The organism is Streptomyces albicerus (assembly GCF_008905045.1).
Taxonomy (GTDB): domain Bacteria; phylum Actinomycetota; class Actinomycetes; order Streptomycetales; family Streptomycetaceae; genus Streptomyces; species Streptomyces albicerus.
In genome coordinates this window covers 1-56015 of record NZ_VWMY01000063.1, presented here as the reverse complement: position 1 = coordinate 56015, position 56015 = coordinate 1, and the positions used below count along the sequence as shown (strand labels likewise).

Genomic DNA, 56015 nt, shown 5'->3' with positions numbered 1-56015 from the left:
GCCACCTTGTCGGCGACGAACACCTGCTGGACGATCTCGCTCCGCCGGGCGGGCTTGAGGATGTCGGCCGAGACCAGCACCACCGAGTAGTTCGCGGCGGCCGACTCCACGCCCTGCTGGTCATGCGCGAACCCCGACGGGATCCCGCCCGCCTTCGCCTCCACCGGCCGCTGCCCCGACGCAGCCGTAGGCGCGGTCTCCGCCTTGTCCCCGCTCCCGTCGCCCGACCCGGAATCATCGCCACCACGGTTCGCAAAGGCGATGGCCGCAATCAGGAGCACTACCACACCCACCACTGTGACGAGGCTGCGGGACGACGAGCGGCCGCTGCGTCGTGCGCCGCCGTAGACGTCACTGGCACCGTCCGGGAGCCGCGTGCGGGTCTGGCCGGTACCTCCGTAGCCGCCGTCGTCGCCGCGTGCTCCGTGCTCGTCGCCGAGACTCATGCCGCGTACGCCCCCTCAACCTCGTGCTGAACCGCGTAGTACGACGGTAGCCGCGCTGGTTCCCGCGCGGGCGCGGTGTGGTGACTCGACATCAGGGAAACGCAACCTCAGCCGGTGGGCACGACGGACGGGTGGGTTGGAGGGGGACCGGGCGTGCCCGGCCGGGTCTGAGGGCGCCGAGCCGGCGGCCGCCGCCTAGACGGCCATGCCGTACACGATGGTGAAGAGCGTGCCGAGTGAGCCGATGATGAAGACTCCGGTGAGGCCCGCGATGATGAGACCCTTGCCTTGTTCGGCACTGAAGGTGTCGCGGAGGGCTGTCGCGCCGATACGTTGCTTCGCCGCGCCCCAGATCGCGATGCCGAGGCAGAGGAGGATGGCGACCGCCATCACGACCTCGATCATCACCCGCGCCTCGTTGCCCAGGCTGCCGAAGGGGCCCCAGTCCGGGGCGATTCCGCCGATGATCGTGTTGATGTCGCCCTTTTCGGCTGCGAAAAGCATGTAAGTCACCGCCCCTAGTGGGTTGTTCTGCACCCCCTGCCACTCTGCGCAGAGGTCAGGGTCATTCTCGCTGACAATGACGCTGTCGTATGTCGACTTGGCGTCATTGATTGGCGGGTTTCGGTCGGATCCCTTGTCACCGGCCCTCGCGGGGCCCTTTCGGGGGCGGGGGACGGTATACAAGGAGGCGTATGGTCACTCTGTGTATCACGGCAGGTCACGCCGGGCAATGAAGTAGAACCGGAGTCGAACCGGAACCTGGCTTGTGGTTCCGTCGTTAACCCCTGTTACGCGACTTCCGCGGGCGGCCACCGACTCCGCCCACCCATCGAGCCCGACACCGTCCCATGTGCGCCGGTCCGTCGTGCCGATGTTCTCCGGGTCGTACGTCTCCTGGTGAGTAGACACCGCCCGTTTTGCCCTCGGGGAAGGCTATCTCGGGTGGGGGCGGGGGGATGTGGCGGGGTGTCAGATGCTCTTCGGCCGACCGGTGGACGGCTCGGTGCCGAGTTCCCGGCGTGCCGTTGACGCCAGGGAGGTGGGCTCCCGGTCGAGGAGGTAGCGGAGCACGTTCGGGTTTGCCGGGTAGCCGGCGTCGTACTTGGCGAACATGGCCACCATCTCCGCCGCTGTTCTCCGGGAGACGGACGGGGGGAGCGGGGGCCGGCTCGAAGGGAGTTCTTCGAGTCGCAGCTCGCGGGCCGTCGCCTCGGCGATTCGGTTCAGCATCTCCTCGGTGGTCAGGCGCTCGGGGCCGCCCAGTTCGTAGGAGGCGTAGGCGTGCAGGGCGGGGGCGGTGATCACCCGGCCCACTGCCTCCGCCACGTCCGCGAGGTCGACCAGGTTGAAGTGGGCGGCGGGGTTCCAGGGGATGCCGACGACGCCGTCCGAGGCGGAATCGACCAGGGCGAGCAGGGTCTGCTGGTACATCGTCGGCTGGATCGTGGTCCAGCTCAGCGGGGCCTCGCGCACCTGTGCCTCGACGTTCCGTTTGCGCAGGTGGTGCGGTACGCCGGGGAGGTGGGCGTGGAGGACCGAGTAGTAGACGAAGTGGCTGATGTGCTGCGCTGACGCCGCCTTCAGGGCGTGGGCCGCGTGGGACTCCTCGGACGCGTCGAAGGGCGGCGCGATGAACATGAGCGTCGTCAGGTCTCGGAGCGCCGGAGTCAAGGACGCCGGGTCGTCGAGGTCGATCCGTGCCGTATCGCTCGCGCCCGCCTTCAGCGCCGCCTCGTCCGAACCGGCGCTGTGCACGAGACCTCGGGTCCGGAGGCCGCGCCGGGCCAGTTCGCGGACGACGTAACGCCCGGTCTGGCCGCCGGCTGCGGTCACTCCGACGTACAAGGGCGAGGGGGTCATCGGCTCCGACTACCCCACGCTCGAGCCCTCAAGCCGCTTCTTCAGCTTCCGATAGCTGATGGGCGCGCCCTTCCGCGCCCGGCGGCGGACGAGCGGGAGGAGGGGTACGCCGATTCCCTGGGGCGCGAAGTCGAGGGCGAAGGTGACGCGGGAGCGGGTGCCCTCGGCGAGCGGTTCGACGGTGATGTCCATGGCCGGGCGGAGAGGGCCGTCGAGGCCGCGGACGGCCCAGTGGGCCGGTGAGTCGAACTCCGTGACCTCCTGCGTCATCGTCCGCTCGGTGCGGCCGATTCGGCGGGTCGTCGTGAACCTGGCGCCCACGTCGTGCGGGCCGTCCTTCTCCGTACGTACGCGCACGACGTCGCCCTGCCACTCGGTGAACCGGGTGGGATCGGTGATGTAGGAGAAGACCTCACCCGGTGGGCGGGTGATCTCGATGGTGGATATGAGGGGTGACATGGTTCGCCCTCTCTCCGTTGTCGGGTCGGTCGGGTCGGGTGGGTCGGTTTGTGTGTGTTGTCGGGGTGCCGTGACGGGTGTCGGTCTGTTGTCGGTCCGCTGCCGTCGTGACGGATCCCGTTTCTCCTCTCTCCTGTGACGGATCGCGTGGCCGTGATGTGACGGGTTTGGCGGGTTGGCGGGTTGGCGGGTCGGCGGGTTGGCGGGTCTGCCCGGACCGGCCGCCGTCCGGGCGGGCATGGCGACGGGCGTGGAAGTCAGTCATGGCTTTATTTGCTTGTGCTTATATAAGTGGGTGGTGATACATTGCCTCTGTGCACGCATTCGATGTACTAGGTGACCCCGTGCGCCGTCGGATCCTGGAGTTGCTCGCCGACGGTGAGATGAGCTCCGGGGCCGTGTGCGAGGTCATCCGGGAAGAGTTCGGGATATCGCAGCCGGGCGTCTCGCAGCATCTGAAGGTGCTGCGGGAGAACGGTTTCGCCACGGTCCGGCCGGAAGGGACCAGGCGGCTCTACGCGGTGAACTCCGACCCGCTGCGCGACATCGACGCGTGGCTGGACCGCTTCCGGCGCTTCTGGACCCCCCACCTCGACGCCCTGGCCACCGAACTGGCCCGTGGCAAACGCGAGCGCCGGCTCCGTGAGTCCGGCGACGGCAGCGACGACCCCTCACAGCGGAGGAACACCCCATGATCGACGTCACCCATCAGATCAACGCCGTGCGGCGCCACGTCGGCAGCCGCGTCTTCAAGGCGGGCGAGGCACACGTGGTGAGCCTGAGCCAGACGTACGACTCGACGGTCGAGGACGTGTGGGACGCCTGCACCAACCCCGAGCGCATCCCGCGCTGGTTTCTGCCCGTCTCCGGAGACCTCCGCCTCGGCGGCAAGTACCAGCTGGAGGGCAACGCCGGCGGCACCGTCGAGCGCTGTGACCCGCCGAAGGGCTTCACCGCCACCTGGGAGTTCGACGGGAACGTCAGCTGGATCGAGCTCCGGCTGACCCCCGCGGCAGAGGGCGGTACGCGCTTCGAGCTGGATCACATCGCCCCCGACGACGACGAGAAGTGGGCGCAGTTCGGGCCCGGTGCCGTCGGGATCGGATGGGACATGGCCCTCATCGGTCTCACCCTGCACCTGTCCTCCGGCGCGCCCGTGGATCCGCAGGAGGCCATGGCCTGGTTCGGGAGCGAGGAAGGGCGCCGGTTCGTGACCCTGAGCAGTGAGGGGTGGTACGCCGCGAGTGTCGCCGACGGCGAGGACGAAGGCGTGGCGCGGGCTCGGGCCGACCGCACGACCGCCGCGTACACCGACACCGGTGAGGGCGAGTCGTGACGCCGGCCTAGGGTGTGCCGTTCTCCATGCCCTCCACACCCTCGATTACTGATCGTCTGTGATCGTCCGCTGACCGGCCCCTGACGGGTTCACACGGGATTCTCAGCCGCGCTCAGGAATTCCTCTCACCTCGTGTGGCAAGGCTTTTCCCGATGAAACGCCCCACCCGTCTCCCCGGTGTCCGACGGCACCTCCTCCTCGCCGTCGTCGTCCTGCTGGCCGCCGGCTCGATCCCCGCGGCGGCCGCGCACACCCCCGTACCGCTCGGCGTCACCGAGACGGCTCCCGCGACCCCCCGTAATGACCGGGTCGGAGTGCTCAGCAGGGACGGGGTGCATTTCTGCACCGCCTCCGTGGTGCGCAGCGAGCGGCGGGATCTCATCGTCACGGCCGCTCACTGTCTGGGCGGTGGCGGGGACCTCGTCTTCGCGCCCGGGTATCGGGACGGGCGGGCGCCGTACGGGGAGTGGGCCGTGACGCGGACGTACGTCTCCGCGGGGTGGGAGGGGCGGAAGGACGAGGACAGCGATGTCGCGTTCGCTCGTGTCGCTCCCCGGAGCGACAAGGAGGACAAGGAGATCGAGGATGTCGTGGGGGCGAACACCCTCGGCAGGGGTCATCGAGGGACCGGTCGGGCTGTCACCCTCGTCGGGTATCCCAAATCCCGTGAGACGCCCGTCAGTTGTACGAACCTGACCGCGGCGTACGGAGACAGCCAGCAGCGCGTCGCCTGTCCGGGGTTCAGCGGCGGGACCAGCGGCAGCCCTTGGCTGGACGGTCGCGGGCACGTCGTCGGGGTGCTGGGCGGGCATCTTGAAGGCGGGGACACGGATGACGTGTCGTACAGCGTGGTCCTGGGGGACGAGGCCGCCGAGCTGTACCGGACGGCCGGTGGATGATCATTCCGTGGCGGGGCGGGCGCCTCTACACTGACGCTCGGCGGACTACCGTGCGGCGAGGGGCGGTTGACGGTGCGTAAGGCGTGGATCGTGGCGACCGTCGCGGTGGGGGCGGGGCTCAGCTTCGTCATGCTGCTGGTCGTCGGGGTCTACATGACCGCCGGGAACCTCGCCAACGGCGTGGGGCAGGGGGCCCGTGGCCTGGCCAAAGGGGCCGTACCCGCGGCGTATCAGCCGCTCGTGCAGAAGTGGGGCAATCTGTGCAGCGCCATTAATCCGGCACTTCTCGCCGCGCAGCTGTATCAGGAGAGCGGGTTCAATCCCAACGCCAAGAGTCCGGCCGCCGCGCAGGGGATAGCGCAATTCATCCCGGGAACGTGGGCCACGCACGGAATCGACGGCGACGGGGACGGCGACCGCGACGTATGGGACCCGAATGACGCGATTCCATCGGCCGCGAAGTACGACTGCACGCTCGCGAAGTACGTGAAGGACGCGCCCGGAGACCCGACGAAGAACATGCTCGCCGCGTACAACGCGGGGGCGTACGCCGTCATCAAATACGGGGGCGTGCCGCCGTACAAGGAAACCCAGAACTACGTGAAGACGATCACGACGCTGGAGGACAGCTTCGCCGCTCCGGTCGGTCGTGTGCAGCCCTCGCAGCAGGCCGCCGGCGCGATCTACTACGCGCAGAAGAAGCTCGGGACGCTCTATCTCTGGGGCGGGAACGGTACCGCTGACCAGGGAGGACGCTTCGACTGCTCGGGGCTGACCAAGGCCGCGTACGAGAGCGTCGGGATCAAGCTGCCGCGCGTGGCCAACGACCAGTACAACGCCGGGCCGCACCCCAAGCGCGACGAGCTGCTGCCGGGGGATCTGGTGTTCTTCTCGGACGACCTCACCAACTCCCGGGCCATCCGGCACGTGGGCATCTACGTGGGCGGCGGGTACATGATCGACGCGCCTCGGCCGGGGGCCGTGATCCGGTTCGACCCGATCGACACACCCGACTACTTCGGGGCGACCCGGGTCACCGAAGATGGCGCGAAAGCATTGCCTACCTCTGTGTGAAACCCTCCCCTGAGCTGCGGCGATGTATCTCTCTTCGATAACGTCTGAGTGATCATTCGGTGGAGGGTGGAACGTACTGAAGGGGAGTGTGCGTTCCTGATGACGTAGCCGACGACGGGGGTTGATGGCGCGGCGCACCGGAGGTGCGCCGGGAAGATGACGACGAAGGGGCCGAAGGCACCATGGCTGGTCTCGCCGAATCCGGATCGAACCCTGACGTCGACCTGCTGTACGACATCAATGGTCTCGCCAAAGACGCGCCGCGCTGGTTCGACCGCGTCATGGAGTTCGTGGGTGAGTGGGGGCTCCTGCTCGCCATGGTGCTGCTAGTGCTCTGGTGCTGGCTCGCTGTGCGGCGGAAGGGCGGGGAGAGTGCCGCCTCCTCCGTGGCCGCGTTGGTGTGGGCGCCGCTTGCCGCCGGGATCGCCGTACTCGTGAATGTGCCGATACGGGGCTTTGTGGAGCGGCCTCGGCCTTTTGTCGACCATGACGGGCTCGATGTTCTTGTCGGCGGCAAGACCGATTACTCGTTTGTCAGCGATCACGCGACTCTCACCATGGCCATGGGGGTCGGGCTTTTTGTCGCGCATCGGAAGTTCGGGCTTGTGGGGATAGGGATCGGGCTGCTTGAAGGGTTCTGCCGGGTTTATATGGGCGTGCACTATCCGACCGACGTGATCGGTGGGTTTGCCCTGGGGACCGCGGTTGTGCTGCTGCTTTCGCCGCTTGCCACGGCTTTGCTGACGCCTGTTGTGGCGGCGGTGGAGAGGTCGCCTCGGGTTGGGTGGTTGATCCGGGCGGGAGGCTCCGCCGGGGAGCAGGGAAAAGTGATTCCCGGGGCCCTGAGTGAGGCCGAGGTGGAGGAGCGGGACCTGGCGGCGTAGGCAAGGGGCTTCTGGCGTTCGTTGCCGGGTGCGGGTTGGTGGGGGCTGATCGCGCAGTTCCCCGCGCCCCTAAAGGGGCTCCCCAGGCCGCTGAGCCCGAAGGTGTCATGCGGAGTCGTGGCTAGAGCGCCTGTGGGAACTTGAAGAAGCCGCTCGGGTCGTACTTCGTCTTCAGGGTCTTCAGGCGGGGTGCCGCTGAGCCGTAGTAGGCCTCTCGCCAGTTTGTGAGAGTGGGGTCTGTGTAGTTCTGGTAGGCCGCGCCCGAGGCGTGCGGCCTCATCGCTGTGTGGGTCTGCGTCAGCCAGGACTCGGACGTCGCGCCCGAGGTGCCCGGGCGCCAGGCCGCGATGTACTGGGCCAGCATGCGGGACCGGCGGTGGACGAAGGCCGTTGCCGTGGGGTCGACTCGGTTGATCGCGCCGCCGAGGGCTGTCAGGGCGATGCTGCCTGTGCCGCCACGGACCGCGGTGATCTGGGACAGCAGGGTCTGGATGCCCGCCGCCCCGATCGAGCGGTCGAAGAAGTCCGAGCGGGCCGCGTATGTCTCGCGGCCGAGTGCGCCCTCGGGGGAGCGGCCCGGTGTCGGGCCGGGGAGGTGGCACTGGGCGTCGGTCGGGAAGGTCGAGCAGCCCGCGTACACCTCCATCGACTCCTCGTAGGAGCGGCGCTTGAGGGAGACGCTGCGGGCGGAGGCGCCGATGCGGGTGGCGAGGCGGTCGACGGCGTTCTGGAGTTCGCCGTACGTGCCGAGGGAGAACGCGGAGACGGAGATGGTGGGCGTGCCGCCGGCCGCGTTCGCGAAATGGCAGGAGGACCAGATCTCGTCGGGCTGGTCGGGGCCCCACTCCTGCCAGGCGCTGATGACGGCGGCGGCCCTGGACCACGGCCAGGACATGAACGCCGAGACGCCCTGCGGCGCGGGATGCGTCTTGAAGCGGAGTTCGGTGACGACGCCGAAGTTGCCGTTGCCCGCGCCGCGCAGGGCCCAGAACAGGTCCTTGTTCTCGGTCGGGCTCGCGGTGAGCTGCTTGCCGTCGGCCGTGATCAGCGTCGCCTGCGTGAGGCTGTCGCAGGTCAGGCCGTAGGCACGGGACACCACGCCGTGGCCGCCGCCCAGCGTCAGGCCCGAGACGCCCACCGTCGGGCAGGAGCCCGCCGGAATCGTGACGCCCTTCGCGGCGAGCGCACGGTAGACGTCGATCAGCTTCGCGCCCGCGCCGACCACGGCCTCGTTGCCGGACGCCCGGACCTTGGAGAGCTTCGACACGTCGACGATCAGGCGGCCGTTGCCCGAGGACCAGCCGGCGTACGAGTGGCCGCCGTTGCGGATCGCTACGCGGATGTCGTGGGAGCGGGCGTACGAGAGTGCCGTACGGATGTCGTCGGCGTGGGAGACATACGCGACTGCCGTCGGCCTGAGTGCGTCGAAGCGGGTGTTGTAGAGCTGGCGGGCCGCCGCCCAGCTCGCGTCGCCCGGGCGGCTCAGAGGGCCGTCGAGGTCCTTGGCCAGGGCCTTCCAGTCCGCCGCGGCGGAGGCGCCGGTCGGCTTGAGCGGCGTACCGGACGTACGGGGCCCGCCGCCGCCGGATCCCGGGCCGGAGCCGCCCGTGCACGCGGCCGTCGCCGTCGTCGCCGCCAGTGCGGCGGCGCCGCCTATGAACGTACGCCGTTGCATGTGCGCCTCCCCTTGTTCCAGGGAACGAGACGGGCTTCGGTTCCGGCGGGTTCCAGTGCGGGCTCTGTTTAAGGCAGGAGTTCCGGCCGTTGTCGGGTGGGTGCGGGTTCGTCGGGGCTGGTCGCGCAGTTCCCCGCGCCCCTATGGGGCGCCTGGGCTACCGTCGGATTTCGGCCAAGGGTGGGTCGGCCCGAGCCGGGGCGAGTAGGTCGGAAGCGGAATCGGCGAAAGGTGGGGAAAGGTGGGTGGAGGATTCGAAGGACGCGCTTCCGCTCTTCGGGACCCTCGCGTGTTCTCCCCGTGAGCATTCCGTGACCTCACCGCACTGACGGCAGGGGTTCACCTTCCGTTCACTCACGGCCATTGGCCGCTTCACCTGATCTGCCTAATTTCGGCCTTACCCGGTGCGTGGTGCGAGCGGAAGCGCGCCCACGTGCCACTCGATGAAGACAGTACGACGGCAGTCTCGTGCGGACGAGAGGCTGCACCACGACCTCGCACGCCGCCAGCAGACGGCGGCTCCTGGAAGGAACTCCCGAAAGTGAAGCTTCAGCGCAAGAACCGGCTTCGCGCCCTTTCGCTCGGTGCTGTCGCCGTCACCGGCGCCCTGGCGCTGACGGCGTGCGGCTCCGACGACACCGGCGACACCGGCAACGGCGAGAGCACTGCCGCCAACAGCGCCATCAAGTGTGACGACGCCAAGGGCGAACTGCTGGCCGCCGGCTCCTCCGCGCAGAAGAACGCGGTGGACGCCTGGGTGAAGGCGTACACGGCCTCCTGCAAGGACGTTCGGATCAACTACAACCCGAACGGCTCCGGCGCCGGCATCACCAACTTCCTCCAGGGCCAGACCGCGTTCGCCGGCTCCGACTCCCCGCTGGACGCCGAGGAGATCGCCAAGTCCAAGGAAGTCTGCAAGGACAGCCAGGCGATCGACCTGCCCGCGGTCGGCGGCCCGATCGCGGTCTCCTACAACCTGCCGGGTGTGGACGGCCTGGTGCTGGACGCCAAGACCCTGGCCATGATCTTCAACGACGAGATCAAGACCTGGAACGACGAGGCGATCGCGAAGCTGAACCCGGAGGCGAAGCTTCCCAGCACCAAGATCCAGACGTTCCACCGCTCGGACGACTCCGGCACCACGGACAACTTCACCAAGTACCTGAAGGCCGCGGCCCCCGAGAACTGGAAGTACGAGGGCGGCAAGGCGTGGGAGGCCAAGGGCGGCCAGTCCGCCAACGGCTCCTCCGGTCTCGCCCAGCAGGTGAGCCAGACCGCCGGCGCGATCTCCTACATGGAGCTCTCGTACGCCAAGGACGCCCAGACGGTCAAGATCAAGACCGCGGCCGCCGAGCCGGCCGAGGCCACCGTCGACAACGCCACCAAGGCGATCGGCGAGGCCAAGGTCGTCGGCGAGGGCAACGACCTCGCCCTCGAGCTGAACTACGAGCCGAAGACGGACGGGGCCTACCCGATCACCCTCGTCACGTACGAGATCGTGTGCGAGAAGGGCAACAAGGCGGAGACCCTCGCCGCCACCAAGTCCTTCCTCAACTACGTCACGAGCGAGGAGGGCCAGGCGATCCTGAAGGACGCCAGCTACGCCCCCATGCCCGAAGAGATCATCACCAAGGTCCGCACGACCGTCGCCGGCCTGAGCTGACCTGAGTGTGCGGCCCGCCCCCGGTGAAACCGGAAGCGGGCCGCACCGTCCGGTGCACCGCCGCCTGGAGCCCTCCACCCCAAGGGGCTCCGCAGACCGGAGAACTCCATGGACATATCTACTCAAGACGCACCAGTACCGCCCCCCACCACCACGCCGACCGCCGAGCAGAAGCGCGCCGCACGAGGCGCCACCCGCCCCGGAGACCGGATCTTCCTCGGTCTCTCCCGCGGCTCGGGCATCCTCCTCCTGGTGATCATGGCCGCGATCGCGGCCTTCCTCACCTACCGTGCGATCGACGCCATCTCCGCGGACGAGGCCAACTTCTTCACCGCCTTCGAGTGGGAGGCCAACTCCACCCCGCCGAGGTTCGGCATCGCGGTCCTCGCCTACGGCACGATCGTCTCCTCGATCATCGCCATGGTGATCGCGGTCCCGATCTCCGTGGGCATCGCGCTGTTCATCACGCACTACGCCCCGCGCAGGCTCGGCGGCCTCATCAGCTACGTGATCGACCTGCTGGCCGCCGTCCCGTCCATCGTGTACGGCCTCTGGGGCGCCCTCGTTCTCGTACCGAACCTGAAGGGCCTGTACGGCTGGCTCGACGCGTACCTCGGCTGGACCGGCATCTTCAGTTGGCAGGGCCTCGAGCCGCGCTCCCTGTTCGCCGTCGGCATCCTGCTCGCGATCATGATCCTGCCGATCGTGACGAACGTGAGCCGCGAGGTCTTCCGCCAGGCGCCGCAGATGCACCAGGAAGCCGCGCTCGCCCTCGGCGCCACGCGCTGGGAGGTCATCCGCATGTCAGTGCTGCCCTTCGGCCGCTCCGGCGTGATCTCCGCCTCGATGCTGGGCCTCGGCCGCGCGCTCGGCGAGACGATGGCCGTCGCCACGGTGCTCTCGCCGAACTTCCTGATCGAGGCCAGCCTGCTCGACGGGGGCGGCGGCACCTTCGCCCAGAACATCGCCAGCAAGTTCGGTGAGGCCACCGAGACGGGCCGGGACGCTCTGATCGCCTCCGGTCTGGTCCTGTTCGTCATCACCCTGCTGGTCAACGGCGCGGCACGCATGATCATCGCCCGCCGCAAGGAGTACTCGGGGGCCAACGCATGAGCAACGTCGTCATGGACAAGCGCCCCAGCACCCTGCAGGGCGCGAGGCTGCCCCGCTGGACCCCGTGGGCGGTCGCCCTGGGTTCCGTGGGCGCGGGCCTCGGCATCAGCGCCGCCGCGGGCCTGGACAGCAAGATCCAGTGGGCCCTGATCGCCGCACTGCTCTTCGTGCTGGTCAACTACGCGCTCGGCGTCAAGGTCGAGGGCAGTCGGCAGGCCAAGGACCGGGTCGCGACCAGCCTCGTCTGGGTCGCCTTCCTGCTCGCCGTCATCCCGCTGGCCTCCCTCATTTGGGAGACGATCAGCCGCGGTGTGAAGGTGCTCGACGGCTACTTCCTGAGCCACTCGATGGGCGTGGTCGCCGACACCGAGCCGGGCGGCGGCATCAACCACGCCATCATCGGCACCCTGGAGCAGGTCGGCCTCGCCACGGTGATGGCCGTGCCGGTCGGTGTGCTCACCGCGATCTACCTCGTCGAGTACGGGCGGGGCAGGCTCGCCAAGTCGGTCACCTTCTTCGTCGACGTCATGACGGGCATCCCGTCGATCGTCGCGGGTCTGTTCATCCTGGCCATCATGCTCCAGCTGGAGCTGCAGCCCTTCGGGTTCGCCGGTTCGCTCGCCCTGGCGATCCTGATGATGCCGGTCGTGGTCCGGTCCACGGAGGAGATGCTCAAGCTCATTCCGAACGAGCTGCGCGAAGCCTCGCTCGCGCTGGGTGTCCCGAAGTGGCGCACCATCATCAAGGTGGTTCTGCCGACCTCTCTCGGTGGTATCACCACCGGAGTGATGCTCGCGGTCGCGCGCATCGCCGGTGAGACCGCGCCGGTCCTGCTGCTGGTGTGGGGCAGCGCCTTCATCAACAACAACCCGTTCGAAGGCGCTCAGGCCTCGCTGCCGCTCTACATCTACCAGCAGTACGCGAACAGCGCGGGCAACGCGGCGGCCTACGACCGTGCCTGGGCCGCGGCGCTCACCCTGATCATCATCGTCATGATCCTCAATCTCGCGGCCCGCGGCATCGCCCGCTGGAAGGCCCCGAAGACCGGTCGCTGACGCGGCCATACAGCGACCAGACTTACCCCGCGAAAGAAGCAGTGATCCCATGGCCAAGCGAATCGACGTAAGCGGACTGACCGCTTACTACAGCGCCCACAAGGCAATCGAAGACATCTCGATGACGGTCGAGCCGCGTTCGGTGACGGCCTTCATCGGCCCGTCCGGCTGCGGCAAGTCCACGTTCCTCCGCACGCTCAACCGCATGCACGAGGTCACGCCCGGGGGGCGGGTCGAGGGCAAGGTGCTCCTCGACGACGAGGACCTGTACGCGAACGGTGTCGACCCCGTCAACGTGCGGCGCACCATCGGCATGGTCTTCCAGCGGCCGAACCCCTTCCCGACCATGTCGATCTTCGACAATGTGGCGGCGGGGCTGAAGCTCAACGGTCAGTACAAGAAGTCCGAGCTGAACAATGTCGTCGAGAAGTCGCTCAAGGGCGCCAACCTCTGGAACGAGGTCAAGGACCGTCTGAACAAGCCGGGCTCCGGGCTGTCCGGTGGTCAGCAGCAGCGTCTGTGCATCGCCCGTGCGATCGCCGTCGAGCCGCAGGTTCTGCTGATGGACGAGCCCTGCTCGGCCCTCGACCCGATCTCGACCCTCGCGATCGAGGACCTGATCGGTGAGCTGAAGGAGCGCTTCACGATCGTCATCGTGACGCACAACATGCAGCAGGCGGCCCGTGTGTCGGACCGTACGGCGTTCTTCAACCTCTCCGCTGTCGGGCAGCCCGGTCGGCTGATCGAGATCGACGACACGGAGCGGATCTTCTCCAACCCGTCCGTCCAGGCGACCGAGGACTACATCTCCGGCCGCTTCGGCTGATCCCGCCGTTTCTCCGGTCCTCCAAGACCCCTCGCGGTGCTGCATGGCGGTGCCACCGCGGGGCCCAATAGGGCCCGCCTCCCGGCTCCCGGGGGGTGGGCCCGTTGGCTTTCTCCCGCCCCGAACCCCCGCACCTCAAACGCCGGAGGGGCTGATTTTCAGCCCGTCCGGCGTTTGAGGACGAGGCCGCTAGGCCGACAGCGGGGGTCTGGGGGCGCAGCCCCCAGGGATGGGACGGGTAGGGGCGGCGGGGGCGAGAACAGGCCCGGCCCCTACAGGAACGCCAGGTTCACGATCCAGAAGCTCGTCGCCGCGACGAGCGCCGCCGCCGGCATGGTGATGAACCAGCCGAGGACGATGTTCTTGGCGACACCCCAGCGGACCGCGTTCACACGCTTCGTGGCACCGACGCCCATGATGGCGGAGGTGATGACGTGGGTCGTGGAGATGGGCGCGTGGAAGAGAAACGCCGTCGTGAACATGATGGACGCACCCGTGGTCTCGGCCGCGAAACCCTGCGGGGGGTCGAGCTCAATGATCTTGCGACCCAGCGTACGCATGATCCGCCAGCCACCCGCATACGTGCCCAGGGACAGCATCACCGCACACGCGATCTTGACCCACACCGGGATCGGATCACCCGCGTCCTCCACATCCGCGATGACCAGCGCCATCACCACGATGCCCATCGTCTTCTGGGCGTCCTGGAGGCCGTGACCGAGGGCCATACCGGCCGCCGACACGGTCTGCGCGATACGGAAACCGCGCTTCGCCTTGTGGGGGTTGGAGCGGCGGAAGATCCACATGATCGCGCACATCACCAGGTATCCGGCGAGCATGCCGACGACCGGGGAGACGAACATCGGGATGACGACCTTCTCCAGGACGCCGGACCAGATCACACCGATGCCGCCCGCGAGCGCCGCGCCCACCATGCCGCCGAACAGCGCGTGCGAGGAGGACGAGGGCAGGCCGAAGTACCAGGTGATCAGGTTCCACACGATCGCGCCCACCAGGGCGGCGAACAGGATCCACATGCCCCTGTTGCCGTGCGGTGTCTCGATCAGGCCCTCACTGACGGTCTTGGCGACCCCGCTGCCGAGGAACGCGCCGGCGAGGTTCATCACCGCGGCCATCGCGAGCGCCGCACGCGGCGTCAGCGCGCGCGTGGACACGGACGTGGCGATGGCGTTGGCCGAATCGTGGAAGCCGTTGGTGTAGGTGAATCCGAGCGCGACGCCGATGGTCACGATCAAGGCGAAGGTGTCCATGAAGGGGTCAGGACTCCTTGACCGCGATGGTCTCCACCGTGTTGGCCACGTGCTCGAAGGCGTCGGCGGCCTCTTCCAGGACGTCGACGATCTGCTTGAGCTTCAGTACCTCGATGGCTTCGTACTTGCCGTTGAAGAGCATGGCCAGCAGCTTGCGGTGGATCTGGTCGGCCTGGTTCTCGAGGCGGTTGACCTCGATCCAGTACTCGGTGAGGTTGTCCATGGTGCGAAGGTTCGGCATGGCCTCCGCGGTCAGCTCGGCCGCCCGCGCCAGTACCTCGATCTGCTGCTCGACGCCCTTCGGCAGGTCCTCGACGTTATAGAGGACAACCAGGTCGACGGCCTCCTCCATGAAGTCCATGATGTCGTCGAGGGACGAGGCGAGGTTGTAGATGTCCTCACGGTCGAACGGCGTGATGAACGAGGAGTTCAGCTGGTGGAAGATCGCGTGAGTGGCATCGTCACCGGCGTGTTCAGCGGCCCGCATACGCTCTGCGATCTCGGCCCGGCCGGACGAGTCCGCCCCGAGCAGTTCCATCAGGAGTTTCGAGCCCGTGACGATGTTGTCCGCGGATGCGGCGAACATGTCGTAGAAGCTCGTCTCCCTGGGGGTCAGACGAAATCGCACGTGGGGTCCTCGGATTGCTTCGGTTTCAGTCAGGCTGATGCTAGGTGCATCATCCGGCCACGGCTAACCGGCCGCCCACCAGTGTCGCCCATCGGGCAAAGTGATCAGCACGGGGTCCTTCGAGGACGTTGCCCAAGGGCCCTATACCCAGCAAAGTTCGTTACCATATACCCAGTAGGGGTATCAGTCAGCAGGAGGACGCGATGACGACCACCGAGGCCGGCGCGACGGCGCCCTCCGGAGAGGTCCAGGAGGCCGGAGCCCAGGAGATCGTGACCGATCACGACCGCGGGATCCACGGCTACCACAAGCAGAAGGACGAGCACCTCAAGCGGCTGCGCCGGATCGAGGGCCAGATCCGTGGCCTGCAGCGCATGGTCGACGAGGACGTCTACTGCATCGACATACTCACCCAGGTCTCCGCCTCCACGAAGGCCCTCCAGTCCTTCGCCCTCCAGCTCCTCGAGGAGCACCTGCGTCACTGCGTCGCGGACGCGGCCGTCAAGGGCGGCGCGGAGGTCGACGCCAAGGTGGAGGAGGCCACGAAGGCGATCGGACGGCTCCTGCGTACGTGACCCTCCGGGGGTGGAACCGGTAAGGCTTGTGCGTTGTCTGCGGGTTGTCGTCGGCTGGTCGCGCAGTTCCTCGCGCCCCTGAAGGGGCGCCTGCCCGCGACCGGTGTCACTCGTCGGCGTCCGCTCCGTGTTCCTCTAGGAAGCGTTCTTCTGCCAACTTCAGCACCTCGTCGATACGGTCCGGGCTGAGCCGGTCCTCGCGGGCGGTCGAGGCAGCGATGATCAGGTCGCCGCACAGCTCGATCTCGGCGAGGGCCACGTGGTCCTGAACTGCCGTACCGCGCGCCGGAGCCACGTGCATCACCTCTTCCTGCCGTCACCGACTTCCTAGAGTAGGGAGCGGCCTACGGACAGCGCATGGCACCAACGGACCATTTCCGGCCCCGCACATTCCGGCCTCCCGCCGTCCGGTCCCTCTGCCGTTCTCCGTCGTTCCGCTACTCGGCGATCCGCCCGGCGAAGATGTCCTTCGCGTCCGGCAGCCGTACGTCGACGGGGGCCCCGAAGTCGTACAGCAAGGTCGTGGAGGAGACCGCGACCGTGCCCTTCTGCTGCCCGTTCACGAAGCTGAACCGGTGGCGGACCTTGCGCAGACGTCCCTGGTCGTCGAGGTAGGCGTCGAAGGGGACCGCCGTCGTGGCGAAGCCCTTCGCCGCCGCCTGCAGGGACGCCCGGTTGCCGGCCGAGGCGCCGCGTGCGGCCGCGCCGAGGTCGGCGGTCCCGCGGTAGTGCCGCACGGGAGTGCCCGCGACGGACGTCTTCCCCACGTACGTCGCCTTTCGCGTGCCCCGGAGCAGCTCGGCGGCGGCGAACGGGTCGGTCGCACCGCCCGTGACCAGGTTCCCGTCGGAGAGCGTGGCCGTGTCGACGCGTACCCACTTGTCCGCCGGGACGCCGGCGCCGCGGTTCTTCATGTAGAGGGCGCCCGGCGCGAGGAGTTCGGTGATCGGGCGGTGCTGGTCGGTGCCGGCCGGGTCCTGGGGGAGGAGCACCTTCAGGCGGCCCATCTGGTCCCCGTAGTCGTAGACACCCTCGCCGCGGATGGTCACGCGGGTGCCGCCGATGGCCATCTCCATCGACGTACGGGCCTTGGAACTGCCCGCGCCCACCAGGTTCCCGGCGGCCTGGCGGAGCGTCTCGACCGGGTCCCGGGCGGCTCGCGCGTCCTCGGCGGCGGCCCCGCTTCCCGAGCATCCGGCAGTGCAGACCATCACCCCCGCCGCCGCGGCGGCCAGGGCGACCGCACCGCCCCTGCGCCTTTGCTGCCGCTCCACCATCGCCTGCCTACCCCCAGCCGGGCCGTCTCCTTACGCGGGCCTCCTGTCGTTCCGCTTAACGACGGGTGGGGGGTGTTGTCACGCCGGGGCACTGCCCGGGGAAGCCCGCGGTGCGGCTGCTTATGTCACAGCGGCAAGGGTCGGTACCGTGGTTGGCGTGGCGCAGTACGAGCACACCGATCTACCGAGACACCGCACGACGACGGTCGAACAGGGCCGTTTCTGCCTGGCACGCTGTTCCTGTGGCTGGAGAGGCCCGGCCCGCCGCGCCCGCAGCCTCGCCCGCTCCGACGCGGAGGGGCACTTAACGGCTCCGCCCTGACGCGTGACCTCTAGCCGCGGCTGAAATCCGCGTCTGAATCCGCGGCTAGTCCGCGGCGCCCTCGGTCGACCCCAGCACGGCGAGCGCACGGCGGACCATGCCCCGCTTCCGCTCGGTCTCCGCGGCGATCGCCTTCTTCTCCTTCGCCATCGCGCGCTGCTCGTAGCGGGCCTCGACCGTCGACCAGACGCGGATCAGCGAGGTGTCGTTCTTGCAGGCGATGTCCGCGAGGGCGACCTTCTTCTCGTGGGCGTCGGGGGCCGGTTTCCTGGCCGTGGGCAGGTCGTTTCCGGCGTCGAGAGGGGTGTCGTACTCGTATCCCCTGCGCGCCATGCACGACGACCAGGCCTTGACGACCTTGCGGACCTCGGGGTCCTTCCTGGCCTCGTCGAAGGACCTGAGGTAGATGCCCATGGCGACCGGATTGCGCTCGGAGCCGCCGTCGCCGACGATCGCGGTGCGCGCCTCCTCGTAGCAGCCGCCCTCGCGTACGGGCTTGCCCTTGTACTCGCCGATGACCTTCGCCTCGGCCCGCGGCCGCGCGCTCTCGCCGCGCTGGATGTCGGCGTCGGTGATCCGGTCGGACTCGCTGCCGTAGAGGAGGAGGTGCTCGACTCTGCGGTCCTCGGCGGTGCGGGCCTTCTCGGCGCTGACCAGGTCGGTCTGCTTCTCCTGGTTCGCCGGTACGCGCGGGTCGACGTCCGGGGCCATGTGGTAGCCGTACCGGCTCGCCTGCTCCTCGGACATCACGCCGTACGAGCGGTCGGGGAGCGTGGCGTGCAGGCTCTTGGTGAAGTCGACGCGGTAGTCGAATCCGTAGCGGCGCATGCAGGCGGCCCGGGTGATCAGCTCGGCGCGGCCGACGGCGGCCAGCTCGGAGGGGAGCAACCGGGCCTGGTCGACGGGGCGTTGGAGGAGCGGTGCCCGCAGCTTCACCTCTACCGAGGGGCCGGGCTTCGGGGTGGTGTTCTCCGGCGAGCCGGAGCCGCCGCCGCAGGACGTCAGCAGCAGGGCGCCGACGGCCGCGGCCGCGGGGGCGATCGCTCGCCCCCGCGGCCGCTGGGTCACGGGCACTCCCAGTGGTTGGAGGCGTTCTCGTTGTAGACGCGGACGAAGCGCTCCACGGACGACCTCGCCGGGATGTAGTCGGCGACCCCGCTCCATCCGCTGTTGAAGTAGACGCTCGCCGTGCACTCGGTGTCGAGGTTCGTGGCCCCCGCGGCGTTGTTCTTCACCTGCTGGCCCTGGCCCGCGCCGCTGGAGCTGAAGACGTAGCCGGCGTGGTCCCTGGTGGGCACGTTGAAGTCGGCGTGGGAGCCGCTCAGGCCGGAGTTGTAGTACAGACAGAGCTCGCCGAAGAGGTTGGAGCTCACGCTGGTGGTGCATACGCCGTTGTTCTGGGCGGCGGCGGCCGGGGCCATGCTCACGCCGGTCGCGATCGCCGCGGCGGCCACGACAAGGGCGGCGCTTCTCTTGATGTGCATCGTGCTGGCAACTCCTCAGTGAGTAAGGCGAGTTGGGGTGCTCGTGCCAGGTGGTGCACTCACATCTCAACATTCACAGGAGTCACAGAGAACGGCGCGGAAAGATCGTTCCGGCGGTGTTAACCGTTCCGTCACTTGTGTTCGACGGACCGTGTCCGAGGTCGGATCTCACGCGTGCCGCAGGACCGCCAGCAGCTCGTCGACCAGCCCCTGGTCGCGCATCTGGGTGACGCGTTCGCGGGCCGCCGCCGGGGGGAGCCAACGGACGCGGTCGACCTCGCGGTTGGGCGTGAAGTGGCCCTCGGTCGCCTGGGCCGCCCAGTAACTCACCCGCTTGGGGCGGCCGTTCGCCATGTAGTGGAGCGTGGCCAGTTGTGGGCCCGGGACGCAGCGGTGGCCGGTCTCCTCCTCGACCTCGCGGACCGCGCAGTCCAGCGGAGCCTCGCCGCGCTTCAACTTGCCCTTCGGATGCGACCAGTCGTCGTACTTCGGCCTGTGGACCAGGCAGATCTCCAGCTCGCCGTCGACCGGCGAGTGCCGCCACAGGACACAGCCCGCCGCCAGTACGGGATCGCCGTTCATCGCGTGCACAGGGCCTCCCCTCGCGTGTACGGGGCCTCCGTCGGTTACGGAGTACCGACCGTCTCCCTCAGCCAGACCCGCTGGAAGGCGAATCGGGCCGCTTCCACCTCGTGTCGCTGATCCGCGTGGAGTACCCCGAGCGCGTACGCCGTCGCCGGGGCGATCCGCGGGGTGCGGGCCGCGGAGGCCGCCGCCGCGGCCGCCTCCGCCGCGTCCCGGTGCCGGTCCAGGGCCTGGCCCGCGTTCAACAGGCGTACGTCCACGGGGGTTTCGTCGCCGAACAGGACCTCCCGGGCGTAGCGGTGCAGGCGCAGCAGGAGGCGGACCTGGTGCCAGGGGGCGTCCTGGGGCTGCGGAGCCGTGTCCGCGGAGAGGCCGTGGACGAGGGCCTCCGCGTTGTACGGGTGGCCCGCGGTGATCAGGGGCAGCCCGGCGACGGCATCGCAGAGGCGCTCCTCCGCGGCGGCGGCCAGGGGCTTGAGCCCTGCCGTGGTCGCGGACGCGGTCAGCGGGACCTCGCTGGCGAGCACGGCCACGTTGTCGGCGACGGCGTGGAAGCGGCTCGAGCCCAGGGCCTGGAGCGCGGCGGAGTGGGCGCGCGTCCGGGCGAGGGTCAGCTGGCGCTCCAGGAGGGCACCCGCCTTGGCCGCGCCGACCGTCAAGTTGCCCTTGTCCGGCCGCTCTTCGGAGGTGGCCTGGGACGGGAACGCCGACGAGCCCGACAAGCGGTGCAGTGCCGCCAACAGCCGCTCCAGACGGGCCCCGTAGGCGTGCTCCCGTGCCAACGTCCCCGAAAGCCAGGCCAGTTCGGGTCGCATGCCCTCCGACCAGCCCTCGTCGAGCAGGGGCCGGAAGGTGTGCAGCGTGCCGCTGATGCGGCGGGCCGAGCGGCGCAGCGCGCGCGCCGCGTCCACGGTCTCCTCCGAGCCGTTCGCGTTCCCGCCCGTCGCGCCGCCGGTCTCGCGGTGCTGGCGCAGCGCGCGCAGGAACTCCGTGGCCTGGCCCTGGAGATAGGCCGCCAGGGTGTCCCCGGCCACGGGTCCGGCCGTGGGGTCAAGGTGTTGCTGTGCCACGCCGGCGCCTCCGGGCGTCTATGAGCATCTCCTGGATGTTGCGATGCGGCTGGCCGTCGGCGTCGTTCGCGTGCCGGGTCCATTCGCCGTCGGGACCGAGGTGCCAGGAGGAAGTGGTGTCGGACATGCCGGTCTCGAGGAGCCGGTTGAGGGCCGCCCGGTGGGCCGGGTCGGTGACCCGGACCAGGGCTTCGATACGGCGGTCGAGATTGCGGTGCATCATGTCGGCGCTGCCGATCCAGATCTCGGACTCGCCGCCGTTGCCGAAGGCGAAGACACGGGAGTGTTCCAGGAAGCGGCCGAGGACGGACCGTACGCGTATGTTCTCGGACAGGCCGGGGACTCCGGGCCGTACGGCGCAGATTCCGCGCACCCAGATCTCCACCGGCACGCCCGTCTGGGACGCGCGGTACAGGGCATCGATGATCGCCTCGTCCACCATCGAGTTGACCTTGATGCGCACGAACGCGGGACGTCCGGCACGGTGGTGCTGGGCCTCCTTGTTGATCCGGGCGATCAGGCCGTCGCGCAGGGACTTGGGGGCGACGAGGAGACGGCGGTACGTCTCGCGGCGGGAGTAGCCGGAGAGCCGGTTGAAGAGGTCGGAGAGGTCCGCGCCGACCTGCGGGTCGGCGGTCAGGAGCCCCAGGTCCTCGTACAACCGGGCCGTCTTGGGGTGGTAGTTGCCCGTGCCGACGTGGCAGTAGCGGCGGAGGGTCTCGCCCTCCTGGCGCACCACGAGCGACAGCTTGCAGTGGGTCTTCAGGCCGACGAGGCCGTAGACCACATGGCAGCCCGCCTCCTCCAGCTTGCGGGCCCACTTGATGTTGGCCTGCTCGTCGAAACGTGCCTTGATCTCGACGAGGACGAGGACCTGCTTGCCGGACTCGGCGGCGTCGATGAGGGCGTCGACTATGGGCGAGTCGCCCGAGGTCCGGTACAGGGTCTGCTTGATGGCCAGGACGTCGGGGTCCATCGCCGCCTGCTCCAGGAACGCCTGGACGGAGGTGGAGAAGGAGTCGTACGGGTGGTGCAGGAGGACATCGCGCTCGCGCAGGGCGGCGAAGATGTCGGGCGCCGACGCCGACTCGACCTCCGCGAGGTCCCGGTGGGTGCCCGCGATGAACTTCGGGTACTTCAGCTCGGGCCGGTCGAGCTTGCCGATGCCGAACAGGCCGGTGAGGTCCAGGGGGCCCGGCAGCGGGTACACCTCGGCCTCGCCGATCTTCAACTCCCGTACCAGCAGGTCGAGTACGTACCGGTCGATGGACTCCTCGACCTCCAGGCGCACCGGCGGGCCGAAGCGGCGCCGCATGAGCTCCTTCTCCAGGGCCTGGAGCAGGTTCTCGGCGTCGTCCTCCTCGACCTCCAGGTCCTCGTTCCGGGTGAGGCGGAACGTGTGGTGCTCCAGGACCTCCATGCCCGGGAAGAGCTCCTCCAGGTGGGCCGCGATGACGTCCTCGATGGGGACGTAGCGGTTCGGGGAGGCCTCCAGGAAGCGGGAGAGCAGCGGCGGGACCTTCACGCGCGCGAAGTGGCGGTGACCGGAGACCGGGTTCCGTACGACCACGGCCAGGTTCAGGGACAGGCCCGAGATGTACGGGAAGGGGTGCGCGGGGTCGACCGCCAGCGGGGTCAGGACCGGGAAGATCTGGTGGCGGAAGAGCGTGAAGAGGCGGGCCTGCTCCTTCTCGGACAGCTCGCTCCAGCGGACGAGGTGGATGCCCTCCTCCGCGAGCTGGGGGGCCACGTCCTCCTGGTAGCAGGCGGCGTGCCGGGCCATGAGCTCGCGGGAGCGGGCCCAGATCATCTCCAGCACCTCACGGGGCTGGAGCCCGGAGGCGGACCGGGTGGCGACGCCGGTCGCGATGCGGCGCTTCAGGCCGGCCACGCGGACCATGAAGAACTCGTCCAGGTTGCTGGCGAAGATCGCCAGGAAGTTCGCCCGTTCGAGAAGGGGCGTGTTCGGGTCCTCGGCGAGTTCGAGCACCCGCTCGTTGAACGCGAGCCAGCTGCGCTCCCGGTCCAGGAAACGGCCCTGCGGGAGCTGGACACCGTCCTGTACCGAGTCCTCGTACGCGTCGAGATCGGCGTCGAGGTCGGGCTCCAGGTCGGAGACGTTCGCCGCCACCGTGTGGGGGCGGTGCGCGGCTATGGAACCGACGGACGGCTGCGCGTGCTGTACCTGCGTCTGGGCATTGGGCTGGCTCATGAACCCATTCTTCCGCGCCGGGACGGAAACGGGCGCGTCGGACAGAGCGGGCGGGAGCGCTACGGGGACGTGCAGGCTTCCGTTCTCCCTCACGGGCGAGGGCTCGGGCTCCGGCGGAGGCGAAGGCTCGGGCACGGCGGGGTTCATTCGCTGAGCGTCGCAAGCCCGTCTGAATCAACGGTTACGGCGACATGACGTGCGGGATAGCGGGGGACGGCTCCCAGGCGTCTACATGGCTGGCGGGTACGTTCCGAGGGACTGCCGCGCCCCCGAAGGGGGCGCGGGGAACTGCGCGACCAGCCACGGACGGCCCGCACTCAAAACGAAGCGCTCAGGCCGTACGGCGCCGCAGCAGTCCAAAGGCCGCCGCAGTGGCAAGACCAGCGACACCCAGCACGATCCCAGTCTCCACCAGGTGCATCGGCCAGTAATGGGACTGGGTGTGGAAACTCCCGTCGCCCACCTGCCACACATCATCGGGCAGCCCGCCGACCGTTGAACCGCCGGAGGCAACCGTCGGCCAGAGGTCCACTCGGTGCTTCTCCAGATTGTGGTTGAGCAGGTACATCACGACGCAAGAGATCCCGAGCGCGGGCAGCGAACGTCGCAGCACCACCCCCGCCAGCGCCCCGACGGCCAGCCCGCACAGGCCGTACGCCACCAGGGCGGGCCCCCGCGCGGCGAACACGTCGTTGAAGGTCCAGTCGTCGCCCATCAGGTCCCGGTTGGCCGCCCAGGCCCACCGGAACACGAGGACGAACACGGTGCCGCCGAGCACGAGCAGCACCGCGGGCACCGCGAGCTTCGCGGCCAGCCAACGCGTCGGCGAGACGGACTGCGTCCAGGCGAGCTGCGCGGTGCCGTTCTCCAGCTCACGGCCGATCAGCGCGCCGCCGGCGAACGCGGCCACGGCGAAGAAGCTGTAGTAGACGAGGGTGGAGGCCCAGCTGATGGTCCCGCTGTAGTCGACCAGGGTCGTGAGCCGGCACAGACCGCCGTTCTCACCGCAGGATGCGATCCGTTCCCGTACGGAGTCCGCGATGACCTCGACCTCCCAGACCAGCGTGCCGACGGCGGCCAGGAGGAAGGTGACCCACACGACCAGCGCCGCGCGGTGCAGGCGCAGCACGGTCCACGGCAGCCCCCGGACCGGCCCACGGGGCAAGGCCCTGGCCTCCTCGGCTGTTCCTTTGACGGCGAAGGCACTCATACGGCGGCTCCCACTGCGGCGGTACGACGGTCGGGCGGGACGGAGGCGGCGGCGGACGCGGTCGCGACACGGCGGTTGAGCAGGACGAACGCGGCGATGACCGCGAGAGCGGCGACGGCGAGGACGATCCCGGTCTCCGCGAGCTGGAGGGGCCAGAAGTGGGACCGCGGGTGGTAGGTGGCCCAGATGTCGCTGAGACCGCCGCGGGCCATGCAGCGCCTGAGGTCGGCCGCGCCGTCGAGGGCGTCGGTGCAGGCCAGGTTGTTGCCGATGCGGGTGCCCTCGGTGGTGATCACGCCCTGGTCGAGTCGGAGGGAGTCGTCCGGCAGGTTCAGTGCCTTGGCGCCGGTGACCGTGACCGTGCGCCACATGCTCGGGCGGTAATCGTTGCCCAGGTAGGTGATGGCGAGCATGGCGGCGAAGGCGACGCCCAGGGCGGGCAGCGCGCGGCCGAGGAGCAGGCCCGCGAGGGCGCCGACGGCCAGGCCGCACAGCGCGTAGGCGAGGGCGACGGTGCCATTGGCGTGGAAGGCGTCCTGGTCGTACCAGTCCGCCCAGAGCAGCTCCTCACCGCCGTTCCACATCAGGCGGTGCAGCGGGATCAGTACGGCGGTTCCGGCCGTGATGAGCAGCGCCGGAACGGCGAGCTTCGCGGCGAGCCAGCGGGCCGGGGAGACGGACTGGGTCCAGGCGAGGTGCGCGGTGCCGGTCTCCAGCTCGCGGCCGATGAGGGCCGCACCGGCCCAGACGGCGACGAGGAAGGGGAGATAGGCGACGACGAGGGTGCTGAGCGCCACGGCCGTGTCGTACTTGCCGTACCAGGGGCCGCTGGGGAAGTGGCAGGCCACGACGCTGTCACGGCACTGCTGCCGGAGATCCGCGGCAGCGGCGTCGAAGCCAGGACCGTACGCCCACAGCATGGTCGCCGAGACGGCCGCGAGCAGCAGCAGCCAGATCCACAGGGCCGCCCGGTGCAGGCGCAGCACGGACCAGACGAGGCCGCGGCTTCCGCGCAGGGACAGGGAGTGGTCTTCGCGTGGGGACGTGAGGGGCGAGGTGGGGAGAGTCGTCATGCGCGCGCGTTCTCCTCGTTCTCGTCGGTCTCCACGGTCTCCTCGGTGAACAGGTCGGGTGCGTCGGGGTTGCGCAGGTGGGCCAGGAGCAGCTCCTCCAGGGAGGGCGCGGCGGTCTGCCAGTCGTCGGGCAGCGGGCCGCCCGGGCGGATCAGCGCGGTGAGCTGGCGGCCGGCGTCACGCGACTCGACGACCGTGTGGCCCGTGAGGTCGCGCGCCGGGCCGGTGAGCAGGGTGTGCGCGGCGAGCAGCTGTTCCGGGTCGCCGCCGAGTCTGATCCGGCCGCCGCCCATGAGGAGCAGGTGGTCGCAGGCGCCCTCCAGTTCGGCGATGACGTGCGAGGAGATCACGATCGTCGTGCCGTGCTCGGCGGCCTCGCCGAGCAGCGCCCCGAGGAGTTCGCGCCGGGCCAGCGGGTCGAGGTCGGCCATCGGCTCGTCCAGCAGCATCAGCTCGGGCCGCTTGCCGAAGGCCAGGGCGAGGGCGACACGAGTGCGCTGGCCGCCGGAGAGAGAGCGGATCTTGGAAGTGGGGTCCAGGGCGCCGTCCCGGTCACCCCCCGGTGCGAGAGGTCCGTACGCGATCCGTTCCGCGGCCGCCCGGTCCCAGCGGGCGCGGTTCAGTTCGGCGCCGAGACGGAGGGTGGCGGCGACGGTGAGCTGGGGCGGCAGCGGCTTGCTCTGCGCGACGTACGCGAAGCGCGTACGGGCCTCGGCGGGGGTGGTGCCCAGGACGGTCAGGGTGCCCTCGGTGGGGCGGATCAGGCCGGCGGCCAGCGACAGCAGGGTCGACTTGCCCGCGCCGTTCGGCCCGACCAGGGCGCAGATCCGTCCGGCGGGCAGACGGAAGGAGCAGTTCCGCAGTACGGGGCCGCGCCGGCGCCGGTACCGCTTGCCGAGCCCGACCGCTGCCAGTGCGATCCCTTCTTCGTCCCTGCTCATCGCTCCCCCTCGTGGCCCTTTTCGGCAGGGCACTTCTCGTCCAGTACGGAGTTGAAGAGCGCGGTGATGTCCTCGCGCTCCAGGCCTTCACCGCGCGCCTCGTCCAGCCAGGCGGTCAGCTTCGAGCGCAGGGCGGTGTGGTCGGCGGGTGCGGCGCCCAGGGAGCGCCGTACGAAGGTGCCGAGACCGCGTCTGGCCTCGACCAGGCCCTCGCGCTCCAGCTCGCGGTAGGCCTTCAGGACGGTGTTCGGGTTGATCGCGGTGGCCTCCACGACCTCACGGGCCGTGGGGAGCTTGTCGCCCGGTTCGAGGACGCCCAGGCGCAGGGCCTGCTTCGTCTGATGGACGATCTGGACGTATGTGGCGACACCGCTGCGCCGGTCGATGCGGTACTCGACCACTCGACAACCACCCTTTCACTAATTGAGTAGTGAAAGGGTGGTGCAAGGGGCGGGGGCTGTCAAGCAGTTCGGAGAGGTGCGGGTGCCAAGGTTCTCCGGGGAACCGGAAAGTTCTCCCCGATGCCGTGAACCGATCGGCGGGGCTCGTCCGATGAGGGGGTGTGAGGGAAACGAGAAGCGACGGGGAGCTGCTGCGGGCCATCGCGGCGGACGGGGACCGGCGCGCCTTCGAAGAGCTGTACCGGCGGTATGCGCCCTGGCTGAGAGCGCGACTGCGGGGGCGGTGTGCCGACGCCGGGATAGTCGACGACGTCGTGCAGGAGACGTTTCTCGCGGTGTGGCGGGGCAGTGCCCGGTACCGCGAGGAAGGGGCCGCCGGAGATGCCGCCGGCTGGCTGTGGCGGATCGGCTCGCGGCGGCTGGTCGACGCGCTGCGGGGCGACGGGGCGCGGGGCCGGCTGCGGCAGGCGCTCGCGCGGCTGCGGCACCGGGACGAGGCGTCCGCGGAGGAGCGCGTGCTCGCGGGGGTGGAGCACGGGGACCTCGCGGGCGCCCTCGTCCGGCTGTCGCCGGAGCTGCGGGCGGTCCTCCAGGCCACGGTCATCGACGGCCTGAGCACCCGGGAGGCGGCGGTCCTGCTCGGCATTCCGCCGGGGACGGTCAAGACACGGGCCCTGCGGGCCCGCAAGCAGCTGCGGGAGGCGTTGGCATGAGCGACACGATCGGCCCGAGCGGCCTGACCTGGCATGTGGCGGAGGACGACCTCCGGGCGTATGTCCGGGGCGAGTTGGCGCCACCGATGCTGTGGTCGGCGGACACGCACCTCGTCTCCTGCGAGCGGTGCCGGGCGGTGCTCGCCGAGGTGAGCGACCCGGTGTCCCTGGACGAGGGATGGGAACGGCTCGATGCGGAACTGGACGCGCCGCGAGCGGGGTTCCTGGAGTCGCTGCTCGTCCGGTGCGGGGTGGCCGACCACACGGCGCGGCTGCTCGCCGCGACGCCCGTGCTGCGGCTGTCCTGGCTGGGCGCGGTCGTCGCCGTGCTGGTGATGACAGTGGCGGCGGCCCACACGGTCCCGACCATGTCCTCGCCCTCACTGTTCCTCGCCCTCGCACCACTGCTGCCCCTCGCCGGGGTCGCCCTGTCGTACGGGCCCGCGCTCGACCCGACGTACGAGATGGCCGTGGTCGCGCCGCTGCACGGGTTCCGGCTGCTGCTGATCCGCACTGTTGCCGTGCTGGCCATAGGACTGGGTCTCAACGGCGTTGCGACGCTCGCGCTCCCCTCGTACGGACTGCGGGCCCTGGCCTGGCTACTGCCCGCGCTCGCCCTCACCGCGACCGGGCTCGCTCTGACCCCCCGGCTGGGGCCGGTCCTCGCTCCTGGGCTGGTCGCCGGGGTGTGGGTCGCGGTGCTGGTGATCGCGGAGGCGAGGACCGAGGGGACCCTCGCGCCGTACACGGTGGCCGGGCAGGGGGTGGCGGCCGTGGTCGCCGCGTTCGCCATCGGGCTCCTCTACCTCGGCCGCGACCGTTTCGACTCGACGTCCGCGCACACACCGTTCGCGGGCTTTCAGGATGGAGGTGCGGCGTGATGTCCAACGCCACCCGCAGGAGGCTCAAGCTGCTCAAGGCCGCCGCGCTGATGGTCGGCTCGGGCGTCCTCCGACTGCTGTACGTCATCGCCGTCGTTCTCTCGCAGACATCCCGCCGCCAGGGATCCTCCTCGTCCTCCTCCGACAGCGGGGGCGACGGATGAGGGCCGCCGCTGCCGCTCTGCGGCGCCGCGTGCCGGCCGCCGCCGTCCCCACGCTTCCGCTCTCTTCCACAGGAGTCCACGCATGACCGACCTGCCCACGCCGCCCACGGTGTCCGCCGCCGGGCTGACCCTCCACTACGGCAGCACGGCCGCCCTCGACGACGTGTCGCTGCGGCTCGGCGCGGGCGTCACCGGGCTCCTCGGGCCCAATGGAGCGGGCAAGACCACCTTGCTGCGGGTGATGGCCACCGCCGTGCCCGCGGACCGGGGCGCCTTCACGGTGCTCGGCCACGACCCGAGCACGACGGCAGGGCGGCAGAACGTGCGGCGCGCGCTGGGCTACCTCCCGCAGACACCCGGCTTCCACCCGGACTTCACGGCCTTCGCGTTCGTCGACTACGTGGCGATCCTGAAGGAGATGACCGACCGCGCGGCCCGGCACCGTGAGGTGCGGCGCGTGCTGGACGCGGTCGATCTCGGCGACGTACGCGGAAAGCGCATCCGCAGGCTGTCCGGCGGAATGCGGCAGCGGGTCGCACTGGCGGCGGCGCTCGTCGGAGACCCCGGCTTCCTCGTACTGGACGAGCCGACGGTCGGGCTGGATCCCGAACAGCGCATGCGTTTCCGGGAGTTGATCGCGACGGCCGGCGAGGGTCGTACGGTCCTGCTCTCCACGCACCAGACCGAGGACGTGGCCATGCTCTGCCACCGCGTGATCGTCATGGCCGCGGGACGCGTCCGCTTCGAGGGGACGCCGGCGGAGCTGACCGCCCGGGCGGAGGGCCGTGTGTGGAGCAGTACGGAACGGGACCCGGGCGCGAGGGCCGGATGGCGTACGGGCACGGGGGCCTTCCGTAACGTCGGGGACCCCCCGGAGGGCGCGACGCTCGTCGAACCGACCTTGGAGGACGGCTACTTGCTCACCCTCGACGCCACCTCGGCCGCCGCCTCGGGGGTGACCTCGTGAGCACGCTGACCGAAGCCCGGCCCATGCCTGTCGTGGCCGAGGCCGACCCTCGCCGCTGGACGGCCGTGATCGCCCTCGCCCGTTTCGAGGCGCGCGAACTGCTGCTGCAGATCCCGGTGTTCGCGATGTGCCTCTTCTATGTCGGTTATTCGGGCTGGCAGTTGTTCTCCGGCCGGGAGGGCATGGACGACTACCCGGTCCTCCAGGACGTCGACCGCGCCACGCAGACCCTGCCGATGCTCCCGGCCGTCGCCGTCCTCATCTGCGTCAACCTCGCCGTGCTGCGCTCCCGCAGGTATCACACCGACGGGCAGCTGGACGTGCTCCCCATGGAGCCGTGGCGGCGCACGCTCGCGCACGCGCTGTCCGTCGTGCCCTTCGCGATGTTCACCGCGCTGGTCGTCGCCCTCAGGTTCGGCTGGGCGGCGCTCGGTCAGGACGCGGTCGGCCACGGATCGGTGGCCGAACTGGCCGTGGGCCCGCTGACGGTGCTCCTGGCCGGCGTCGCGGGGGTGCTGATAGCCCGGCTGATACCGTCCGTGCCCCTGGCCGGGCTGGCCGTCGCCGGCGGATACGTGCTCCTCACGGTCGCCGAGTCGAGCGCGGGTGACCCGCGCTGGATGCGCTGGTTGTGGCCGGTCGTCTCCGAGAACGGGTCCGTTCCGCTCCCCTCCGACCTGCTGGGCCGGCCGGCCGCCTGGCACGCGCTGTATCTGGCGGGGCTGGTCACGTTGGTTCTCTGCCTCGCGGTGCTTGTCAGCGGGGGCCGCGCACTCCTGGTCAAGGCGGTGGCCTTCGGGGCGGCGGCGCTGACCCTGACGGGTGCGGTGGCCCAGTCCGCGGGCGACTCGTCCGCGCTGGTCGCGGCCCGGGTCCGGGCTTCGGCTACACCCGAGAAGGACCAGACGTGCGTACGGCACGGGCGCTCGACGTACTGCGCGTTCCCCGAGTGGGCCGGGCGCACGGCGGACTGGGCCGAGACCGTCCGGCGTGCGCAGTCTCTCGCGGGCGGCGCCGCCGGGGGTGCGCGGCTCACGGTCCGCCAGCGCGTCGAGGCCCGCTACGGCCTCGGCACGGACGCGGCCATCGATCCCTCCCGCACGCCTGGGGAGGTCACCGTCGATACGCGCTGGGGCGGCAACAGGGTTTCGGAGTTCGCCGTCGGTGTCGCCTCCGTGCTGGTCGCGGGTGACGAACGGACGGCCGGAGAGATGTGCGACGCCCGGACGGTCATGGTGATGTGGCTGGCCCTGGGCAACGACCCCGACCCGATGGGCTCGCTCAGCGAACTCCGCCTCGACGACAGCGTCTCGGGATCCGCGATCGTCCGCTCGCCGACGGACCCGCTCGCCATGACCGCCCAACAGACCACTGTCGTGAGGGAGTTGCTCCAGCGGCCCCGCTACAGCGTCATCCCGAAGGTGAAGGCCAACTGGACGGAGCTGACGTCACCGAAGACGTCCACGGCCCGGGCCGCGAAGCTGCTGGACGTGCCGCTGCCGGAGGGGGAGAAGGGGGAGGACGAGTGCGGGGTGTGACGAGAGCGACGAAGGCGATGAAGGTGACGGAGGTGACGGAGGTGACGGGGGACTCTGGCGGGCGGCGGGTTTCCTCCACGGCCCGCACGATCCGGGCACTGGTCCCGCCCGTGGCCCGCGCCCTGCCCTGGCTGCCGCTCGCCGTCGGCGGTGTCGCGGGGCTTCTGCTCGCCGCCGTGCCCCGTATGTCGTCGGGGGAACCCGACGGGTGGCTCGCGCTGCTGCTCCTGCGGGTGGCCGCGCTGGTCTTCGGGCTCGGGCTGGCGTTCCTGATGGACGACCCGGCGCGGCACACCACCGCGGCGGTGCCGGTCCGGCGCGCGGTGCGGGCGGGGCTGCGGGTGGCGCTGGTCGCACCGGTCGCCGTCGTCTGGTGGACGGCCGCCCTGCTCCTCATACCCGAAGGGGTACGGCCACCGCTGGGGGACATGACCCTGGAGGCCGCGGCCATCACAGCGCTCGCGCTCGCCGGGGGTGCCGCCGCCGTGCGGTTCCGGGACGAGCCCGAGCCCGGGCGGTCCACGGCGGCCGCGCTCCTGGTCACGGGCCTGGTCGCGCCTCTGCTGCCGGATGGCTGGACCCTCTTCGTCCAGCTGAACGCCGACCGCTGGGACGAGGCCCACCAGACGTGGGCCTGGCTCCTGACCGGCGCGCTGCTCGTGTGGGCGATGTGCCTCCCGGAACCACTACGCCGACGCCGCCTCGCGATCTCGACGCCCCGCTCCTGAGAACCTCTCGGGCAGGACGTCCGAGTCGGACCCTCAGGCCAAGCCACCCCCACGACACCCCTGCGGTCACTCCCACGGCCCCCGGCCCACGACCCGCGGCCAAGCGCCCGCCTACGACTCCGTTACGACTCCGTCCGGTACATCAGGTCCGTCTCGTGCGTCACGAATCCCAGCCGTTCATAGACGGTCACCGCCGCCTTGTTGTCGGCGTCGACGTACAGCATCGCCGTCGGGGCACCCTGGGCCGCCAGATGCCGAAGGCCGATCGTGGTGAGGGCCCTGCCGAGGCCGCCGCCCTGGGCGCCGGGGCGTACGCCGAGGACGTACACCTCGCCGAGGCCCTCCGTCGCGTGGATCTTCGTCCAGTGGAAGCCGATCAGTTCGCCGCCGCGGAAGGCGAGGAAGAAGCCGGCGGGGTCGAACCACGGCTCGGCCTTGCGGTCGTCGAGGTCACGCTGGGTGAGGGAGCCCTGCTCGGGGTGGTGGGCGAAGGCCTCGGCGTTCACGGCGAGCCAGGCCTCGTCGTCCTGGCCGGGGCGGAAGGTGCGGACGGACACGCCGTCGGGAAGCTTCGGCTCGGGCAGGTCGAGGTCGGTCAACGGGCGGCGCATCTGACGCAGTTCGCGGAAGAGCGTGAGGCCGAGTACCTGGGCGAGATGGCGGGCCGCCGAGTGGCCGCCGTGGGCCCAGACGCGCAGACGCTTGCCGGACTCGGCCAGCAGGGCGTTGCCGAGGGCCCGCCCGTGTCCGTGGCCGCGGTGGCCCGGGTGGACGACCAGTTCGGCGGCGGGTGCCTCGACGGGGTCGGTGTCCTCCAGCTGGGCGTACCCGACGAGCCGGTCCTGGACGGTCAGGAGCAGATGCCGGACGCCCACCCGCGGGCCGCCGCGCAGCTGCAGCCGGCCCTGTTCGGACACCGCCTGCTGTCCGTCGGCCCGGGCGGCCTCCGCGAGAAGCGCGAGCACGGCCTCGGTCTGCTCGGGGTTCAACGCGGCGAGGATGTCGATGGAGCGGGCCGGGACAGCCGGTGCGGTGTCGTCGCTGGTCATGAGTACGAGAGTACGGCGTGTCCGGTTCATGGCGAAGTGGCCCGGCGGGTGAGTGCGCGGCCAGTGTGCGGCCTGTCCGGTTCGCGGTGAAGTGCCCTGGGCGGCAACCAGTCCGTAACCCTGAACCCCCTGTCGCGCTACGCGCGTTGACTCTAGGCTGCGCCGGGACGAGGCCCAGATCTCAGCAGACCCACAGGGGGGCACATGCCAGCCAAACCTCATCCGTACCGCCGCAGACGTCGCACCACTCGCCTCCTCGCGGCCGCCGCGGGTGTCGCCACCGTCGGCGCCCTGATCGCCGCGCTGCCGGCGTCCGCGGGCGAGACGGCGAAGAAGCCCGGCCATCAGTGGCCCGGCCGCTACCAGGACGTTCAGCTGCTGTCCTTCAACGACCTGCACGGCAACCTGGAGCCGCCGACCGGCTCCTCCGGCCGGGTCACCGAGCTCCATGAGGACGGCACCACCAAGACGATCGACGCGGGCGGTGTCGAGTACCTGGCGACGCATTTGCGCCAGGCCCGCGACGGCAACAAGTACTCGATCACCGCGGCCGGCGGCGACATGGTCGGCGCGTCCCCGCTGATCTCCGGGCTCTTCCACGACGAGCCCACCATCGAGGCGCTGAACAAGCTGGACCTCGACGTGACGAGCGTCGGCAACCACGAGTTCGACGAGGGCGCCAAGGAGCTGGCCCGCCTGCAGAAGGGCGGCTGCCACCCGGTCGCCGGCTGTTACGTGGACGGCGAGACCTTCGAGGGCGCGAACTTCCCGTTCCTCGCGGCGAACGTCCTGAACGAGAAGACCGGCAAGCCGATCCTCAAGCCCTACTGGGTGTGGAAGAAGAACGGCGTCAAGGTCGGCTTCATCGGCGTGACGCTCGAGGACACCCCGGGCGTCGTCTCCGCCGAGGGTGTGAAGGGCCTCAAGTTCAAGGACGAGGTCGAGACGATCAACAAGTACGCCAAGGTGCTGGAGAGGCAGGGCGTCAAGTCGGTCGTCGCGCTGATCCACGAGGGCGGGCTCCCGGCCTCGGCGGCGTACAACTACGACTGCGACTCTCCCAGTGGCGGCGACGGCATATCCGGCCCCATCGTGGACATCGCCAAGAACATCACGCCGAAGGTCGACGCGCTGGTCACCGGCCACACCCACGCCGCGTACGCGTGCACGATCAACGACCCGTCGGGCAAGCCCCGTACGGTCACCTCGGCCGCGGCCTTCGGGCGGCTCTACACCGACACGACGCTGACGTACGACCGCTGGACCGGCGACATCTCCCGGACGGCCGTCGCCTCCGCGAACCACGTGGTGACGCGGGACGTGCCCAAGGCTCCGGACATGACCGAGCTGATCGCCAAGTGGAACACCCTCGCCGCGCCGATCGGCAACAAGCCCATCGGGTACATATCGGGTGATATCTCGAATGTCGGCACCGAGTCCCCGATCGGCGACCTGATCGCCGACGCGCAGCTCGCGTACGGCAAGGAGCTGGACCCGGAGACCGATCTCGCGCTGATGAACCCGGGCGGTATCCGCGTGCCCCTCACCTACGCGGCCAAGGGCACCGAGGGCGACGGCGTGGTGACCTACGCCGAGGGCTTCGCGGTCCAGCCGTTCGCCAACACGGTGAACCTGCAGGACTTCACCGGCGCCCAGCTCGTCCAGGTGCTGAAGGAGCAGGTCAGCGGCACGAACGCGGCCTCACCGAAGGTGCTGCAGATCTCCGCCGGGCTGACCTACACGCTCGATCTGACGAAGGCCGGCGCCGACCGCGTCGTCACCGACTCGATCAAGCTGAACGGTGCCGCCATCGACCCGGCCGCCACCTACCGCGTCGCGACGAACAGCTTCCTCGCGGGCGGCGGCGACGGCTTCACCACCCTCGGCCAGGGCACGAACGACCTGGTGGGCGGCGACGACCTGGCGGCCCTGGAGAAGTACCTGTTGGCCAATTCGTCGGCCGCGAACCCGATCGCACCGCCGGCGGCGAACCGCATCACCGTCGTGAAGTAGCCACACGGTAACGGCAAGCTGTCCGTGAGGTAGATCGCAAACAGGGGATCTGAGTTGCGGGTGGGGTTGGTACGCATGGTCGAATCAAACGATGCGTACCCCCCACCCGACCGCCACGCATTCCCCACCGAATCCCTACGACGATCTGGCCGCCCTCGACGACGGACCTCTGGAGGACTTCCTCCACGAAGGGCCCGACGTGGTCGAGAGGGCCGAAGAGGAGACGGAGTGGGCTCCGCCCAACCACCGCCGCTCCCGCGGCCGCCGGGACTCCGGAGCCCGTAGCGGCCGCCGAACCCGTCGCCGCCGAAGTCCCCTCGCCGGACTGCCCCTTGCCGTGAAGGCGGTCATCGGCATCCTCGTCCTCGCCGCCTTCCTCGGTCTCGGCGACCGCTGGGCGCTCCTGTACGCCGAGCGCACGGCGGCCGACAAGGTCAAGGACCAGCTCAACCTGAGCGCGGCGCCCGAGGTCGAGATCAGCGGCTTCCCCTTCGTCACGCAGGTCCTCGACAACCGGATCGACTCCGTGTCGGTCACCGTCCCGGACGTGGCGGCGGACCGCGTCTCCCTGGCGAAGGTCTCGGCCACGGCCACCGGCATACGGGTCGACGGCGGCCCGACCTCCATACGCGGCGCCCGGATTCCGGAGCTGAACGGCGAGGTGCTGCTCTCCTTCGAGGACCTGAACCGTGAACTCGGCGCGTCCCAGGTCACGTTCAGCGGTCACGGCGGCGACGAGGTGCGGGCGCGCGGCACGCTGCCCGTCGCCGGGCACGATCTGCGGGTGCGGGCCGACGCGCGGATCCGGCGGGACGGCGACCGCGGCATCTCGACGGAGGTCGGCGGCATGCGCCTGGACCTCGGCGACCTGGCCACCTTCCGTCCCGGCACCCGTGAGTCCGAAGGCCTGCACCTGACCCGCAAGTCCGCGGCGCGCCTCGCGAAGGAGCAGCGGAAGGCCAAGGAGCTGCTGAACGTGCCGTCGATCGCGAAGCGGCTCGGCGTGCCGGACTCAGCGGTCCGGGAGGCGCTGAGCGACGACACCAAGTTCGAGGAGTTCACCGGCTCGCCGCGCTTCACCGGTCAGCTGATGAAGGTCAACCTCATCGACCTCGCCGTGCAGAACCCCGAGATCCTCAAGCGCCTCGGTTTCGACCTGGCCCTCCTCGACGGCCTCTCCCGCCTCACCCGCCCCGCCCTCGTCGACCGCCTCTCCATCGGCTTCCGCCTCCCGAAGCCTCCGAAGGGCGAACTGCGACTGCGGGACGTTCGGGTGGAGAAGGACGGGATCAGGGTGCGGGTGACGGGCCGGGACATGGCCATCGGCAAGTAAGGAGCCCTCTCGGCCGCGTTACGCACGGCCGAGCCCATGAGTGGCCCGGCTGGGGAGCGGCCGTCGGCTCGCGCTCCCCAGCCGGACGAGTGTCGGCCGGTGTGGCGTCAGGCGGCCGGGGTCCAGTTGCCCAGCCAGTCCGCGACCTCCTGGCCGGTGGCCTGGGCGTCGGTCAGCTGCGGGCGGTTGCTGCTCGCGGCGCCCGCGCCGGGGCCGGTGTTCTTGTACTCGGCGAAGCGGTCGTCCTTCCAGGAGAAGCCGCCCATGTCCGACCACGGGGTCGACTTGATCGCGCTGCTCAGCGTGGAGTTGCGGACGGTGGCCTGCGGGTCGAGGGCCGCGTCGCCGCCCGCGTGCCAGTTGCGGCCGAGGAAGAAGCTCCCGGCGGACACGTCACCGTTCACTACGGAGCGGTTGATGAGGATGCCCTTGCGGTCGGCCGCGGTGCTGGGGGCGGTGATGTACCCCGCCGAGGTGCCGTTCCAGCGCTTCTTCAGGGTGATGACGGACTGGTCGATCACCGCGGTGGCGCGGCCGAAGATGAAGTCGACGTTGCCGCTGACGTAGGAGTTGGTGACGTAGACCCGGCCGAGTTTGTCCTTGGCGGCGGTGTCCAGCAGCAGGGTGTCCTGGTCGCCGTCGACGATGAGGCTGTCGAGGAGGACCTTGTCGGCGGCGGTCCGCAGGGCGACGGCCTGGTGACCGTTCAGGCTCTGGTTCCCGGCCTCGTCGAAGTCGTTGGAGACGGTCAGGTTGCGGGCCTGGAAGTCGTCGGCCTCGACGGCGACGGTGGCGCTGCCGCTGGTGCCGTACGTGCCGCCGCCGGGCTTCGGCGTACCGGCCGCGTTGTTGAAGACGATGACCGTGTCCTTGCGGCTGGCGCCCGTGCCCTGGATGGTCACGTGCGGCTTGTTCGACGGGACCTTGACCGTCTCGCGGTATGTGCCGGGCTTGACCGCGATCACGACGCGCGAGGGGTTGTTCGCGGGCACGGCGTCGACGGCCGCCTGGACGGTCCTGTACGTGCCGGAGCCGTCCTTGGCGACCGTGAGGGTCGTGGCCTTGGTGCTCACCGCACCCGCCGTGCTCGCCGTACCGATCGCGGCGCGCGGTCCCGTACCTGCCTTGAGCAGCGCGGGCACGTCGGCCGTCTTGTCGAGCGTGTAGCCGTAGTACGTCTTCGGATCGAAGGCCGTGCCGCCGCTCTCATTGCGGCCGCTGGTACCGGAGAAGGTGTTGCCGCGCTGGACGAGGGCGGCGGTGGAGTCCTTGGTGACGGGGTTGTTCATGCCCTGGAAGTAGCTGTTCTCCAGGACCATCTTCGTCCTGCCGCGGGAGTAGTTGCCGTAGGACGACTTGATGGTCGTACCCGGGTCGTCCTGCAGGTAGTTGTTGTAGAGGTGCGCGTGGGCCGCGTTGTCCGTGGACGGGTTGCGCTGCTCGGTCTCGCGGAACCAGTTGTGGTGGATCGTGATGTCGGTGACGACGTTCTCGGTCCAGCCGATGCCGAAGGTCTTGTTGTTGTCGCTCAGCTTGTTCCAGGACACCGTCACATTGGTGCTGTCCTTGCGGACGTCGATGAGCCCGTCGGCCATGTGCCGCAGATCGTTGTGGTCGATCCACACGTGGTGGGCGCCGTCCATCTGGACCGCGTCGAAGTCGTGGTCCTTGTCGTTCCAGACGCCCTGGTAGGAGTCGCGGATCGTCAGGTTCCGGATGATGACGTTGTGCACGCCGGTGCCGAGGAAGAAGCCGCCGCCGACGATCTGCCCGGAGGTCCCCGAGCCCACGATCGTCTTGTCGGAGGCGACCTTGATCTCCTTGCCGACCGGGTTCATGTTGATCGTCCCGGCCACGACGATGACGTACGGCTCCGCGGCGGTCGCGTACTTCTCCAGGTCGGCGAGCGTCTTCACGGTGACGGTCTTGCCGTCCCGGCCGCCGTACGTGCCCTTCTGGCCCTTCGCGTCGACCGAGGCGAAGCCGTCGGCGACGTCGGCGGCCCAGGCCGGGGCGGCGGTCGCCGAGGCCGCCGCGGAGGCCTTCGGCTCGGCGTCCTCGCCGAAGACACCGAAGGCGCCGCCGTAGGCCATGGCACCGGCGGCGCCCAGGGCCAGCGGCACGCCGACGACCACGGCGGTCCTGCGTCTGCGGTGGCGGGCCTTGCTGCGGTTCTCACTCACGGGGGGCTTCCGTTCAAGTCTGTGGAGGGTCAGGTCACTTGATTCGGGAGTCAAGTCACCTGCCTGTCGCCGCCCGGGGGGAAAAGGTTGCCGGACCTTTCGTGGGGAGTGGGCCGCCGCGGAGGGCTGCCGGGACATGGACGCGCCTCCGTCCCGGGAGGGGGGAGGGGACGGAGGCGCGTGCTGGGGGGAGAGAGAGGGCGTGGGTGCCCGGTGGCCGGAGCCAAGTGGTCGGTCAGGCGCAGGTCTTGGGATCCAGCTTTTCCTCGATCTTGTCCTCACGGCCGTCCGGCTGGCCGTTGGGGAGGAGCTTGTCGGAGGTGCCGTCGATGTAGTACCCGTACGAGTAGATCGTCTGGTAGCCCCGGTCGCGCCAGCTGTGCACGGTCACGTCGCCGTCACCCTTGTTCCACTGGTAGTCCTCGACGTAGAAGATCGGGTTCACGCGCACCACACGCTGGTACGGCGTCCACGTCACGGCGACCTGGGTGCACGGCGGAATGGTCTTCTCGCTGCGGCGCTCGAACTTGGACTCCTTCTCCCAGCCCCACTCGTAGGTGAAGCTGCCGCCCGCAGTGCCCGAGAAGATGCTCTTGGCGGCGGAGAGGCTGATCGAGGCACCGACGCTCTTCTTGGCGAACGTCTTCGTGCTGTAGCTGCTGACGAAGGTCTCCTTGTCGTCCTTCGAACCCCGGTTGCCGATCCACGGCGAGGTGCGGACCGTCTCGCCCTTGGTCGACCAGGTCGAGGCCTGCGCGTTGCCGCACCAGCCGCGGAAGAGCTCCCAGTCTCCGGCGGGCTTCCACAGCCCGAACACGTCCCGGTGGTACTCGTCCTTGGTCTTGAACTCGCCGGTCCGGACGTTGAGGGCGCCGTAGACCCCCGTCAGGCTCGTCTCCTGGTTGCAGAGCCGCTCGATCATCAGATCGGTGTTGCCGGGGTCCGTGCCCCGGATGTTGGTCGCGCCGGCCGGACCGCCGCCCGCCGCGTGGGAGGTGCCGGCGCCGGCGATCAGACCGGTCACGGCGAGGGCGGTGGACGCGGTGACCAGGGCGCCCTTCTTGAAGGCCGACTTGAGCAGGGGTCGCACGATGAGCTCTCTTCCGGAGGGGGACGGAACCCGGCGGCGCAGAGACACGCGAGATGCACGAGATGCGCGCGGCCGCCGGTGGCTGAACAAGCAGCGAACCCGGCGGACGTCACAGAGGCATCACGGTTCGATCAGAGACGTCTCAGAAAATCCACGGGATCTCCCTGCCCGCAGGGATCCTGACAGCCGCGCACGGCACCCCACCTCGGTCTTTCGGCCGACCGGGCCGACCGGGCAGCCCTTGAGGCCTGGCTGTTCGGCCGATTACCCGCCGTGGGCGGCTCGTTGTACGTACGGGACACCTACACCGGCACCGTGAGGGTGGCCGTGTACCCCTTCTCGACGCTGCCTTCCATCGTCGCCAGCTGCTGGTCGTAACCGTCGCTGAAGATGCCGTCGGTCTCCAGGGAGAGCTGGCTCATGGTCTGGATGCTGCCCTCGTAGCCGTCCGTCGCGTACACGGTGTCGCAGACGTCCTTCGGGAGGGCGAGCTGCGAAGTGGCCGTGATGGACGTGGCGTTGGTGGCGTCCTCCAGGCTGCCGTAGACCTCGAAGTGGATGTGCGGCCAGCGGCCCGTGTAGCAGGCAGGGAAGATGCTCGTGAACGTGACCTGGCCCTTGGCGTCGGTCTCCTGGACGCCCCGCAGGTAGTTCTCCTCGGTGACGCCCTCGGAGTAGAGCGAGTAGTTGCCGTCCCGGTCGCAGTGCCAGACGTAGACCGCCGCGCCCTCCTTGGGCGTATCGCAGCCCGAGGCGGCGTCCACGACGGTGAGGGTGACGGTCAGCGGGATGCCTTCCGCCTTGCCGCTCGCGGAGCCGAAGCTGGAGGTTATGTCCTTGCGGACGACACCGCTCTCCTTGAGGACGTTCACCCCGTTCGAGCCGTCGCCGGGGAACGGGCCTGCCGTCTCGCCGGGAATCGTCTCGCAGTCGGCGCCGGAGGTCCCCGAGGATGCGGCGGAGGACGAGGAGGCGGAACCGGACGAGGAAGAGGCCGAGGAGGCCGCGCCGCCCGAGTCGTCACTGCTGCATCCCACCAGCGGCACCAGGCTCGCACCGGCCAGCAGCCGGATCATCTTGCGGCGGTGAAGGGTGGGCAGGTCGAAGGAGAGACCCTTGTCGTGGTCGTGCAGTTCTTCGCTCATGGCTGCTCGCCTGTGCCCTGTCTGTGTCTGTGTCGCCCGTTGATTGAAAGTGAGAGTAGGCGCACTTTCTGTGGGGCATCCAGAGGAAAGCTGTGGGCTTCCTGGGTGCCTGTGGTGTCGTTACTCCTCCGGACTCCTCCGGCCTTCGCGGCGGGCGTCTTCGGCGCGAGCGTGGCCGCGACCGCGCGGGTAGCGAGGAGGAGGGCGAAGACATGTGACGCACCTCACGGGAAGGCGGCCCCCGGTGCCGTACAGCTCATAGAGGTGACCACTCATATGCGAACCCGGGTGCGGGCCGGGGATTCGAGCGCGTTCGCCGAGCTCTTCGACAGTTACGCCCGCGCGGTCTACAACCATGCGTTCCGGCTGACCGCGGACTGGTCGACGGCCGAGGACGTGATGGCCGCGACCTTCATGGAGGCGTGGCGGCTGCGGGACAAGGTCGACCCGGAGGGCGGCTCCCTGCGGCCCTGGCTGCTGGGCATCGCCACCAACACCGCGCGCAACCAGTTCCGCAGCAACCGCCGCTACCGCCGGGCCGCGAGCGCCGCCGCCGCGGCCGAGATCTCCGTGCCCGACCACGCGGAGGAGGTCGCCGACCGCGTCGACGACCGGCGGCGCCTCGCCACCGCCCTCACCGCGCTCGCGGCCCTGCGCAGACCCGAGCGCGAGGTCATCGCGCTCTGCCTGGGGGAGGGCCTGGACTACGAGGCCGCGGCGGAGGCGCTCGGGATTCCCGTCGGCACGGTTGCCTCCCGGCTCTCCCGGGCCCGTAAGAAGCTGCGCGCGCTCGCCGAGGCAGCGGAAACCCAACTCGCCCGCCCCGCAGCCGAGTCGGTCGATGTCCGTGCGGCCCTCAAAGAAAGCCGTCGAAAACGGGAAGGCCCCCACCCCGCTCGACAGATAAGAGGCGATCACGCAAACGCGATCCGGCCCGCACAGGAAGGAAACCGATGAACGCGAACACGTCCCGGCAGAACCCTGCCGAGTGGGAGCAGGACGCACAGCTCCTTTCCCAGACGGCGCGTGACCTGCCGTCGGGCCGTCACCAGTTCCACAAGGAGCGCATGATGGCCCAGATCCAGCAGCTTCAGCAGGCAGAGCCCACTTCGGCCCCGGCGAAGGTACGCCGCTCGCGGCTGCTGCCGCGCCCCGCCATCGCCCTGCCCGCGATGGCCGTCGCCCTCACCGCGGCCGTCGTCGGCGGCGTTGTGATGAACGACGGCGGAGGCGTCCGGGACGGCGGCGGAGTCGCCACCGGACCGGCGCTGACCACGGACATCGGTGCCGCGACCACCAAGGGCGTGCCCCAGCTGCTCGACCAGATCTCACTGGCGGCGGCCGAAGGCGACCACCCGACCGTCAAGCCCGGCCAGTACATTTACATCGAGTCCATGGTCGCTGACACCTTCCTGAAGACCGTCGACGACAAGACCACCCTGGCCAGCCACGAGCTGCACCGCCGTCAGATCTGGGAGTCCCCGGACGGCACCAAGGGCTGGCTCATCGATCCCGCGGTCAACGACGGCCCGGAGGGCGAGACCCTCAGCCTCCCCGACGAGCAGGGCAACCCCATCGAGGCCGGCCTGGCCCCCTCGTACGATTACCTGGCCAAGCTGACCACCGACCCCGACAAGCTCCTGGCCAGGATCTACAAGGAGACCAAGGGCCAGGGCAACTCCCCCGACCAGCAGGCGTTCACCACCATCGGCGACCTGCTCGGTGAGAGCTACCCGCCGGCGGAGCTGTACTCGGCCCTGTTCAAGACCGCCGCGAAGATCCCGGGCGTCGTGGTCGTGAACGACGCCGTGGACGCGGCGGGCCGGCACGGGGTCGCCGTCGCCCGCCTCGACGAGACCAGCGGCCAGCGCGAGGAGTGGATCTTCGACAAGAAGACCCATGTCTTCCTGGGCGAGCGCGTCGTTCAGGTGAAGAAGAACACCGGCGTCGAGGCCCTCATGAAGCCCGGCACCGTGGCCTTCACCAGCGCCGTCATGGACCGGGCCATCGTCGACGGCATCAAGCAGACGCCGCAGGGCCGTTAGCCCGTAGCGTCCACCATGTCCAGCGCGGGCGGTGGTGTGGGAGCGCCGGGCAACCGGATCGTCGCGACCGTGCCGCCGCCCTCGGCCGGGCTCAACGCCACGTCGCCGCCCGCCTGTTGGACGGTGCGCGCCACGATGGACAGGCCGAGGCCCGAGCCCGGGAGCGCCCGGGCGTTCGGTGAGCGCCAGAAGCGGTCGAAGACGTGGGGGAGTTCGTCGGCGGGGATGCCGGGGCCGTGGTCCCGTACGGTCAGTTCGCCGTCCTTGAGGGCGACGTCGATCGTGCCGCCCTCGGGGCTGAACTTCACCGCGTTGTCGAGGATGTTCACGATGGCCCGCTCCAGGGCGGTGGGCTCCGCCCGGACGAACCAGGGGTCCACGTTCGCCGTGATCGTCAGCTCCGGGCCGCGCAGGCGTGCCCTTCGCAGGGCCGCCTCCACGGTGTCCTGCAGCGCGACCACCTGCACGCGGTCCGCCGGCGTCCCCGCGTCCGAACGCGACAGAGTCTGCAAGTCACCGATCAGCGCGGCCAGTTCGGTCATCTGCGCCTTGACGGAGGCGAGCAGCGCCTTGCGGTCCGCCTCCGGGATGGGCCGGCCCGTCTCCTCACTGCGGGTGAGGAGCTCGATGTTCGTACGGAGGGAGGTGAGTGGCGTGCGAAGTTCGTGACCGGCGTCGGCGATGAGCTGCTGCTGCAGCTCCCGGGAGTTCGCCAGCGAGGCGGTCATCGAGTTGAAGGAACGGGAGAGCCGGGCGACCTCGTCCTCACTGTCTTCCTCGACGGGGATGCGGATGGTGAGGTCTTCGGTTCGGGCTACGTGTTCTACGGCGGCGGTGAGCTTGTCGACGGGCCGGAGTCCGGCGCGGGCCACGGCGAGGCCTGCGGCTCCGGCGCCCAGGACTCCGATCCCGGAGACGAGGAGCAGGATCAGGGCGAGGTCGTTGAGGGTCTTCTCGGTGTCCTTGAGCGAGACGCCGACCATCAGCGCGACGTCGGGGTAGGGCTGAACTGCGGGGCCGAAGCCCACCATGAGGGGGAGGGTCCGCACCCGTACGTTGTTGCCGTCCGTGTCGGTGGTGTTGTGGAAGGTGGGGTCGTCCAGGGCGGGGTCCGTTGCCACTTGCTTGTCCTCGGCCGTGGTCTTCATGACCCCCGCGGAATTGGCGGAGACACACGCGGTGCCATCCGACTGCACCACCTGCAGGTAGTAGTTCCTGGGCTGCAAGCCGTCGGGCGACTCGGGCACAGCCTTCGGACAGGCGGCCAGCAGTGCCGTGATGTCTTCTTCCTTCAGCCTGAAGCTGGCGGAGCCGAGCTGTGTGTCCACCTGCTCGTACAGCTTCCCCTGCACGATGAACCAACAGGTGACCGAAACCGCTGCCACCCCGAACGCCACCGCCGCCGCAACCAGCAACGCCAAGCGCGAGCGAATCGGCAATGCCCGGAACCGGCGTACTACCTTCCTCACTCCGCCCCACCCGACCGCAGCACATACCCCACACCCCGCACCGTGTGGACGAGGCGCGGCTCGCCGCCTGCCTCGGTCTTCCGGCGCAGGTACATCACATACACATCAAGGGAGTTGGAGGACGGCTCGAAGTCGAAACCCCACACCGCCTTCAGGATCTGCTCCCTGGTGAGGACCTGGCGGGGATGGGCGAGGAACATCTCCAGCAGGGTGAACTCGGTGCGGGTCAGCTCGACGGAGCGACCGCCCCGCGTCACCTCGCGCGTCGCGAGATCCATGCGCAGGTCGCCGAAGGTGAGCGCGTCGTCCGCCGGGACCCCGACCGACGCGGCGGCGTACGAGCTGCGCCGCAGCAGGGCCCGTACGCGGGCGAACAGCTCGTCGAGCTCGAAGGGCTTGACCAGGTAGTCGTCGGCGCCGGCGTCGAGGCCGGTGACACGGTCGCCGACCGTGTCGCGAGCCGTCAGCATGAGAATCGGCGTCGTCGTGCCCGCGCCGCGCAAGCGGCGCGCGGCGGTCAGGCCGTCCATCCGCGGCATCTGGATGTCGAGGACGACGAGGTCGGGCCGGTACGCGGTGGCCTTCTCCAGGGCGTCCGCGCCGTCGACGGCCACCTCGGTGTCGTAACCCTCGAAGGCGAGGCTGCGCTGGAGTGCTTCGCGCACGGCCGGCTCGTCGTCGACGATCAGGATGCGCTGGGGTTCACGGTCGCCTTCGGCGGAGCTCATCGCGGTCGGTTCCTCGGGGTGCGGTGGGACGTGGTCGGGGCGCTTTCAGCCTCGCACGTTTCAGGACTGTCTCGTAAAGCCTGATGGGCTCGTAAAGCCGCTGAGGCCGGGATCAGCCTCGTACGGTACGACGGGAGCGGGCGGCACCCCGTCGGGCGCTGCGCGGGGCCGCGGCGGCGGCCACCTCGGGCGCGCGCGGCGCCGGCGCGTGGAGTGCGTACGCCACCTCGACGGCCAGGGCGAACCCGGCCGGGTCGGCGCCCGCGACGGTGTGGGAGACGTTCTTGATCATCATGTCGACTCCAGGGGTCAGCTCAGGTCAGGTGCAGGTCAGCTCGGGGCGGGTTCAGGGTCCGGTCAAGGTCCGGCTCAGGGTCAGCTGTCGGAACCGCCGGCCCGCAGGGAGGCCAGGTCGGACTTCACGGTGTTGATCGGGATGGAGAAGCCGAGTCCGACGCTGCCGGCGGTCGACGACGTGGCGTCCGCGGCCGAGTACATCGCGGAGTTGATGCCGATGATGTTGCCGTTCATGTCGATCAGCGCACCGCCGGAGTTGCCCGGGTTGAGGGAGGCGTCGGTCTGGAGCGCCTTGTACGTCGTCGTGGACGAACCCGTGTCGCCGTTGAACTCCTGTCCGCCGAACTCGAACGGCCACTGGCCCTGGCCACCCTGGCCCTGACCCTGGCTCTCGTCCGTGGAGACGGTGACGTCCCGGTCGAGCGCGGAGACGATACCGCTGGTGACGGTGCCGGTCAGGCCCTCGGGGGAGCCGATCGCCACGACCTCGTCGCCGACCTTCACGCCGTCGGAGTCACCGAGCGTCGCGGCCTTCAGACCGGACGGCGCGTCCTCCAGTTTGATCAGCGCGAGATCCTTCTTGCTGTCGGTGCCGACGACCGTCGCGGTGTACGACTTGCCGTTGCTCAGCTGCACCTTGATCTCGGAGGCGCCGGAGATCACGTGGTTGTTGGTGATGATCTCGCCGCCGGTCGTGATGATCACGCCGGAACCGGTGGACCGACCGGCGTTCGAGGTGGCGCTGATCTCGACGATGCTCGGGCTGACCGCCTGCGCGACCCCGGCGACGGTGCCCTTCTGGCTGGTGGGTACGACACTCGTGCTGGTGCTGCTGCTCGCCACGGTGTCGTTGCCGGTCAGCTCCTGGAAGGCGTACGCGGTACCGCCGCCCACAGCTGCGGCGGCAATCGCGACGGCGGCCAGCAGCGCCAGCGGACCCTTGGCGCGCCTGCGAGGAGCGGCGGCGGGAGCGGAGGAGACGGGCTCGGTGAGGAGAGCCGTGGCGGCCGTGGGAGCGGCGCCCTGCTGCGCCGGTTCGTACGCCGGCGGGGGCGGCCACTCCGGGTTCACGGAGGAGGTCGAGGGGGAGACGGCGGGGGAGTCCGAGTACGCGGACTGGGACTGCTGCTGCGCATCGCCCTGCGCAGACGCGTTCTGCTGCTGATCGCCCTGGGGGTACTCGCCGCTGCGGCGGAAGCTCTCGGTCATGACTCAGAGCTTGTCGCCCGTCCATGAGAGCTCCCTGAGTGCTCCCTGAGAAGCCCGACAGAACCGCGTATGCCCGATATAAAGCCGCCGGGGCCCGCTGAATATCGTGGCCGGAGCCCGCTGAATATTGCGGCCGAGGCCCGCTGAGTTCGGTGAAACACGGGGTTGCCGCACGGTGTTGTGACGGAAGCGGTGGGCGAACACTTGTCTGACCCCTGTGAAGGCAGTGTGCAACGAGGTTTGAGGGGCGCAACCTTGGTGGGTTCACGACACACCACCAACATCACCACCTCAGGAGCCCTGAGTGATACGTGCCCTGCGCGGCCGATGGAGACGTCCCGTCACGGCGTTCCCCGCGGCCGCTCTCGCGCTGGCGCTGAGTTGCGCCGGCGTTCTCGCGGCCCAGCCCGCGACCGCGGCGGAGGACCCCACCGGCGGTCTGCCCGACGCGAACCTCTCGCAGCCCGTGAAGCCGGCCGCCTCCGCCAAGGAGCTGCGCGACCGGATCGTCGACGCCGCGAAGGCGACGGGCGAGACCCCGGACGAGGCCTCGCCCAGCAAGTCCCCGTTCATCATCGGCGGCGGTGAGACCACCATCGCCACTGCCCCGTGGATGGTCCAGCTCGGCTACTCCGACCCGGCCGGCGGCAACGGCTACTTCTGCGGCGGCACCCTGGTCGCCCCGAACAAGGTCCTCACCGCCGCCCACTGCGTCGCGGGCCTGGACTGGGTGGGCAACGGCGCGGTCCTGGCCGGCACCACCGACCTCGACGACTACGCCACCGGCACCGCCGCGGGCGTGCTGCGCCAGTGGACGCACCCCCGCTACAACGACGACACCGCGCAGAACGACATTGCGGTCCTCACCCTCGACCGCCCGCTGCTGAACCAGCAGTGGCTGCGCCTGGCCGCGTCCGACGACAGCGCGCTCTACACGCCCGGCACCACCGGCACCGTCTACGGCTGGGGCCTGACCTCCGGCGCCGAGGGCGCCACCCTCTCGGCGAAGCTGAAGAAGGCGAGCCTGCCGCTGGTCGCCGACTCGACCTGCGACAGCGCGATGCGGTCGGTCGTCGGCCAGGACTACTTCATCGCCGGCTCGATGACCTGCGCGGGCACCCCCGCCACCGGCGCCGACGAGGGCACCAACAGCCCCTGCAACGGCGACTCCGGCGGCCCGCTGGTCGTCGGCAACAAGATCGTCGGCATCGTCTCCTGGGGCGTCGCGGGCTGCACGGGCAAGGGCGCGTACCCGGTCTTCACCAAGGTCAGCTCGTACACCTGGGCGGCCCAGCCGCGCATCGACGACGCCGACCTGTCCTACGACGGCCGCGCCGACCTGCTGGCCCGCACGCCCTCGGGCGGCCTCTTCCAGCAGGACAGCAGGGGCACCTCGCTCGCGCAGCGCGCCTACCAGGGCAACGGCTGGCAGACCGCCACCTGGGCCATGCAGGCGGACCTGGACCGGGACTACTACCAGGACCTGATCATCCGCGACAAGACCGACGGCAAGCTGTACCGCAGCTACCTGGATCACGCCGCCGGCGACTGGGCCTGGATGCAGATCAGTACGGTCTGGGGCGGCTACAAGTCGTACGCCATCCCCGGCGACATGACCGGCGACGCCCGCCCGGACCTCCTCGCGGTGGACGCCGACGGCTCGGTCTACCTCTACCCGGGCCGCGGCAACGGCCAGTTCCACGGCAAGGTCAAGGTCGTCAACGGCGCCTGGAAGGGCGTCAGGATCTTCGGCCACGGCGACCTCTCCGGCGACGGCAAGCCCGACCTCCTGGTCCGCTCCACGGACGGCACCCTGTGGCTCTACCGCGGCACGGGCAAGCAGACGACCCCCTGGTTCACCCGCATCAAGGCCCGTACGGGTTGGAACTTCACGTCGTACGTGGCGAACGGCGACGTAACGGGTGACGGCACAGCCGACATCATGGCCCGCGACTCGGCCGGCACCCTCTGGCTCTACCGGGGCACAGGCAAGGCCTCAACGGACTTGTTCGCCTCACGAACCAGCTTGGGCACGGGCTTCAACCAGTACAACTTGCTGTTCTAGAAGTCCCAGAGCATGCGCCGGCCTCTGCAACTGCGCGGGGGCCGGCGTGCCCCTCAGGGGCGCGGGGCCGTGACATTTGCGGCTCCGCCGCGTGGGCGCGACCAGCCACAACTGCCTTAGGGGCGCGGGGCTGTATCGATATGCGGCTCCGCCGCGCGTGCGCGACCGACCACAACTGCCTTAGGGGCGCGGGGAACTGCGCGACCAGCCACAACGCACCCGCACCTGCCAACGAACTAACAGCCGCAGGACCTACGCACAACCAATCGCGACGGAAACAACTTCAACCGCTCCCGCCGAGCGCCAGCGACCCGCACCCCGTCATCCAGCACAAGATCAACCGCCGCCCGAGCCATCGCAGACCGATCGCTCGCGATCGTGGTGAGCGGCGGATCAGTCAACGCCGCTTCCTTGATGTCGTCGAATCCGGCAACAGCCAGCTCCCCCGGCACATCAATGCGAAGCTCGCGCGCGGCCCGCAACAGCCCGACCGCCTGGTCATCCGTGGAACAGAAGATCGCCGGCGGCCGATCGGGCCCCGACAACAGCTCAAGACCGACCTTGTACGCGTCGTACCGGTTGTAGGGCGCCTCGAAGACGCGCCCCTCGGTCGACCGCCCGGCCTCCCGCATCGCACGCCGCCACCCCTCGATGTGGTCGGAGACGGGGTCACCGACGGTGGGGGTCTCCGCGACGCCGCCCAGACAGGCGACGTACTCGTAACCGTGCTCCAGAAGATGACGGGTGGCGAGCTGCGCGCCGCCTATGTCGTCCGTGACGACCGCGACGTCGTCGATGGCCTCGGGCCGCGCGTGCATCAGCACCACCCGGGCGTCCCACGCCTCGATCTCGGCGGCCGCGTTGTCGTTGAGCGCATTGCTGACGAGGATGAGCCCCGAGACCCGCATACCGAGGAAGGCCCGCAGATAGTGGACCTCGCGCTCGCCGATGTAGTCGGAGTTGCCGACGAGCACCATTTTTCCGCGCTCGGACGCGGCCTGTTCGACCGCGTGCGCCATCTCCCCGAAGAAGGCCTGGCGCGCGTCCGGCACGATCAGGCCTATGAGGTCCGTACGCCGCGACGCCATGGCCTGGGCGACCCGGTCCGGCCGGTACCCCAGCTCCTTGATCGCGGCGAGGACACGCTCGCGCGTGGCCGGGGCGACCGGCCGGGGTCCGTTGTTGATGACATAGCTGACGACGGCGGTGGAAGTACCCGCCAGTCGCGCCACGTCATCCCGAGTCACCTTGGCCACGCGCGGAGTCTACGCGGATGGACCTACCTCTGTGCAGGTCGTACGGGTTCCTGTGCCTCCACCGTGACCTCGCCGGTGTCGGTGGCGTCCAGGTGTGCCGACTCGTCCGCATCGTCCGGCTTCGGCTGGGCCGCCTTGGCCTTCGCCTCGTCCGCGACGCGGTCCACCTTCTCCGGCGTGACGAATCGGTACCCGACGTTCCGGACGGTCCCGATCAGCGACTCGTGCTCGGGTCCGAGCTTCGCCCGCAGCCGTCGTACGTGCACGTCGACGGTCCGCGTGCCACCGAAGTAGTCGTAACCCCAGACCTCCTGGAGGAGCTGGGCGCGGGTGAAGACGCGACCGGGGTGCTGCGCCAGATACTTCAGGAGCTCGAACTCCTTGAAGGTCAGGTCCAGGACCCGGCCCTTGAGCTTGGCGCTGTAGGTCGCCTCGTCCACCGAGAGATCGCCGTTGCGGATCTCCATGGGGGAGTCGTCGTTGACGATCTGCTGCCGGCCCATGGCGAGCCGGAGACGGGCCTCGACCTCCGCGGGACCGGCGGTGTCGAGCAGGACGTCGTCGATGCCCCAGTCGGCGGTGACGGCCGCGAGACCGCCCTCCGTGACGACGAGGATGAGGGGACAGCCGGGCCCGGTGGACCGCAGCAGCTGGCACAGGCTGCGGACCTGAGGCAGGTCACGCCGCCCGTCGATCAGGATGACGTCGGCACCAGGGGTGTCGACGAGAGCGGGGCCCTCCGCCGGAGCCACGCGCACGTTGTGCAGCAGCAGGCCGAGGGCGGGAAGCACCTCCGTCGACGGCTGAAGGGCATTGGTCAGGAGCAGCAGAGAACTCATCGCGCCCCACCTGCCTGGGTCGTCCTACGGTTGTGCACGGTTCGCTCGCCCATAACGTCTGGTTCCTCCTCGGTCCCTGCGAGGACGTTTGCGGCACTGCTTGTTCTGTTGCGGCCCCCGCGCCCCTGGGCGCCGCAGCTGCGCTCACCTCGTAACTTTCACGTCGGAGCGTCGTATACAGCGTTCGTATACAGCGCTCCAGAAAGCGCAAAAGGACCCGGGGGCTACGCTGCCCGAGTCCTCTGCCCAGCAGAATAGCCCACATGAACCTTGGTCCGGCAGGTCATGTGACCCGATCTTTGATTCGTCCACGCCTTGAGACAACCCTGCGGCCACCTCTGCGGAGATCTCTGCGCACGGTCGACGGGGTCACGATCGACGCTGCGTACGACCCCGGAAGGGCCACGTCCGACACGTCCGGAAACCCGTCCGGTGACATCTCGGGCGACCTCGCCATTGTCGTCGCGCACGGCTTCACGGGCGACCTGGAGCGGCCTCACGTACGGCGGGCGGCGACCGCCTTCACGCAGTACGGGGCGGTCGTGACGTTCTCCTTCCGGGGACACGGGGCCTCCGGCGGGAGCTCCACGGTCGGCGACCGCGAGGTGCTCGATCTGGCGGCGGCCGTCGAGTGGGCGCGAGAGCTCGGTCACACCCGGGTGGCGACCGTCGGGTTCTCGATGGGCGGCTCCGTGGTGCTCCGGCACGCGGCCATCAACTCGGCCGGTGGTGAGGAGCACGAGGGGCGCACGGGAGCGCATACGGACGCGGTGGTTTCGGTGAGCGCACCCGCTCGCTGGTACTACCGGGGTACGGCCCCTATGCGGCGCCTGCACTGGCTGGTAACCCGCCCGGTCGGCCGTGCCGTCGGCCGCTACGGCCTGCGCACCCGCATCCACCACCGCGAGTGGGACCCGGTCCCCTCCTCCCCGGTGGAGTCGGTCCCCTTGATCGCGCCCACTCCGCTGCTGATCGTCCACGGTGAGCTGGACGGTTACTTCCCCGTGGACCACCCGCGGATGCTGGCCGAAGCGTCCGACGGGCACGCGGAGCTGTGGCTGGAGGCGGGGATGGGCCACGCGGAGAACGCGACGGACGACGAGCTGCTGGCCCGTATCGGGGACTGGGCCGTGGCGCACGCGGGCTAGCCTGGGCGGTGTTCGACCCCCATTTCTTGATGTGTTTGATGATCCATTTTCTGATCGACCATTGATCGAGGAACCAGATGGCAAAGGGCACGGTGCGTTACTGGGCCGCCGCCAAGGCCGCCGCCGGCGTCGCCGAGGAGCCGTACGAGGCGGAGACCCTCGCGGAGGCGCTCGACGCGGCACGCGAGCGACACCCCGGCGAACTCGTCCGTGTCCTGCGGCGATGCTCGTTCCTCATCGACGGTGACCCCGTGGGCACCCGCGGACATGAGACGGTACGGCTGGCCGAGGGCGGCACGGTCGAGGTGCTCCCGCCGTTCGCAGGAGGGTGACGGGCACATGAGCAACCAGCCCTACGAGGGGAACGGGTCGCACCAGGGGTACGACCCGTATCAACAGCAGCAGCAGTCCGGGTGGCCCGGACAGCAGCAGCCGTACGACGACCCCGCCGACCAGCAGCAGTACACCCAGCAGTGGGAGGGCCAGACCTGGGAGACCCAGGTCCAGCCACCGGTCGCGCCCGCGACGGACACGGCGTATCTGCCCTCGCAGGCGCCGCAAGCTCCACAGACGCCGCAGGGTCCGGGAGAGGCGGCGTACGGCGCTCAGTACGGGGCGGGGACGCAGTCGCAGTACTCGTCGGCCCAGTACGGGGCCCCGTACGGCGTTGTGGGGCAGCCGATGCCGGCGGGGACGGGTTGGGACCAGGGCAGTCATCAGGCGCAGGCTCAGGGCTACCAGAGCCAGGGTGGTCATCAGGCGCAGGCCCAGGCACAGGGCTACCCGGGCCAGGGCGGTCATCAGGGTCAGGGCTACGGAACCGTCGCTCCCACCCCCGCGCCTACGCCCGCGCCTACGCCCGCGCCCACGCCCGCATCGGCACCGGCGTCCGCACCCGCCTCAGGCGAAGCCGACCCCGCTCCCGGCTACGGTCCGCCCACCATCACCGGCAACTCCCGTGTCACCGACGCCCAGCGGGCCCGTGCCGAGGGGCGTTCGCCGATCATCGAGCCCGGCGGGCAGCCGGCCGCGCTGACGGCGGTACTCGGGCTGCTGCTCGCCGTGGGGGCGGCCGCCGGGGAGTACGCGCTGGTCGTGCCGCTCGTGATCCTGCAGGCCGTGACCGCGGCGGGCTGGTTCCGGCTGAACGGGATGTGGCCCGCGCGTCAGGGCATCGCGCTCGCCTTCGCGGGTGCCCTGACCGCAGATGTCGTACTGCTCGTGGCCGGGCGGGAGAACGCGCCCGCCGCGATCCTCGGCACGCTGGGTGTCTGGGTCCTGCTGACCTTGGTCCTCCAGCTTCGCAGCCACGCGGATCCCGACGAGCGGATGTACGGGCTGATGGCCACGGTCGCCTCGGCGGCGCTGGCGATCGTCGCGGCGGGGCACCTGGGGGCGGAGCCGGATGCGGTGACGGTGGGCGGGGTGGCGGTCGCGGTGGCGATGCTGGCCCGTGCGCTCCCTCTCCCCACCCCGGCCTCGGTGGTCGTGGCCCTGCTGGCGGCGGCGGGAGCGGGCGTCATGATGGGCGCGCTGACCGATCTCGGCGCCTCCGGGGCCCTCCTCGGCGCCGGGGCCGCCGTCTGCGCCCTCATCGGCCACCGGGTCGCCAGCTACGACTACCCGTCCCGCTTCGTCCACTTCACGGCAGGAGTGGCCCTGCCTTTGGCGGCAGCGGCGCCGGCGATCTACTTGCTCGGCCGGGCGCTGACCTGACGTACTCAGCCCGTCCGGCGTTTGAGGACGAGGCCGTTCAGGCCGATAGCGGGGTCTGGGGGCGCAGCCCCCAGGGGACGGGAACGGGTAGGGGCGGCGGGGGCGAAATCCCTCCCGGCCCCAGCCCCACCCCCTGTTACAGCTGATCCACAACCTCCCCCGTTCCCCCGGCCGGAGGCCCCCGCAGGGTTACCCTCGCGCTCAGACGACCGCCAAGGTGGGGGAACACCGAACACATGCGAGCACTACGAATACTTCTGATCGTGACCGTCATCCTCGGCGGACTCTTCGTCATCGCCGACCGCGTGGCCGTGGGCTTTGCGGAGGACGAGGCTGCGGACAGGCTGAAGGCCAACGAGGGCCTGGCCAGCACCCCGGACGTGTCGATCAAGGGCTTCCCGTTCCTCACGCAGGTGGTCGGCGGTGAACTGGACGAGGTGGAGGTCGGCATCAAGAACTACGAGGCCGACACGAGCGGCACGGGCGGTGCAAGCACCGGCACCGCCCCGGACAAGATCCGTATCGACAACCTCACCGCCCAGATGCGAGGCGTCGCGTTCTCCGGCGACTACAGCTCCGCGAAGGCCGCCTCCGCCACAGGCACGGCCACGATCTCGTACACCGAACTCCTCAAGGCGGCCAAGGCCGAGCCGGTGGACGTCGCGAGCGGAGTCACCGCCCAGGTCGTCGGCCTCTCCGACGGCGGCAACGGCAAGATCAAGGTCGAGGTGGAGGCCACCGTGCTCGGCACGAAGCTGCCCCGCCCGGTCTCCGTGCTCAGCTCGGTCAGCGTCAAGGGCGACACCGTCGAGGTGCAGGCCGACTCCCTCCCCAACCTGGGCGTCCAGCTCGCCGAGGACAGGGTCCGGCTGATCACCGACTTCCAGCAGAAGATCGACGGCCTGCCGGGCGGCATCAAGCTCGACAAGGTCGAGGCGGCCGAGAACGGCGTCGACATCGGGGTGAAGGGTTCGGACGTCAACCTCGTCGGGTAGGGGTTCAGGGCGCCCGGCGGACGGGACGGGGAACCGCCCGGGGACAGGTCTGCGGGCAGCTTCGCGGAGTGGTACGCGATCGAGTGACCGTCCGAGAAGTGAGACGAGCCCGTCCGTAGAGCAGATGTGCGAGTGATGTGATGAGGGCGACGGCCGCCCCGGGGCCGGGCGGAAGCAGCAGCGGCAGCCTATCCATCCCACATTGCGGACGATCGCGTCTCAGCATGCGACACGCCGGTGACATGCCCGCCTGTCCGTCCCTACGATCGAGACCATGACGCAACAGGCGGACTTCACGAAGCGGCGGGCAGTAGACCTGTGCCGCGTCGCCGCCATGCTCTGTCGCACTTTCTGAGCGGAAGCGTCCGTACTTCCGCGAGCCGGGCCCTACGACCTCTCTTGTCGGGGCCATCCCTGCGCCGCGTACGCCATCGCAGCCCTGATCCGAGCGCGTACCCGCACCCCTTTCTGACGCACCGCCCCGCCGCAACTGCCCCGGAGGAGAACGAGCATGAGCCGCAGCGACGTCCTGGTAGACGCCGACTGGGTCCAGGAGCACCTGGACGACCCGAACGTGGCCGTCGTCGAGGTCGACGAGGACACGTCCGCGTACGAGAAGAACCACATCAAGAACGCCATTCGGATCGACTGGACCAAGGACCTCCAGGACCCGGTCCGCCGTGACTTCATCGACCAGGCCGGCTTCGAGACGCTCCTGTCGGAGAAGGGCATCGCGAACGACACCCTGGTCGTCCTCTACGGCGGCAACAACAACTGGTTCGCGTCCTACGCCTACTGGTACTTCAAGCTGTACGGCCACGAGAACGTGAAGCTTCTCGACGGCGGCCGCAAGAAGTGGGAGCTCGACTCCCGCGACCTGGTCGACGGCTCGCAGCTGCCCGAGCGTGCCAAGACCGAGTACAAGGCCAAGCCGCAGGACACCTCGATCCGTGCCTTCCGTGACGACGTGGTCGCCGCGATCGGTTCGCAGAACCTGGTCGACGTGCGCTCGCCCGACGAGTTCAGCGGCAAGCTGCTCGCCCCGGCCCACCTGCCGCAGGAGCAGTCGCAGCGTCCGGGCCACGTCCCGTCCGCCCGCAACATCCCGTGGTCGAAGAACGCCAACGACGACGGCACCTTCAAGTCGGACGACGAGCTCAAGGAGCTCTACGCCGAGGAGCAGGTCGACCTCGCCAAGGACACCATCGCGTACTGCCGTATCGGTGAGCGTTCCGCGCTGACCTGGTTCGTGCTGCACGAGCTGCTCGGCGTCGAGAACGTCAAGAACTACGACGGCTCGTGGACCGAGTACGGCTCCCTCGTCGGCGTGCCGATCGAGCTCGGCGCCAACAAGTAACCCAAGGCCAGAAGGACTGAAGGACGGAATCGAAATATGTGTGGAGCGAAGGCCGGCGGCCCCGACGCCTCGACGATCAAGCCCGGTGAGACCACCATCCAGGGTCAGGTGACCAAGGACGGCGAGCCCGTGGTGGGCTACGTGCGCCTCCTGGACTCGACCGGCGAGTTCACCGCGGAGGTCCCGACCTCGGCGACCGGACAGTTCCGCTTCTACGCGGCCGAGGGCACCTGGACCGTCCGCGCCCTCGTCCCCGGCGGCACCGCCGACCGCACGGTCGTCGCCCAGACCGGCGGCCTGGCCGAGGTCGCCATCGCCGTCTGAGCGGTTTAGCTCGATCGTGTGATGGTCGGCTCGCAGGCTTGCGATGCCCTGGGCCGATCGGGTTAGCGTCGCTGTGCGACTCGGGATTTGAGTGCGGCGCTGGCGTGCGGGGCCCCTGTTCCACCGGAGTGATGGTTCAGGGCCTCCCCGTCGCCTCTGGCCGTATCCACATGACCGGGTCGCGCAGGGAGCTGGCCTCTTGGGATCGGACCACGCACAGGATGTGTGTCGCCGCCCCAGGGCTGAGTACGCCGGTGACCAGTGCGCCCAAGACCGTTCGGGGCGTGCGGCTGATCGGGACTCGTTCTCGCTCAGTCTTCAGGAACGGTTGGACGCCACCTGTTGATAGTGCGGCCCTTCGCCGCGCGAGGCGCCTCTGGTGGAAGGGGCCCTTCGGCGCACCCCCGCACGGGGGTGCGCC

Annotated in this window: 55 protein-coding genes (1 of these 55 running past the window's edge); 27 read left to right on the top strand and 28 right to left on the bottom strand. The window is 69.7% G+C overall.

The window, feature by feature from the left end:
- From GAS53_RS42120 to GAS53_RS42105, 4 genes are all read right to left on the bottom strand, one after another.
- Window positions 1-446: the 5' portion of a hypothetical protein gene (locus GAS53_RS42120; RefSeq protein WP_151483055.1), read on the bottom strand. It extends 394 nt beyond the left edge of the window; 446 of the gene's 840 nt are visible here — the first part of the coding sequence; the start codon lies at window positions 444-446; its stop codon lies off the left edge, out of view.
- Between the two features lie 195 nt (window positions 447-641).
- Window positions 642-950 carry a hypothetical protein gene (locus tag GAS53_RS42115; RefSeq protein WP_151483054.1) on the bottom strand — a complete coding sequence of 103 codons (309 nt, stop codon included), beginning with the start codon at window positions 948-950 and terminating at the stop codon, window positions 642-644.
- Between the two features lie 468 nt (window positions 951-1418).
- The gene (locus GAS53_RS42110; RefSeq protein ID WP_151483053.1) at window positions 1419-2309 is read right to left on the bottom strand and encodes an SDR family oxidoreductase; all 891 of its coding nucleotides are present in this window, start codon (window positions 2307-2309) and stop codon (window positions 1419-1421) included.
- Window positions 2310-2318: 9 nt separating this feature from the next.
- Window positions 2319-2768: an SRPBCC family protein gene (locus tag GAS53_RS42105; RefSeq protein WP_151483052.1), complete on the bottom strand. Its 450-nt coding sequence runs from the start codon at window positions 2766-2768 to the stop codon at window positions 2319-2321.
- A 305-nt stretch (window positions 2769-3073) separates the two neighbouring features.
- Here GAS53_RS42105 and GAS53_RS42100 point away from each other — a divergent pair, with 305 nt between their 5' ends.
- From GAS53_RS42100 to GAS53_RS42080, 5 genes are all read left to right on the top strand, one after another.
- A complete protein-coding gene (locus GAS53_RS42100; RefSeq protein ID WP_404829407.1) occupies window positions 3074-3463 on the top strand; it encodes an ArsR/SmtB family transcription factor in 390 nt (129 codons plus the stop codon).
- Complete coding sequence (locus GAS53_RS42095; protein ID WP_151483050.1) at window positions 3460-4104, top strand: SRPBCC family protein; 645 nt, start codon at window positions 3460-3462, stop codon at window positions 4102-4104. Before GAS53_RS42100 ends, GAS53_RS42095 begins: the two co-directional genes overlap by 4 nt.
- A 152-nt stretch (window positions 4105-4256) precedes the next feature.
- On the top strand, window positions 4257-5003 hold the full coding sequence (locus GAS53_RS42090) for a trypsin-like serine peptidase (protein ID WP_151483049.1): 747 nt from the start codon (window positions 4257-4259) through the stop codon (window positions 5001-5003).
- Between the two features lie 66 nt (window positions 5004-5069).
- Window positions 5070-6077, top strand: a complete 1008-nt coding sequence (locus tag GAS53_RS42085) for a C40 family peptidase (protein ID WP_225859421.1) — start codon at window positions 5070-5072, stop codon at window positions 6075-6077.
- A gap of 182 nt (window positions 6078-6259) precedes the next feature.
- Window positions 6260-6961, top strand: a complete 702-nt coding sequence (locus tag GAS53_RS42080; protein ID WP_151483047.1) for a phosphatase PAP2 family protein — start codon at window positions 6260-6262, stop codon at window positions 6959-6961.
- Window positions 6962-7082: 121 nt separating this feature from the next.
- Here the strand turns inward: GAS53_RS42080 and GAS53_RS42075 are convergent, their stop codons facing one another.
- A complete protein-coding gene (locus tag GAS53_RS42075; RefSeq protein ID WP_151483046.1) occupies window positions 7083-8636 on the bottom strand; it encodes an FAD-binding oxidoreductase in 1554 nt (517 codons plus the stop codon).
- A gap of 541 nt (window positions 8637-9177) precedes the next feature.
- On the opposite strand from GAS53_RS42075, the gene pstS reads away from it, so the two are divergent.
- The 4 genes from pstS (at window position 9178) to pstB (ending at window position 13293) form a co-directional block, all read left to right on the top strand.
- Window positions 9178-10299 (top strand): phosphate ABC transporter substrate-binding protein PstS, encoded by a 1122-nt coding sequence (gene pstS, locus GAS53_RS42070; protein ID WP_151483045.1) that lies wholly within the window; start codon window positions 9178-9180, stop codon window positions 10297-10299.
- Window positions 10300-10407: 108 nt separating this feature from the next.
- Window positions 10408-11412 carry a phosphate ABC transporter permease subunit PstC gene (gene pstC / locus GAS53_RS42065; protein WP_151483044.1) on the top strand — a complete coding sequence of 335 codons (1005 nt, stop codon included), beginning with the start codon at window positions 10408-10410 and terminating at the stop codon, window positions 11410-11412.
- Window positions 11409-12467, top strand: coding sequence for a phosphate ABC transporter permease PstA (pstA, locus tag GAS53_RS42060; protein WP_151483043.1), 1059 nt, complete (start codon window positions 11409-11411; stop codon window positions 12465-12467). The genes pstC and pstA overlap by 4 nt, the downstream gene beginning before the upstream one ends.
- Window positions 12468-12516: 49 nt before the next feature.
- On the top strand, window positions 12517-13293 hold the full coding sequence (gene pstB, locus GAS53_RS42055; protein ID WP_151483042.1) for a phosphate ABC transporter ATP-binding protein PstB: 777 nt from the start codon (window positions 12517-12519) through the stop codon (window positions 13291-13293).
- Window positions 13294-13565: 272 nt separating this feature from the next.
- On the opposite strand, the gene GAS53_RS42050 is transcribed toward pstB, so the two are convergent.
- Both GAS53_RS42050 and GAS53_RS42045 read right to left on the bottom strand, forming a co-directional pair.
- Complete coding sequence (locus GAS53_RS42050; protein WP_151483041.1) at window positions 13566-14564, bottom strand: inorganic phosphate transporter; 999 nt, start codon at window positions 14562-14564, stop codon at window positions 13566-13568.
- Window positions 14565-14571: 7 nt separating this feature from the next.
- A complete protein-coding gene (locus GAS53_RS42045) occupies window positions 14572-15192 on the bottom strand; it encodes a DUF47 domain-containing protein (RefSeq protein WP_151483040.1) in 621 nt (206 codons plus the stop codon).
- 203 nt (window positions 15193-15395) lie between these two features.
- On the opposite strand from GAS53_RS42045, the gene GAS53_RS42040 reads away from it, so the two are divergent.
- Entirely contained in the window at window positions 15396-15767 is a 372-nt protein-coding gene (locus GAS53_RS42040; RefSeq protein ID WP_151483039.1) for a metal-sensitive transcriptional regulator, read from the top strand.
- Between the two features lie 106 nt (window positions 15768-15873).
- On the opposite strand, the gene GAS53_RS42035 is transcribed toward GAS53_RS42040, so the two are convergent.
- From GAS53_RS42035 to GAS53_RS41985, 11 genes are all read right to left on the bottom strand, one after another.
- Window positions 15874-16068, bottom strand: coding sequence for a hypothetical protein (locus GAS53_RS42035; RefSeq protein WP_192583508.1), 195 nt, complete (start codon window positions 16066-16068; stop codon window positions 15874-15876).
- A 136-nt stretch (window positions 16069-16204) separates the two neighbouring features.
- Complete coding sequence (locus tag GAS53_RS42030; RefSeq protein ID WP_151483038.1) at window positions 16205-17044, bottom strand: hypothetical protein; 840 nt, start codon at window positions 17042-17044, stop codon at window positions 16205-16207.
- Between the two features lie 367 nt (window positions 17045-17411).
- Window positions 17412-18434 (bottom strand): hypothetical protein, encoded by a 1023-nt coding sequence (locus GAS53_RS42025; protein ID WP_151483037.1) that lies wholly within the window; start codon window positions 18432-18434, stop codon window positions 17412-17414.
- The gene (locus GAS53_RS42020; RefSeq protein WP_151483036.1) at window positions 18431-18850 is read right to left on the bottom strand and encodes a peptidase inhibitor family I36 protein; all 420 of its coding nucleotides are present in this window, start codon (window positions 18848-18850) and stop codon (window positions 18431-18433) included. Before GAS53_RS42020 ends, GAS53_RS42025 begins: the two co-directional genes overlap by 4 nt.
- Window positions 18851-19018: 168 nt before the next feature.
- A complete protein-coding gene (locus GAS53_RS42015) occupies window positions 19019-19432 on the bottom strand; it encodes an NUDIX hydrolase (protein ID WP_151483069.1) in 414 nt (137 codons plus the stop codon).
- A gap of 44 nt (window positions 19433-19476) precedes the next feature.
- Window positions 19477-20505, bottom strand: coding sequence for a CHAD domain-containing protein (locus GAS53_RS42010; protein ID WP_151483035.1), 1029 nt, complete (start codon window positions 20503-20505; stop codon window positions 19477-19479).
- Entirely contained in the window at window positions 20486-22864 is a 2379-nt protein-coding gene (locus GAS53_RS42005; RefSeq protein WP_404829406.1) for an RNA degradosome polyphosphate kinase, read from the bottom strand. Before GAS53_RS42005 ends, GAS53_RS42010 begins: the two co-directional genes overlap by 20 nt.
- A gap of 184 nt (window positions 22865-23048) precedes the next feature.
- A complete protein-coding gene (locus GAS53_RS42000; RefSeq protein WP_225859420.1) occupies window positions 23049-23927 on the bottom strand; it encodes a hypothetical protein in 879 nt (292 codons plus the stop codon).
- On the bottom strand, window positions 23924-25000 hold the full coding sequence (locus GAS53_RS41995; RefSeq protein ID WP_192583506.1) for an ABC transporter permease: 1077 nt from the start codon (window positions 24998-25000) through the stop codon (window positions 23924-23926). Before GAS53_RS41995 ends, GAS53_RS42000 begins: the two co-directional genes overlap by 4 nt.
- Window positions 24997-25941: an ABC transporter ATP-binding protein gene (locus tag GAS53_RS41990; protein ID WP_151483034.1), complete on the bottom strand. Its 945-nt coding sequence runs from the start codon at window positions 25939-25941 to the stop codon at window positions 24997-24999. The genes GAS53_RS41995 and GAS53_RS41990 overlap by 4 nt, the downstream gene beginning before the upstream one ends.
- Window positions 25938-26342, bottom strand: a complete 405-nt coding sequence (locus GAS53_RS41985) for a GntR family transcriptional regulator (RefSeq protein WP_151483033.1) — start codon at window positions 26340-26342, stop codon at window positions 25938-25940. The genes GAS53_RS41990 and GAS53_RS41985 overlap by 4 nt, the downstream gene beginning before the upstream one ends.
- A gap of 161 nt (window positions 26343-26503) precedes the next feature.
- Here GAS53_RS41985 and GAS53_RS41980 point away from each other — a divergent pair, with 161 nt between their 5' ends.
- From GAS53_RS41980 to GAS53_RS41960, 6 genes are all read left to right on the top strand, one after another.
- A complete protein-coding gene (locus GAS53_RS41980) occupies window positions 26504-27055 on the top strand; it encodes an RNA polymerase sigma factor (RefSeq protein WP_151483032.1) in 552 nt (183 codons plus the stop codon).
- 23 nt (window positions 27056-27078) lie between these two features.
- Window positions 27079-27936 carry a zf-HC2 domain-containing protein gene (locus GAS53_RS41975; protein ID WP_151483066.1) on the top strand — a complete coding sequence of 286 codons (858 nt, stop codon included), beginning with the start codon at window positions 27079-27081 and terminating at the stop codon, window positions 27934-27936.
- Window positions 27936-28100, top strand: a complete 165-nt coding sequence (locus GAS53_RS55570) for a hypothetical protein (RefSeq protein ID WP_192583505.1) — start codon at window positions 27936-27938, stop codon at window positions 28098-28100. Before GAS53_RS41975 ends, GAS53_RS55570 begins: the two co-directional genes overlap by 1 nt.
- Window positions 28101-28182: 82 nt before the next feature.
- Window positions 28183-29067, top strand: a complete 885-nt coding sequence (locus tag GAS53_RS41970; RefSeq protein WP_151483031.1) for an ABC transporter ATP-binding protein — start codon at window positions 28183-28185, stop codon at window positions 29065-29067.
- Window positions 29064-30605 (top strand): ABC transporter permease, encoded by a 1542-nt coding sequence (locus GAS53_RS55565; RefSeq protein ID WP_318723542.1) that lies wholly within the window; start codon window positions 29064-29066, stop codon window positions 30603-30605. Before GAS53_RS41970 ends, GAS53_RS55565 begins: the two co-directional genes overlap by 4 nt.
- Window positions 30602-31333, top strand: coding sequence for an ABC transporter (locus tag GAS53_RS41960; RefSeq protein ID WP_225859418.1), 732 nt, complete (start codon window positions 30602-30604; stop codon window positions 31331-31333). Before GAS53_RS55565 ends, GAS53_RS41960 begins: the two co-directional genes overlap by 4 nt.
- A gap of 122 nt (window positions 31334-31455) precedes the next feature.
- Here the strand turns inward: GAS53_RS41960 and mshD are convergent, their stop codons facing one another.
- A complete protein-coding gene (gene mshD / locus GAS53_RS41955) occupies window positions 31456-32382 on the bottom strand; it encodes a mycothiol synthase (RefSeq protein ID WP_151483030.1) in 927 nt (308 codons plus the stop codon).
- A gap of 204 nt (window positions 32383-32586) precedes the next feature.
- Here mshD and GAS53_RS41950 point away from each other — a divergent pair, with 204 nt between their 5' ends.
- Together GAS53_RS41950 and GAS53_RS41945 are read left to right on the top strand one after the other, a co-directional pair.
- Window positions 32587-34395, top strand: coding sequence for a bifunctional metallophosphatase/5'-nucleotidase (locus GAS53_RS41950; protein WP_151483029.1), 1809 nt, complete (start codon window positions 32587-32589; stop codon window positions 34393-34395).
- 91 nt (window positions 34396-34486) lie between these two features.
- The gene (locus tag GAS53_RS41945) at window positions 34487-35728 is read left to right on the top strand and encodes an LmeA family phospholipid-binding protein (protein WP_151483028.1); all 1242 of its coding nucleotides are present in this window, start codon (window positions 34487-34489) and stop codon (window positions 35726-35728) included.
- 107 nt (window positions 35729-35835) lie between these two features.
- Here the strand turns inward: GAS53_RS41945 and GAS53_RS41940 are convergent, their stop codons facing one another.
- From GAS53_RS41940 to GAS53_RS41930, 3 genes are all read right to left on the bottom strand, one after another.
- Window positions 35836-37911 carry a pectinesterase family protein gene (locus tag GAS53_RS41940; RefSeq protein ID WP_151483027.1) on the bottom strand — a complete coding sequence of 692 codons (2076 nt, stop codon included), beginning with the start codon at window positions 37909-37911 and terminating at the stop codon, window positions 35836-35838.
- 235 nt (window positions 37912-38146) lie between these two features.
- Window positions 38147-39001, bottom strand: a complete 855-nt coding sequence (locus GAS53_RS41935; protein WP_151483026.1) for a hypothetical protein — start codon at window positions 38999-39001, stop codon at window positions 38147-38149.
- A 302-nt stretch (window positions 39002-39303) separates the two neighbouring features.
- Window positions 39304-40146 carry an intradiol ring-cleavage dioxygenase gene (locus GAS53_RS41930; protein ID WP_151483025.1) on the bottom strand — a complete coding sequence of 281 codons (843 nt, stop codon included), beginning with the start codon at window positions 40144-40146 and terminating at the stop codon, window positions 39304-39306.
- 276 nt (window positions 40147-40422) lie between these two features.
- Here GAS53_RS41930 and GAS53_RS41925 point away from each other — a divergent pair, with 276 nt between their 5' ends.
- Together GAS53_RS41925 and GAS53_RS41920 are read left to right on the top strand one after the other, a co-directional pair.
- A complete protein-coding gene (locus tag GAS53_RS41925) occupies window positions 40423-41103 on the top strand; it encodes an RNA polymerase sigma factor (RefSeq protein ID WP_151483024.1) in 681 nt (226 codons plus the stop codon).
- On the top strand, window positions 41100-42191 hold the full coding sequence (locus tag GAS53_RS41920; RefSeq protein ID WP_151483023.1) for a CU044_5270 family protein: 1092 nt from the start codon (window positions 41100-41102) through the stop codon (window positions 42189-42191). The genes GAS53_RS41925 and GAS53_RS41920 overlap by 4 nt, the downstream gene beginning before the upstream one ends.
- On the opposite strand, the gene GAS53_RS41915 is transcribed toward GAS53_RS41920, so the two are convergent.
- The 4 genes from GAS53_RS41915 to GAS53_RS41900 all read right to left on the bottom strand — a co-directional run bounded on the left by GAS53_RS41915 (window position 42188) and on the right by GAS53_RS41900 (window position 45894).
- The gene (locus GAS53_RS41915; RefSeq protein ID WP_151483022.1) at window positions 42188-43660 is read right to left on the bottom strand and encodes a HAMP domain-containing sensor histidine kinase; all 1473 of its coding nucleotides are present in this window, start codon (window positions 43658-43660) and stop codon (window positions 42188-42190) included. The two genes, GAS53_RS41920 and GAS53_RS41915, sit on opposite strands and share 4 nt — an antisense overlap.
- Complete coding sequence (locus tag GAS53_RS41910) at window positions 43657-44388, bottom strand: response regulator transcription factor (RefSeq protein WP_151483021.1); 732 nt, start codon at window positions 44386-44388, stop codon at window positions 43657-43659. The genes GAS53_RS41915 and GAS53_RS41910 overlap by 4 nt, the downstream gene beginning before the upstream one ends.
- Before the next feature lie 112 nt (window positions 44389-44500).
- On the bottom strand, window positions 44501-44680 hold the full coding sequence (locus GAS53_RS41905) for a hypothetical protein (protein WP_151483064.1): 180 nt from the start codon (window positions 44678-44680) through the stop codon (window positions 44501-44503).
- 83 nt (window positions 44681-44763) lie between these two features.
- A complete protein-coding gene (locus GAS53_RS41900; protein WP_151483020.1) occupies window positions 44764-45894 on the bottom strand; it encodes a S1C family serine protease in 1131 nt (376 codons plus the stop codon).
- A gap of 304 nt (window positions 45895-46198) precedes the next feature.
- Here GAS53_RS41900 and GAS53_RS41895 point away from each other — a divergent pair, with 304 nt between their 5' ends.
- Window positions 46199-47959: a trypsin-like serine protease gene (locus GAS53_RS41895; protein ID WP_151483019.1), complete on the top strand. Its 1761-nt coding sequence runs from the start codon at window positions 46199-46201 to the stop codon at window positions 47957-47959.
- Window positions 47960-48195: 236 nt separating this feature from the next.
- Here GAS53_RS41895 and GAS53_RS41890 read toward each other — a convergent pair whose 3' ends face one another.
- The gene (locus tag GAS53_RS41890) at window positions 48196-49215 is read right to left on the bottom strand and encodes a LacI family DNA-binding transcriptional regulator (RefSeq protein WP_151483018.1); all 1020 of its coding nucleotides are present in this window, start codon (window positions 49213-49215) and stop codon (window positions 48196-48198) included.
- A 23-nt stretch (window positions 49216-49238) separates the two neighbouring features.
- Window positions 49239-50054 (bottom strand): winged helix-turn-helix transcriptional regulator, encoded by an 816-nt coding sequence (locus GAS53_RS41885; RefSeq protein WP_151483017.1) that lies wholly within the window; start codon window positions 50052-50054, stop codon window positions 49239-49241.
- 263 nt (window positions 50055-50317) lie between these two features.
- Between GAS53_RS41885 and GAS53_RS41880 the strand changes: the two genes are divergently transcribed.
- The 6 genes from GAS53_RS41880 (at window position 50318) to GAS53_RS41855 (ending at window position 55594) form a co-directional block, all read left to right on the top strand.
- Window positions 50318-51202 (top strand): alpha/beta hydrolase, encoded by an 885-nt coding sequence (locus GAS53_RS41880; protein ID WP_151483016.1) that lies wholly within the window; start codon window positions 50318-50320, stop codon window positions 51200-51202.
- 77 nt (window positions 51203-51279) lie between these two features.
- Complete coding sequence (locus tag GAS53_RS41875) at window positions 51280-51534, top strand: MoaD/ThiS family protein (protein WP_151483015.1); 255 nt, start codon at window positions 51280-51282, stop codon at window positions 51532-51534.
- Between the two features lie 7 nt (window positions 51535-51541).
- Window positions 51542-52918: a hypothetical protein gene (locus GAS53_RS41870; protein WP_151483014.1), complete on the top strand. Its 1377-nt coding sequence runs from the start codon at window positions 51542-51544 to the stop codon at window positions 52916-52918.
- A 236-nt stretch (window positions 52919-53154) separates the two neighbouring features.
- Entirely contained in the window at window positions 53155-53913 is a 759-nt protein-coding gene (locus GAS53_RS41865; protein WP_151483013.1) for an LmeA family phospholipid-binding protein, read from the top strand.
- Window positions 53914-54424: 511 nt separating this feature from the next.
- Complete coding sequence (locus GAS53_RS41860) at window positions 54425-55270, top strand: sulfurtransferase (protein WP_151483012.1); 846 nt, start codon at window positions 54425-54427, stop codon at window positions 55268-55270.
- A 36-nt stretch (window positions 55271-55306) separates the two neighbouring features.
- Window positions 55307-55594: a DUF1416 domain-containing protein gene (locus tag GAS53_RS41855; RefSeq protein WP_033324392.1), complete on the top strand. Its 288-nt coding sequence runs from the start codon at window positions 55307-55309 to the stop codon at window positions 55592-55594.
- Window positions 55595-56015: the final 421 nt, after the last annotated feature.

Bases quoted from the DNA above. Each gene is read 5' to 3' on its own strand.
- GAS53_RS42115 (WP_151483054.1), bottom strand. From the start codon at position 950: ATGCTTTTCGCAGCCGAAAAGGGCGACATCAACACGATCATCGGCGGA.
- GAS53_RS42110 (WP_151483053.1), bottom strand. From the start codon at position 2,309: ATGACCCCCTCGCCCTTGTACGTCGGAGTGACCGCAGCCGGCGGCCAG.
- GAS53_RS42105 (WP_151483052.1), bottom strand. From the start codon at position 2,768: ATGTCACCCCTCATATCCACCATCGAGATCACCCGCCCACCGGGTGAG.
- GAS53_RS42095 (WP_151483050.1), top strand. From the start codon at position 3,460: ATGATCGACGTCACCCATCAGATCAACGCCGTGCGGCGCCACGTCGGC.
- GAS53_RS42090 (WP_151483049.1), top strand. From the start codon at position 4,257: ATGAAACGCCCCACCCGTCTCCCCGGTGTCCGACGGCACCTCCTCCTC.
- GAS53_RS42080 (WP_151483047.1), top strand. From the start codon at position 6,260: ATGGCTGGTCTCGCCGAATCCGGATCGAACCCTGACGTCGACCTGCTG.
- GAS53_RS42075 (WP_151483046.1), bottom strand. From the start codon at position 8,636: ATGCAACGGCGTACGTTCATAGGCGGCGCCGCCGCACTGGCGGCGACG.
- pstC (WP_151483044.1), top strand. From the start codon at position 10,408: ATGGACATATCTACTCAAGACGCACCAGTACCGCCCCCCACCACCACG.
- pstA (WP_151483043.1), top strand. From the start codon at position 11,409: ATGAGCAACGTCGTCATGGACAAGCGCCCCAGCACCCTGCAGGGCGCG.
- pstB (WP_151483042.1), top strand. From the start codon at position 12,517: ATGGCCAAGCGAATCGACGTAAGCGGACTGACCGCTTACTACAGCGCC.
- GAS53_RS42050 (WP_151483041.1), bottom strand. From the start codon at position 14,564: ATGGACACCTTCGCCTTGATCGTGACCATCGGCGTCGCGCTCGGATTC.
- GAS53_RS42040 (WP_151483039.1), top strand. From the start codon at position 15,396: ATGACGACCACCGAGGCCGGCGCGACGGCGCCCTCCGGAGAGGTCCAG.
- GAS53_RS42035 (WP_192583508.1), bottom strand. From the start codon at position 16,068: ATGCACGTGGCTCCGGCGCGCGGTACGGCAGTTCAGGACCACGTGGCC.
- GAS53_RS42030 (WP_151483038.1), bottom strand. From the start codon at position 17,044: ATGGTGGAGCGGCAGCAAAGGCGCAGGGGCGGTGCGGTCGCCCTGGCC.
- GAS53_RS42020 (WP_151483036.1), bottom strand. From the start codon at position 18,850: ATGCACATCAAGAGAAGCGCCGCCCTTGTCGTGGCCGCCGCGGCGATC.
- GAS53_RS42015 (WP_151483069.1), bottom strand. From the start codon at position 19,432: ATGAACGGCGATCCCGTACTGGCGGCGGGCTGTGTCCTGTGGCGGCAC.
- GAS53_RS42005 (WP_404829406.1), bottom strand. From the start codon at position 22,864: ATGAACCCCGCCGTGCCCGAGCCTTCGCCTCCGCCGGAGCCCGAGCCC.
- GAS53_RS42000 (WP_225859420.1), bottom strand. From the start codon at position 23,927: ATGAGTGCCTTCGCCGTCAAAGGAACAGCCGAGGAGGCCAGGGCCTTG.
- GAS53_RS41995 (WP_192583506.1), bottom strand. From the start codon at position 25,000: ATGACGACTCTCCCCACCTCGCCCCTCACGTCCCCACGCGAAGACCAC.
- GAS53_RS41990 (WP_151483034.1), bottom strand. From the start codon at position 25,941: ATGAGCAGGGACGAAGAAGGGATCGCACTGGCAGCGGTCGGGCTCGGC.
- GAS53_RS55570 (WP_192583505.1), top strand. From the start codon at position 27,936: ATGTCCAACGCCACCCGCAGGAGGCTCAAGCTGCTCAAGGCCGCCGCG.
- GAS53_RS41970 (WP_151483031.1), top strand. From the start codon at position 28,183: ATGACCGACCTGCCCACGCCGCCCACGGTGTCCGCCGCCGGGCTGACC.
- mshD (WP_151483030.1), bottom strand. From the start codon at position 32,382: ATGACCAGCGACGACACCGCACCGGCTGTCCCGGCCCGCTCCATCGAC.
- GAS53_RS41950 (WP_151483029.1), top strand. From the start codon at position 32,587: ATGCCAGCCAAACCTCATCCGTACCGCCGCAGACGTCGCACCACTCGC.
- GAS53_RS41945 (WP_151483028.1), top strand. From the start codon at position 34,487: ATGCGTACCCCCCACCCGACCGCCACGCATTCCCCACCGAATCCCTAC.
- GAS53_RS41930 (WP_151483025.1), bottom strand. From the start codon at position 40,146: ATGAGCGAAGAACTGCACGACCACGACAAGGGTCTCTCCTTCGACCTG.
- GAS53_RS41925 (WP_151483024.1), top strand. From the start codon at position 40,423: ATGCGAACCCGGGTGCGGGCCGGGGATTCGAGCGCGTTCGCCGAGCTC.
- GAS53_RS41920 (WP_151483023.1), top strand. From the start codon at position 41,100: ATGAACGCGAACACGTCCCGGCAGAACCCTGCCGAGTGGGAGCAGGAC.
- GAS53_RS41910 (WP_151483021.1), bottom strand. From the start codon at position 44,388: ATGAGCTCCGCCGAAGGCGACCGTGAACCCCAGCGCATCCTGATCGTC.
- GAS53_RS41905 (WP_151483064.1), bottom strand. From the start codon at position 44,680: ATGATCAAGAACGTCTCCCACACCGTCGCGGGCGCCGACCCGGCCGGG.
- GAS53_RS41900 (WP_151483020.1), bottom strand. From the start codon at position 45,894: ATGACCGAGAGCTTCCGCCGCAGCGGCGAGTACCCCCAGGGCGATCAG.
- GAS53_RS41885 (WP_151483017.1), bottom strand. From the start codon at position 50,054: ATGAGTTCTCTGCTGCTCCTGACCAATGCCCTTCAGCCGTCGACGGAG.
- GAS53_RS41880 (WP_151483016.1), top strand. From the start codon at position 50,318: ATGAACCTTGGTCCGGCAGGTCATGTGACCCGATCTTTGATTCGTCCA.
- GAS53_RS41875 (WP_151483015.1), top strand. From the start codon at position 51,280: ATGGCAAAGGGCACGGTGCGTTACTGGGCCGCCGCCAAGGCCGCCGCC.
- GAS53_RS41870 (WP_151483014.1), top strand. From the start codon at position 51,542: ATGAGCAACCAGCCCTACGAGGGGAACGGGTCGCACCAGGGGTACGAC.
- GAS53_RS41865 (WP_151483013.1), top strand. From the start codon at position 53,155: ATGCGAGCACTACGAATACTTCTGATCGTGACCGTCATCCTCGGCGGA.
- GAS53_RS41860 (WP_151483012.1), top strand. From the start codon at position 54,425: ATGAGCCGCAGCGACGTCCTGGTAGACGCCGACTGGGTCCAGGAGCAC.
- GAS53_RS41855 (WP_033324392.1), top strand. From the start codon at position 55,307: ATGTGTGGAGCGAAGGCCGGCGGCCCCGACGCCTCGACGATCAAGCCC.